This window comes from Psychroserpens sp. S379A, assembly GCF_049800755.1.
Lineage (GTDB): Bacteria > Bacteroidota > Bacteroidia > Flavobacteriales > Flavobacteriaceae > Psychroserpens.
The window spans coordinates 639386-697056 of record NZ_JBNAFQ010000001.1; the positions used below are offsets into that span (position 1 = coordinate 639386).

At 32.0% G+C, this 57671-nt stretch carries 56 protein-coding genes (2 of these 56 running past the window's edge); 31 read left to right on the forward strand and 25 right to left on the reverse strand.

The features are described 5' to 3' along the window. Positions 1-724, reverse strand: the 5' portion of a protein-coding gene (locus ACP15M_RS02860) for a DegT/DnrJ/EryC1/StrS family aminotransferase (RefSeq protein WP_425075661.1). 350 nt of this gene lie to the left of the window's left edge; the window shows 724 of its 1074 coding nt (coding positions 1-724); it begins with the start codon at positions 722-724; its stop codon lies off the left edge, out of view. A gap of 220 nt (positions 725-944) precedes the next feature. On the opposite strand from ACP15M_RS02860, the gene ACP15M_RS02865 reads away from it, so the two are divergent. Further along, entirely contained in the window at positions 945-2366 is a 1422-nt protein-coding gene (locus ACP15M_RS02865) for a CCA tRNA nucleotidyltransferase (protein WP_425075662.1), read from the forward strand. A gap of 128 nt (positions 2367-2494) precedes the next feature. Here ACP15M_RS02865 and nadC read toward each other — a convergent pair whose 3' ends face one another. Next, positions 2495-3355: a carboxylating nicotinate-nucleotide diphosphorylase gene (nadC, locus tag ACP15M_RS02870; RefSeq protein ID WP_425075663.1), complete on the reverse strand. Its 861-nt coding sequence runs from the start codon at positions 3353-3355 to the stop codon at positions 2495-2497. A 101-nt stretch (positions 3356-3456) separates the two neighbouring features. On the opposite strand from nadC, the gene ACP15M_RS02875 reads away from it, so the two are divergent. Further along, a complete protein-coding gene (locus ACP15M_RS02875) occupies positions 3457-3894 on the forward strand; it encodes a hypothetical protein (protein ID WP_425075664.1) in 438 nt (145 codons plus the stop codon). An 11-nt stretch (positions 3895-3905) separates the two neighbouring features. After that, positions 3906-4379 (forward strand): 23S rRNA (pseudouridine(1915)-N(3))-methyltransferase RlmH, encoded by a 474-nt coding sequence (rlmH, locus tag ACP15M_RS02880; protein WP_425075665.1) that lies wholly within the window; start codon positions 3906-3908, stop codon positions 4377-4379. Positions 4380-4468: 89 nt separating this feature from the next. Here the strand turns inward: rlmH and hpf are convergent, their stop codons facing one another. The 9 genes from hpf to ACP15M_RS02925 form a co-directional block, all read right to left on the reverse strand. Then, positions 4469-4768, reverse strand: a complete 300-nt coding sequence (gene hpf, locus ACP15M_RS02885; protein WP_425075666.1) for a ribosome hibernation-promoting factor, HPF/YfiA family — start codon at positions 4766-4768, stop codon at positions 4469-4471. A gap of 108 nt (positions 4769-4876) precedes the next feature. Then, positions 4877-6520, reverse strand: coding sequence for an AMP-binding protein (locus ACP15M_RS02890; protein WP_425075667.1), 1644 nt, complete (start codon positions 6518-6520; stop codon positions 4877-4879). A 209-nt stretch (positions 6521-6729) separates the two neighbouring features. Further along, entirely contained in the window at positions 6730-7116 is a 387-nt protein-coding gene (locus ACP15M_RS02895; RefSeq protein WP_425075668.1) for a hypothetical protein, read from the reverse strand. Between the two features lie 11 nt (positions 7117-7127). After that, the gene (locus ACP15M_RS02900; RefSeq protein WP_425075669.1) at positions 7128-7547 is read right to left on the reverse strand and encodes a hypothetical protein; all 420 of its coding nucleotides are present in this window, start codon (positions 7545-7547) and stop codon (positions 7128-7130) included. A gap of 11 nt (positions 7548-7558) precedes the next feature. Next, on the reverse strand, positions 7559-7978 hold the full coding sequence (locus ACP15M_RS02905) for a GreA/GreB family elongation factor (protein WP_425075670.1): 420 nt from the start codon (positions 7976-7978) through the stop codon (positions 7559-7561). 21 nt (positions 7979-7999) lie between these two features. Beyond that, positions 8000-9304, reverse strand: coding sequence for a Glu/Leu/Phe/Val family dehydrogenase (locus ACP15M_RS02910; protein ID WP_425075671.1), 1305 nt, complete (start codon positions 9302-9304; stop codon positions 8000-8002). 259 nt (positions 9305-9563) lie between these two features. Further along, positions 9564-9743 carry a hypothetical protein gene (locus ACP15M_RS02915; RefSeq protein ID WP_425075672.1) on the reverse strand — a complete coding sequence of 60 codons (180 nt, stop codon included), beginning with the start codon at positions 9741-9743 and terminating at the stop codon, positions 9564-9566. Between the two features lie 186 nt (positions 9744-9929). Beyond that, entirely contained in the window at positions 9930-11255 is a 1326-nt protein-coding gene (locus tag ACP15M_RS02920) for a sigma-54-dependent transcriptional regulator (protein ID WP_425075673.1), read from the reverse strand. Positions 11256-11262: 7 nt separating this feature from the next. After that, the gene (locus tag ACP15M_RS02925; RefSeq protein WP_425075674.1) at positions 11263-12354 is read right to left on the reverse strand and encodes a sensor histidine kinase; all 1092 of its coding nucleotides are present in this window, start codon (positions 12352-12354) and stop codon (positions 11263-11265) included. A 298-nt stretch (positions 12355-12652) separates the two neighbouring features. Between ACP15M_RS02925 and ACP15M_RS02930 the strand changes: the two genes are divergently transcribed. The 3 genes from ACP15M_RS02930 (at position 12653) to ACP15M_RS02940 (ending at position 16408) form a co-directional block, all read left to right on the forward strand. After that, positions 12653-13231 (forward strand): non-canonical purine NTP diphosphatase, encoded by a 579-nt coding sequence (locus ACP15M_RS02930; RefSeq protein WP_425075675.1) that lies wholly within the window; start codon positions 12653-12655, stop codon positions 13229-13231. 316 nt (positions 13232-13547) lie between these two features. Further along, complete coding sequence (locus tag ACP15M_RS02935) at positions 13548-15380, forward strand: DEAD/DEAH box helicase (RefSeq protein ID WP_425075676.1); 1833 nt, start codon at positions 13548-13550, stop codon at positions 15378-15380. A 242-nt stretch (positions 15381-15622) separates the two neighbouring features. Further along, on the forward strand, positions 15623-16408 hold the full coding sequence (locus ACP15M_RS02940) for a carboxypeptidase-like regulatory domain-containing protein (protein ID WP_425075677.1): 786 nt from the start codon (positions 15623-15625) through the stop codon (positions 16406-16408). Here ACP15M_RS02940 and ACP15M_RS02945 read toward each other — a convergent pair. The 4 genes from ACP15M_RS02945 to ACP15M_RS02960 all read right to left on the reverse strand — a co-directional run bounded on the left by ACP15M_RS02945 (position 16394) and on the right by ACP15M_RS02960 (position 18877). Beyond that, positions 16394-17029, reverse strand: coding sequence for a hypothetical protein (locus ACP15M_RS02945; protein ID WP_425075678.1), 636 nt, complete (start codon positions 17027-17029; stop codon positions 16394-16396). The two genes, ACP15M_RS02940 and ACP15M_RS02945, sit on opposite strands and share 15 nt — an antisense overlap. A 102-nt stretch (positions 17030-17131) precedes the next feature. Next, on the reverse strand, positions 17132-17506 hold the full coding sequence (locus ACP15M_RS02950) for a VOC family protein (RefSeq protein ID WP_425075679.1): 375 nt from the start codon (positions 17504-17506) through the stop codon (positions 17132-17134). A gap of 146 nt (positions 17507-17652) precedes the next feature. Next, entirely contained in the window at positions 17653-18183 is a 531-nt protein-coding gene (locus tag ACP15M_RS02955) for an SRPBCC family protein (RefSeq protein ID WP_425075680.1), read from the reverse strand. Between the two features lie 37 nt (positions 18184-18220). After that, positions 18221-18877: a TrmH family RNA methyltransferase gene (locus ACP15M_RS02960; protein WP_425075681.1), complete on the reverse strand. Its 657-nt coding sequence runs from the start codon at positions 18875-18877 to the stop codon at positions 18221-18223. 103 nt (positions 18878-18980) lie between these two features. Between ACP15M_RS02960 and ACP15M_RS02965 the strand changes: the two genes are divergently transcribed. Then, positions 18981-19655, forward strand: coding sequence for an SIR2 family NAD-dependent protein deacylase (locus tag ACP15M_RS02965; RefSeq protein ID WP_425075682.1), 675 nt, complete (start codon positions 18981-18983; stop codon positions 19653-19655). A gap of 38 nt (positions 19656-19693) precedes the next feature. Here ACP15M_RS02965 and ACP15M_RS02970 read toward each other — a convergent pair whose 3' ends face one another. The 4 genes from ACP15M_RS02970 to ACP15M_RS02985 all read right to left on the reverse strand — a co-directional run bounded on the left by ACP15M_RS02970 (position 19694) and on the right by ACP15M_RS02985 (position 21908). Beyond that, positions 19694-19894, reverse strand: coding sequence for a helix-turn-helix transcriptional regulator (locus ACP15M_RS02970; protein ID WP_425075683.1), 201 nt, complete (start codon positions 19892-19894; stop codon positions 19694-19696). Continuing rightward, a complete protein-coding gene (locus ACP15M_RS02975) occupies positions 19894-20343 on the reverse strand; it encodes a hypothetical protein (RefSeq protein ID WP_425075684.1) in 450 nt (149 codons plus the stop codon). The genes ACP15M_RS02970 and ACP15M_RS02975 overlap by 1 nt, the downstream gene beginning before the upstream one ends. Before the next feature lie 136 nt (positions 20344-20479). Beyond that, positions 20480-21007 (reverse strand): hypothetical protein, encoded by a 528-nt coding sequence (locus ACP15M_RS02980; RefSeq protein WP_425075685.1) that lies wholly within the window; start codon positions 21005-21007, stop codon positions 20480-20482. 76 nt (positions 21008-21083) lie between these two features. Further along, positions 21084-21908 (reverse strand): peptidylprolyl isomerase, encoded by an 825-nt coding sequence (locus ACP15M_RS02985; RefSeq protein ID WP_425075686.1) that lies wholly within the window; start codon positions 21906-21908, stop codon positions 21084-21086. 166 nt (positions 21909-22074) lie between these two features. On the opposite strand from ACP15M_RS02985, the gene uvrA reads away from it, so the two are divergent. The 10 genes from uvrA to ACP15M_RS03035 all read left to right on the forward strand — a co-directional run bounded on the left by uvrA (position 22075) and on the right by ACP15M_RS03035 (position 35914). Further along, positions 22075-24906, forward strand: coding sequence for an excinuclease ABC subunit UvrA (uvrA, locus tag ACP15M_RS02990; RefSeq protein WP_425075687.1), 2832 nt, complete (start codon positions 22075-22077; stop codon positions 24904-24906). Positions 24907-25003: 97 nt separating this feature from the next. Beyond that, positions 25004-25690 carry a TIGR00730 family Rossman fold protein gene (locus tag ACP15M_RS02995; protein ID WP_425075688.1) on the forward strand — a complete coding sequence of 229 codons (687 nt, stop codon included), beginning with the start codon at positions 25004-25006 and terminating at the stop codon, positions 25688-25690. Positions 25691-25718: 28 nt separating this feature from the next. After that, complete coding sequence (locus ACP15M_RS03000) at positions 25719-26987, forward strand: endonuclease/exonuclease/phosphatase family protein (RefSeq protein WP_425075689.1); 1269 nt, start codon at positions 25719-25721, stop codon at positions 26985-26987. Beyond that, entirely contained in the window at positions 26984-29836 is a 2853-nt protein-coding gene (locus ACP15M_RS03005; protein WP_425075690.1) for a metalloprotease, read from the forward strand. The genes ACP15M_RS03000 and ACP15M_RS03005 overlap by 4 nt, the downstream gene beginning before the upstream one ends. 152 nt (positions 29837-29988) lie before the next feature. Then, positions 29989-32400, forward strand: a complete 2412-nt coding sequence (locus tag ACP15M_RS03010) for an alpha-ketoacid dehydrogenase subunit alpha/beta (RefSeq protein WP_425075691.1) — start codon at positions 29989-29991, stop codon at positions 32398-32400. A gap of 100 nt (positions 32401-32500) precedes the next feature. Further along, positions 32501-34105 carry a class I SAM-dependent methyltransferase gene (locus ACP15M_RS03015; protein ID WP_425075692.1) on the forward strand — a complete coding sequence of 535 codons (1605 nt, stop codon included), beginning with the start codon at positions 32501-32503 and terminating at the stop codon, positions 34103-34105. A gap of 5 nt (positions 34106-34110) precedes the next feature. Continuing rightward, complete coding sequence (locus ACP15M_RS03020; protein ID WP_425075693.1) at positions 34111-34374, forward strand: DUF202 domain-containing protein; 264 nt, start codon at positions 34111-34113, stop codon at positions 34372-34374. Then, complete coding sequence (locus ACP15M_RS03025; protein ID WP_425075694.1) at positions 34371-34850, forward strand: hypothetical protein; 480 nt, start codon at positions 34371-34373, stop codon at positions 34848-34850. The genes ACP15M_RS03020 and ACP15M_RS03025 overlap by 4 nt, the downstream gene beginning before the upstream one ends. Positions 34851-34881: 31 nt before the next feature. Further along, positions 34882-35235, forward strand: a complete 354-nt coding sequence (locus ACP15M_RS03030) for a VOC family protein (protein ID WP_425075695.1) — start codon at positions 34882-34884, stop codon at positions 35233-35235. Between the two features lie 22 nt (positions 35236-35257). Further along, positions 35258-35914: a hypothetical protein gene (locus ACP15M_RS03035; RefSeq protein ID WP_425075696.1), complete on the forward strand. Its 657-nt coding sequence runs from the start codon at positions 35258-35260 to the stop codon at positions 35912-35914. Positions 35915-35932: 18 nt separating this feature from the next. Here ACP15M_RS03035 and holA read toward each other — a convergent pair whose 3' ends face one another. Further along, the gene (gene holA, locus ACP15M_RS03040; protein ID WP_425075697.1) at positions 35933-36937 is read right to left on the reverse strand and encodes a DNA polymerase III subunit delta; all 1005 of its coding nucleotides are present in this window, start codon (positions 36935-36937) and stop codon (positions 35933-35935) included. A gap of 93 nt (positions 36938-37030) precedes the next feature. Here holA and ACP15M_RS03045 point away from each other — a divergent pair, with 93 nt between their 5' ends. The 3 genes from ACP15M_RS03045 to ACP15M_RS03055 all read left to right on the forward strand — a co-directional run bounded on the left by ACP15M_RS03045 (position 37031) and on the right by ACP15M_RS03055 (position 39429). Beyond that, positions 37031-37477, forward strand: coding sequence for a type I restriction enzyme HsdR N-terminal domain-containing protein (locus ACP15M_RS03045; protein WP_425075698.1), 447 nt, complete (start codon positions 37031-37033; stop codon positions 37475-37477). Beyond that, positions 37474-38454, forward strand: a complete 981-nt coding sequence (locus ACP15M_RS03050; protein ID WP_425075699.1) for a glycosyltransferase family 2 protein — start codon at positions 37474-37476, stop codon at positions 38452-38454. Before ACP15M_RS03045 ends, ACP15M_RS03050 begins: the two co-directional genes overlap by 4 nt. 117 nt (positions 38455-38571) lie before the next feature. Then, a complete protein-coding gene (locus ACP15M_RS03055) occupies positions 38572-39429 on the forward strand; it encodes an OmpA/MotB family protein (protein WP_425075700.1) in 858 nt (285 codons plus the stop codon). Positions 39430-39488: 59 nt separating this feature from the next. Here ACP15M_RS03055 and ACP15M_RS03060 read toward each other — a convergent pair whose 3' ends face one another. Beyond that, entirely contained in the window at positions 39489-40109 is a 621-nt protein-coding gene (locus tag ACP15M_RS03060; RefSeq protein ID WP_425075701.1) for an L-threonylcarbamoyladenylate synthase, read from the reverse strand. 31 nt (positions 40110-40140) lie between these two features. After that, a complete protein-coding gene (locus ACP15M_RS03065; protein WP_425075702.1) occupies positions 40141-42456 on the reverse strand; it encodes an ATP-dependent helicase in 2316 nt (771 codons plus the stop codon). A gap of 318 nt (positions 42457-42774) precedes the next feature. Between ACP15M_RS03065 and ACP15M_RS03070 the strand changes: the two genes are divergently transcribed. The 3 genes from ACP15M_RS03070 (at position 42775) to ACP15M_RS03080 (ending at position 45164) form a co-directional block, all read left to right on the forward strand. Continuing rightward, entirely contained in the window at positions 42775-42921 is a 147-nt protein-coding gene (locus ACP15M_RS03070; protein WP_425075703.1) for a hypothetical protein, read from the forward strand. A gap of 103 nt (positions 42922-43024) precedes the next feature. Further along, entirely contained in the window at positions 43025-44608 is a 1584-nt protein-coding gene (locus ACP15M_RS03075) for an FMN-binding glutamate synthase family protein (protein ID WP_425075704.1), read from the forward strand. Between the two features lie 31 nt (positions 44609-44639). Further along, positions 44640-45164, forward strand: coding sequence for a hypothetical protein (locus tag ACP15M_RS03080; RefSeq protein ID WP_425075705.1), 525 nt, complete (start codon positions 44640-44642; stop codon positions 45162-45164). A gap of 3 nt (positions 45165-45167) precedes the next feature. Here the strand turns inward: ACP15M_RS03080 and ACP15M_RS03085 are convergent, their stop codons facing one another. After that, positions 45168-46061: a patatin-like phospholipase family protein gene (locus tag ACP15M_RS03085; protein ID WP_425075706.1), complete on the reverse strand. Its 894-nt coding sequence runs from the start codon at positions 46059-46061 to the stop codon at positions 45168-45170. A 278-nt stretch (positions 46062-46339) separates the two neighbouring features. On the opposite strand from ACP15M_RS03085, the gene recG reads away from it, so the two are divergent. The 5 genes from recG to ACP15M_RS03110 all read left to right on the forward strand — a co-directional run bounded on the left by recG (position 46340) and on the right by ACP15M_RS03110 (position 50932). Continuing rightward, positions 46340-48469 carry an ATP-dependent DNA helicase RecG gene (gene recG, locus ACP15M_RS03090; protein WP_425075707.1) on the forward strand — a complete coding sequence of 710 codons (2130 nt, stop codon included), beginning with the start codon at positions 46340-46342 and terminating at the stop codon, positions 48467-48469. Positions 48470-48576: 107 nt separating this feature from the next. Further along, entirely contained in the window at positions 48577-49158 is a 582-nt protein-coding gene (locus ACP15M_RS03095; protein WP_425075708.1) for a tRNA-(ms[2]io[6]A)-hydroxylase, read from the forward strand. Positions 49159-49239: 81 nt separating this feature from the next. Next, positions 49240-49611: a hypothetical protein gene (locus ACP15M_RS03100; RefSeq protein WP_425075709.1), complete on the forward strand. Its 372-nt coding sequence runs from the start codon at positions 49240-49242 to the stop codon at positions 49609-49611. Between the two features lie 95 nt (positions 49612-49706). Further along, entirely contained in the window at positions 49707-50183 is a 477-nt protein-coding gene (locus ACP15M_RS03105) for a hypothetical protein (RefSeq protein ID WP_425075710.1), read from the forward strand. Between the two features lie 233 nt (positions 50184-50416). Beyond that, complete coding sequence (locus ACP15M_RS03110; RefSeq protein ID WP_425075711.1) at positions 50417-50932, forward strand: DUF3124 domain-containing protein; 516 nt, start codon at positions 50417-50419, stop codon at positions 50930-50932. 122 nt (positions 50933-51054) lie between these two features. Here ACP15M_RS03110 and ACP15M_RS03115 read toward each other — a convergent pair whose 3' ends face one another. Together ACP15M_RS03115 and ACP15M_RS03120 are read right to left on the reverse strand one after the other, a co-directional pair. Beyond that, on the reverse strand, positions 51055-52146 hold the full coding sequence (locus ACP15M_RS03115; protein WP_425075712.1) for a DUF2911 domain-containing protein: 1092 nt from the start codon (positions 52144-52146) through the stop codon (positions 51055-51057). Between the two features lie 126 nt (positions 52147-52272). Then, positions 52273-53490, reverse strand: coding sequence for a peroxiredoxin family protein (locus ACP15M_RS03120; RefSeq protein ID WP_425075713.1), 1218 nt, complete (start codon positions 53488-53490; stop codon positions 52273-52275). A 120-nt stretch (positions 53491-53610) separates the two neighbouring features. Here ACP15M_RS03120 and pheT point away from each other — a divergent pair, with 120 nt between their 5' ends. The 3 genes from pheT to ACP15M_RS03135 all read left to right on the forward strand — a co-directional run. Next, complete coding sequence (gene pheT / locus ACP15M_RS03125) at positions 53611-56037, forward strand: phenylalanine--tRNA ligase subunit beta (protein WP_425075714.1); 2427 nt, start codon at positions 53611-53613, stop codon at positions 56035-56037. 103 nt (positions 56038-56140) lie between these two features. Beyond that, positions 56141-56989, forward strand: a complete 849-nt coding sequence (locus tag ACP15M_RS03130) for a phosphatase PAP2 family protein (RefSeq protein ID WP_425075715.1) — start codon at positions 56141-56143, stop codon at positions 56987-56989. A gap of 160 nt (positions 56990-57149) precedes the next feature. Next, positions 57150-57671, forward strand: the beginning of a protein-coding gene (locus ACP15M_RS03135; protein WP_425075716.1) for a CotH kinase family protein. The gene runs 1161 nt beyond the window's last position; only the first 522 of its 1683 coding nucleotides appear in the window; its start codon is at positions 57150-57152; its stop codon lies beyond the right edge, outside the window.

The following is a 57671-nucleotide window of genomic DNA, read 5'->3' on the forward strand; positions in this document are numbered from 1 at the left end:
TTTCAAAATAAGGAAAAACCGCTAATCCCATTGCTGCTTGTAGCTCACTCATTTTAGCATTTAGTCCTAATCCTTTAAATTTTTCAGGCCCATCATGACCAAAATTATGATGACTATATAAGGTCTCGTGTAGTTCATCATTATTTGCAAACAATGCGCCTCCTTCTCCTGTATGAAAAATTTTGGTTGCATGAAAACTACAAGTGCTCACATCACCAAATTCAAAAATAGATTTGCCTTTATAACTCACTCCAAAAGTATGTGCGGCATCATAAATAACTTTTAAATTGTATTTATCAGCTATGCTTTGAATGGCTTCCACGTTACAAGGGTTTCCAAACACATGAGTAGCTATAATTGCTGAAGTTTTTTCGGTAATCTTAGCCTCAATCTCTAATGGGTTAATATTAAAACTATCTGCTTCAATATCAGCAAAAACAGGAGTACACGATTCCCAAACAATACTCGAAGCTGTAGCAATATAACTAAATGGTGTTGTAATTATTTCACCTTTAAGCTGTAATGCTTTAATTGCTATCTGTAATGGCAAAGTACCATTGGTAGTTGCTATTATATTGGTAATATTAAACTTGTCCTTAATCTTTTGCTCTAACTCTTTAACTAAAACACCTCTATTTGTTAGCCAAGCTCTATCCCAAGACCTTTTTAAAATGGCATTATACTCTGATTGATTTGGGAGAAAAGATTTAGTTACGTTAATCATTAAGATGGTTTGAGTTATTAAAATGTGAAACAAATATAGATTGTTTCACTGTGTTGCACAATTATATTAAAAAACAACAGCTTGCAAAATAACAATAATGCTTTAAATATATAGAATGTGAGTGCAAATTTATATCTCGACATTTTAATAGAAGTCAACGATGTTGTAGATTTGCCTACTAAAACAAAATTTTTCAATCTAAGTATTTGAGGTTTTAATAATGAATTATAAAGCGGCTTTACATAACCCAATTTTTAAAATTATAGCTAACGCTTCAAAAGCGCTAGACCTTGAATCGTATGTAATTGGTGGCTTTGTTCGGGATTATATTCTCGATAGAGGTTTACATAAAGATATAGATATTGTTGCTATTGGTAGCGGAATTTCTCTTGCTAAACAAGTTGCAAAAAACTTACCTAACAAACCAAAAGTTCAAGTATTTAAAACTTACGGAACAGCAATGCTTCCTTATGAAGATATGGACATTGAATTTGTTGGAGCTCGAAAAGAAAGTTACAATGAAAATAGTAGAAATCCTGTGGTTGAAAATGGCACTTTAGAAGATGATCAAAATCGAAGGGATTTTACTATAAATGCATTGGCTTTAAATTTAAGTGAAGCTAATTTTGGTGAGTTGTTAGATCCGTTTGGAGGTATTGAAGATTTAAAACAAAAAATCATTAGAACACCTCTCGATCCTGACATTACTTATAGTGACGATCCGTTGCGAATGATGAGAGCGATTCGTTTCGCAACACAACTTGGCTTTACAATTGAAACCAAATCACTTGAGGCTATTTCAAGAAACAAAGACCGAATTAAAATCATTACTAAAGAACGTATTGTTGTTGAACTCAATAAAATTCTTGAAAGCAATGTGCCTTCTGTTGGATTTTTATTGCTTGAAAAAACAGGTTTACTTAAATATATCTTGCCAGAACTAACCGCTTTAAAAGGGATTGATGAAATTGAAGGTCAGCGACACAAGGATAATTTTTACCACACGCTTGAAGTTGTAGACAACATTGCAAAGCATACAGATAATCTGTGGTTGCGTTGGGCTGCACTACTTCATGATATTGGAAAAGCGCCTACAAAAAAGTTTAGTAAAAAAGTAGGATGGACCTTTCATGCGCACGAATTTGAAGGTGCTAAAATGGTATATCAATTATTTAAACGATTAAAAATGCCATTGAATGATAAAATGAAATTTGTTCAAAAAATGGTATTTATGAGTTCGCGACCAATAGTACTTGCTCAAGACATCGTTACCGATTCTGCAGTTCGTAGATTAGTTTTTGATGCTGGAGATTATGTTGAGGATTTAATGACACTTTGTGAAGCAGATATCACGACAAAAAACCCGAGGAAATTTCAAAAATATCACAACAATTTTAAGATTGTTCGTCAGAAAATAGTAGAAGTCGAAGCACGTGATCAAGTACGAAATTTTCAACCACCTATTTCTGGTGAAGATATTATGAAAACCTTTAACATCAAACCATCAAGAGCAATTGGTCAAATTAAAGAAGCCATAAAAGAAGCCATTCTTGAAGGCGATATTCCTAATGAATATGAAGCTGCATACAAATTGATGCTAGAAGAAGGAAAACGTTTGGGATTGGTGATAAGTGATAAGTGATAAGTGATAAGTGATAAGTGATAAGATATATTTTTTTTAACTAATATCTATTACCTTTTCCTTTATACTTTATACTTTATGTCTTTTCTACACCTTTTCCCTTATGCCTTATGTCTTACGACTTTATTTTACTCAACCGCTTTTAAACTTAAATCTTTATTGTAAACTGAATGCGTTAAAGCTCCTGAAGAAATATAATCTACACCACATTCTGCATATTTTCTAACTGTTTTTTCATTGATTCCTCCTGAAGATTCTGTCAGACATTGATCTCCAATTAAAGCAACAGCTTTTCTGGTATTATCATAATTAAAGTTATCTATCAAAATACGATATACACCTCCTTCGTCAAGAATCTCTTTGATTTCATCAAGGTTTCGTGCTTCTACAATAATCTTTAAATCACGATTCGTTTCTTTTAGATATTGCTTGGTCTTACTTATAGCTTTCGATACACTTCCTGCAAAATCAATGTGATTATCTTTTAACATAATCATATCATACAAGGCAAACCGATGATTCTCTCCTCCTCCAATTTTTACAGCCCATTTTTCAAGCGCTCTAATACCTGGTGTTGTTTTTCGAGTATCTAAAATTTTAGTTCCTGTGCCTTCCAATAAATCAACAAATGTCTTGGTCTTAGTTGCAATTGCACTCATGCGTTGCATGGCATTTAAAACTAAACGTTCCGCTTTTAAAATCGACTGCGAAGCGCCTTCAACATAAAACACAATATCTCCATATTTCACAGGACTTCCGTCTTCAATCAAAGTTTCAACAGTCATGTCCTTATCGACATAAGCAAAAACTTGTTTAGCAAATTCAACTCCAGCAATGATGCCTTCATCTTTAACAAGAAGCTTAGCTTTTCCTTTAGCTGTTTTAGGAATACAAGCCAAAGAACTGTGATCACCATCACCAACATCTTCTCGTATAGCATTAGCAATTATTAAATCTATTTCTGTATTGAATTGTGCTTTAGAAATCATATCATCAAATTTAATGTAAAAGTAATAATTGATTTTTTAATTTATACGAAGAAATGTTACAAGATGAATTTTAATTCGTCGAGTAAGAAATTAACTTTAATATGATTTTAATTAATACATTTCATACCTATATAAAAAGCAAAAAACACTTTCTCATATTCACATGGTTAACACGAATTTTATTATTTATAGGGTTTTTACCTTCTGGATTAAAAAAAATCTTAGGTCAGCGTTTTACGCAAATAAGTTTAGAAAACCCTATTGGTTTCTTTTTTGAAGCGCTTTACCAAACTGGGTTCTACTGGAATTTTCTTGGACTTGTACAATTGCTGGCTGGACTATTATTGCTCATTCCAAAAACCTCATTTTTTGGAGCGCTTTTATATTTTCCTATAATAATTAATATTTTTGTTATAGTTACAGCTATGAGTTTTACTGGAACACCTTATGTTGCAGGATTAATGTTACTCGCGAACGTTTATTTACTCTTTTGGGATTATACTAAACTTAAATCACTTGTTTCTATTATTTTTGAATAATTAAATACATCATGACCATAAAACTCCTTGCCATTGGCAAAACTGATAATAAAGAATTACAATCGCTTATTGCTGATTATCAAAAGCGTTTAGGGTTTTATGTGAAATTTGAATTTGAAATTATTCCAGATTTAAAAAAGGCGAAACATCTAAGCGAAGCACAACAAAAACAAAAAGAAGGTGAACTTATTTTAAATAAGCTCAATTCGTCTGATGTGATGATTTTATTAGACGAAAATGGCAAACAGCTTGATTCTGTGGCATTTTCAAATTATCTTCAAAAACATATGAATTCTGGTATTAAGCAATTGGTGTTTGTTATTGGTGGACCTTATGGATTTTCACCAGAAATCTATCAAAAAGCAATGGGAAAACTGTCTTTATCTAAAATGACTTTTTCACACCAAATGATTCGATTATTTATGATTGAACAATTGTATCGTGGCTTTACCATTTTACGAAATGAACCATATCATCATCGCTAATAAACTAATTTTTTAAAAACCTGTTAGAATGAAAAAGCCTTATAAACACATAAATAGTTTATAAGGCTTTATTATAAATAAACACAAGTTTAATGTGTTTTAAATACTTCTTTTCGTTTTTTTAGCTGTCGCTCTAAATCTTTAATTGTCTCTCTTACTGCTACTTCATATTGTGCTTCATCAGATGTAGCAAATATGCGAGGACCAGGTAAACTTAATTCTATATCGCAAATCTTTCCTTTAGTATGGTTGTTTTCATCCTGTTTGAATCTAATTGTAGCTCCAATTAAAAATTCATATCTGTTAAATAATTTTGCTAGTTTTTCTTCTGTAAAAGCATTTAAGGTTTCGCTTACATCAACATTGGCATATCTAAAATTTAAAGTCATAATCCGTCTTGTTTTTAGGTTAATTTCATTGTTTAAAATTAAAAAAAATTAAACATTTTTTTAATGATAAAAGTCATAAAGAATTGATAAAGTTTAACCATAGATTACTTATTCAAAAATCACTTTTTCTGAAGTAGAAAACCAAGTTGAATAAAACTCTTGATGAATTTTTTCAATACTGTTTCGTTTTACTTTCATGCTAGGTGTTGTTAAGCCATTAGCAACATTCCAATCTTCTTTCATAACGACCACTTTTTCAAGTCGTTCATGTTTTTCAAGAGTAGGATTAATAGTATGAATACTACTCTGTAAAGAGTTAGATAACTCCTGTTTAGATTTTGCCTTTCCCAGTTCAGATAAAGTGACTAATGCTATAGGCTGAGGAATACCTGTTCCGACAATACAAATCTGTTCAATGTCTGTATTTGAAGTCATAAGCAATTCTATATGAGAAGGCGAAATGTACTTTCCCTTATCGGTTTTAAACTGGTCTTTAACACGACCAACAATACTTAAAAATCCGTCATGATCAAATTCTCCCATATCACCAGTTTTTAAATACCCTTCGTCATCAAAAACTTCAGCTGTTAATTCTAGAGCTTTGTAATAACCTTTCATCAAACAATTGTTTTTAATACAAATTTCGCCTTCAGAAGTTAATTTGGCTTTTACATTATCAAATGTTTTTCCAACAGTACCAATTTTATTAGCTCCAGGTTTATTAAAATGAGAGACACAACAATCTTCAGTCATACCATAACCTTGATATATGGTAATTCCTAATTTAGAATACCATTGTACAATTTCTGAAGCAATTGGAGCTGCAGCTGAAGCAATAAATACAGCATCACGCAAACCAAGTTTTTGTTGTAATTTCTTTTTAATGATGCTATTTATTATTGGAATACTTAATAAAATGTTGAGTTTTTTCTGCGGAAGTGATTCCAGTATTTTCTCTCTAAATTTGGTCCATATTCTAGGTACAGCAAAAAACAAATTAGGTTGAACTGCCTCTAAATCTTTAGCAAAGGTTTCAAGAGATTCTACAAAAGTTATGTTTCCTCCTAACACCATTCCTGCGTTATTTAATAATCGTTCTGCCACATGAGCTAAAGGCAAGTATGAAAACAATTTGGGTTTATCAACTAAGGTGAATTCACGAACCAATGTAGAAGATGATTCCATAAAATTACTTCCAGAATGCATTACTCCTTTAGGGTTTCCTGTTGTACCAGATGTATAAATAATCGTGTGCAAGGCATCTGGATCTGAATTATGGAGTTGATTTAAAGGTTGTGTGTCGTTTATTATAGCTTCCCATAATTTACCTTCATCTTCACCATACAATCCAATGCTAATTCTTGGCATGTCTGGAACACCAGCCTTTTGAGCTGAAAAATCATCAAGTTTTCCAATTATGATAGCCTTAGATTCGCTATGCACTAAAATTTGATTCATCGACTTACTATTGAGTGTTGGATAAATAGGAATAGACACATAACCAGCCATCATGATGGCTAAGTCTGACATAATCCAATGCGCACAATTTTTTGAAAGTAAAGCTATATGACTTCCATCTGGTAAACTTAAAGACTTCAAATAAGCTGCCACTTTCCGAGCTTCTTGTCCTACTTCTTGATAAGTGTAAGTTAGCTTATTTCTGTTAATAGGCTGATTTAAAAAGATGTGATTTGGAGATTTCGCTTCCCAGTATAAAAAAGCCTCTAAAGGTGAGTTGAATTCTGACATCATTTAAGGTTAGAAGTTGTTTTAAAGATACATAAAGTATTTTAGAAATGCATATGCAATCATTAAAACTCAAGTATTTACTTAGGCTAACCACAAAGTCAACCACCTTTGTGGTTAGTAATACACAACATTCATGATAACACTAACTAGACTGCTATTAACCAATTTGCTACCAATCAAAATCGTGCGCCTATGTAAATTTAACTCTTTTATTAACGCTTAAATCTTCTTAACTGTGTAAAAATCAAAACCTTAAACTCCTGTTGCTCTTTTAATAAGAGTAAGTAATTCTGCTGTCTTTGTACATGTATTTTTAATCTCAGAGTATTATACTCAACTTTTCCATATTCATATTCTGTTTTGAGTTCTTGTTCATATTTACACAATGAAGCTATCATTAAAACTGTTTTTCGTTGTAACGCTTTAATTTTTTTCGAAACTAAATCATTTTTAACAATCTGATTATCAATAATTTTAAAATGATTCAAATCTTCACTAAAACCTTCCAACGACTGCAACCAAAGTTCAAGTTCCCTTAGATCTTTAAGAATACACAATCTCCTATGAGTATCAATTTTATGGACTGTATTTGTACTCAAATGAACTATTATTAACTAATTTTCAAGAGCGTAAATTGCCCTTGAACTTTATTAAAAAACTCATCCTTTAATCGTCTATATTTATCTAAATGATATAAATAACTTCTTCTATAGCTTTCATGTTCAGTAATATAAACCATATCACATTGTGTATCTTCACATTCAACTATATCAACTCTTGAGTTAGAATACTTCAAAAGCGCACTCAACAATGCTTCGTTTTCACTTTCTTTTTTTTGAAAACGTTCAATAACACTATTGTCTTTCAATTTACTATTCAATTCTTTATCACAGACACCTATTAAATTAACAAGTTCTTTTTTTATGTATTTTAGATGATTGATCCAATTTTCTAATTCCATCGTATTGATTTTGTGTGTTAAATCAACATCTGTATCGTGATTAAAAATTTTAGTATTCAAAGTTGTCATAATCCTTAATTTTAAATTGTTATATCTATTCCGTTGTAGGATCCTTCCTGTTCAACTTTAGAAATATGGATTTTTTGTATTCCGTTAGGAAAATTCCATAAAATAATATCATCTTCTGAGTATCCTATTAAAGCCGAACCCATGGGTGTTAATACCGATATTTTTTTTGTATTGATATCTCTATCTGTAGGAATTACCACTTGAACTGTTTCTTTTATTCCATTATCGAAAGTAATAGTTACCTTGCTATTAAACCTAATAATATCATAAGGCATTTCATCATCATCGACTATTTGAGCTGTTCTTAGCTCTTCTAACAATCTAGCTAAGCACTTTTGTGTTTCATGATTTTCAGCATAACCAGATATATTAAGTATGCGTTTTAAATAAACATACTCTTTCTTTTCTAATATTAAACTTCCGTACTTCATCCTTTAATTATTTAAATTATTTCAAGGAAATATCCCTCTTTGTACATAAGCTTTCTCTATTCGTTGAATCGCAATACAATAAGCAGCAGTTCTCATATCCATTGCTTCTCGCTCTGAATACTCATATACTTTATTAAAAGATTCTTTAAGTTTCTTATCTAGTTTAGACATAACCTCATCTAATTGCCACAATTCGCCATTTCTATTTTGAAGCCATTCAAAGTAACTACCTACCACTCCTCCTGAATTACACAGAATATCTGGAATGATTGTAATACCTCTGTCTAAAAGAATTTTTTCTCCATCAACATTTGTAGGTCCATTAGCTCCTTCAGCAATAAGTTTGGCTTTAATTTTTGATGCATTTTCTTTTGTAATTTGATTACCTAATGCAGCTGGAATACATATATCACAATTTAGTGCGAAAAATTTATTCTTTAGAACAGGATTTGCATTTGGAAAATTAACAATACTACCATCATTAACTTGACTATAATTAAACAAATCTTCAACTCCTATCCCTTTTTGATTCTGAATGCTTCCATAAGCATCTTGAACACCAACTAATTTAGCACCATCTTTTTCTAAAAAATAAGCTGCCCAATAGCCAACATTACCAAAACCTTGTACAATAAACTTTTTACCTTTTAGGCTTTTTTTGTTTTTTTCAGCCCAAAACTTAATTGATAAATACACACCATAACCTGTTGACCTATCTCGTCCTTCTAAGCCTCCACTTCCTGCAGGTTTTCCAGTAACAACGTGCTGATTTGCTGTTCGCTCTGCTGGTGGACGCGTGCTCATGTATGTATCTGCCATCCAAGCCATAGTCTGGCTATTGGTATTAACATCTGGTGCAGGTATATCATGTTCTGGACCAATGTTATCTGCTAATGCAAATGTGAATCTCCTTGTAATACGTTCTAACTCTTCTTGTGAATATTTTGAAGGATCTAGTTTAATACCACCTTTTCCTCCTCCATAAGGCAATCCTGCTAGTGAGGTTTTCCAGGTCATCCACATCGCTAAAGCCCTTGCTGCATCAATATCTACTGTTGGATGATATCTTAAACCTCCTTTGTAAGGCCCTAAAGCATTGTTATGCTGCACTCTATATCCTGTAAATACTTCTACTTCTCCGTTATCCATTTTTACCGGAAAATTGACAATAATCTCATTGTTTGTAATACTAAGTATTTTTTTAATGTTTGGATGCAACTGTATTTGATCTGCAGCGTTTTCAAACTGCATCATAACATTATTCATCATGCCTTTAACTGGTATTTTCTTAGTGTCTTTTTCTATTTCTGCTGTTAATGTTGCCATCTTTTAGATTTTTAAAGATTTGTATTTGTTTAACTTACTGTTAGTATTGACATTACTTTTTTGTAAAACATTGTATCTTTTTTCAAGTATTATCAATCGTTATAAATTCATTTATTTAAAATAACGGTTTGTTATACTTCGTTCTTGATACTTCTCGATGATATATCTATTTCTTAAAGATTGTCTTTTCTTTGTAGAACTCTTATTTGTAGCTATTGCTGATATTATTGCATTAAAAATCATAACCTTATTTTTTAAATTATTGAACTAATTCTAATACGCTTCCTTTTTTCTGTCCTAGTAGTTCATTTTTTTTTAAAACCTTATTAGTTAAAATGATTTCATCAAATTCACTACAAGACCATACCTTATCCTTTTGCGTTGTTAGCACACAAGTTTTACGATGTTCACAACTAGGACAAATGTTAATATGATTCATAATTAAAACTTATTATTGTTATCTACACATTACAAAGCAATGCCTGTGCCAATACAATTTAAAAACTGAAGAAAACAAACAAAACCCTTATAAACAAAGAGGTATAGGTAAGGTCACTAAGTTTTATCAAAAATTAGTAATGATACATTTTTACCCAATTGAGTAAAAACGTATCAGTATAAATGGTTATTCAGAAAGTTTATTGCGTAATGTTTTACGGTCTATTTGAAGAATTTTAGCCGCTTTAGTTTTATTATTACATGTTGCTCTTAGTACTTTTTCAATGTATTGCTTTTCAATAACTTTGAGTGGGACTAATTCTTCTGAAGAAAAGTTTAGTACATATTTTAAATAATCTGGTAAATGCTCTATATCAACTATTTTATCACACATAATTACAGCACGTTGTATGATGTTCTCCAACTCTCTAATATTTCCAGGCCAATTATAACGTTCTAATACAGTTAAAGCTTCTGGTGATATTTGAATAAATCGATCTTTATATTCTACTCCATATTTAAAAAGAAATTTATCAACTAATAAGGCAATATCATCTTTTCGTTCTCTCAATGGAGCTATTTCAATCTCTACAACTGTTAATCGGTAAAACAAATCTTCTCTAAATATTTGTTTTTGTATCATATCTCTTAAATCACTATTTGTAGCAGCTATGATACGTACATCAATTTTTTCTGCTTTAGCTGAACCAACACGAACCACTTCTTTTTCCTGAAGTACACGCAATAATCTTGATTGAACAGTTAACGAAGCATTACCTATTTCATCTAAAAAAATAGTGCCACCATTTGCAGCTTGAAAAAAACCTCCTCTATTAGTTTCTGCTCCTGTAAAAGCACCTTTCATGTATCCAAATAATTCAGCTTCTAATAAATTTTCTGGTATAGCACCACAATTAACAGCAACAAATGGTGCTCTAGAAAACTTACCTTGATAGTGAATCGCACGAGCTACCAATTCTTTTCCTGTACCACTTTCTCCTTTTATAAAAACAGTAGCCTTATTATCCTTTACTCTCTCAATAACTTGAATGACTTCATTTATTTTTTCAGAATTTCCGATAATTTCGCCATAGGCTTGCTTTTTTTCAGAAGAATTTTTAGAATGAACTAATTTAGCACTAGAAGCACTCAAAGATTTATCTAATGCTGTTTTTAGCTCAACCTTTGTAAAGGGTTTAGTTAAATAATCAACAACACCAGATTTGATTGCAGCTAGTGAACCTTGAACTGAAGGATATCCAGTAACCACTAATTTTGGTAATTTAGGATAGTGCTCTGATACAAATTTTATAAGTTCAAAACCATTAACTTCTGGCATTTTTAAATCAGTAATCAATAAATCTATTTTAGTGTCTCTCAAAATTGAGACTGCTTCTTTAACTGAAATAGCTTTAAAAACATGATAATTCCATGATTGTAGATGACGTTGTAAAAGCTCTAAGATATTAACATCATCATCAACAATAAGTATATTTTCTTTAAGTAATTGCATACTAAAATTAGTTTTTAGGTAATCTTATGGTAAAGATAGCTCCTTTTTCTATGCCATTTTTAGCAGTTATAGTTCCCTTATGCGATGCAACTATACCATGCACCACACTAAGCCCTAAACCTAATCCATCACCTGTTGGCTTTGTTGTAAAAAAAGGTTGAAATATCTTTTCTAAATCATTTTTCTTAAACCCTAAACCTTCATCAGATATTTTAAGAACAATCTCTTTATCAGTTTTAAATGCTTCAATCGTTAATAATCCTCTTTTTGGCGTAAAATAAATGGCATTACTCAATAAGTTAAAAATAATCTGTGTAAGTTGTATTGGATCAGCTTTTAACCAAAGTGATTCTTCTTCAATTTTAATAATATATCTTACTTGTTCCTTTTTAAAGGTTGCATCTAACAACTTAATTGCATTTTTTATATGAGCAACAAGGTTGATACGTTTCATTTTTTGTGGAATTTCACAAGCAAAAAACATAAGTTTTTTAACAACTTCTCTAGAAAAAATAGTATTATCTATAATCTTATCTAAATCTTTAACAGCTCTTTTATTGGTTTCTAAATCGCTTTTTAACAATTCTGCAAAACCTAATATATTTGCTAATGGTGTATTAAGTTCGTGAGCAATACCTGCTGTTATTTCACCTAAAATGCTTAAACGATCTGCTCGCTCCATTTGTCTCTTAAGAGATATTTCGTTTTTTTGAATTTCTAAGCGTTCTAATAGACTACCAACTTTAAGTGCCACATTATTTAATAGTAATTGCTCTTCTTTTAAAAAATTAATTTCTTTTATTTTAGTAGTCTTTAAATGGGCAACAATTCGTCCCTGAACTTTATTGAAAATTTTTATATCTGAATATATAGTTAAGTCGTCTTCTACAAATTTGTTTGTATAAATTGAAACATCCTTGCTGCGAATAGTAATATCAGTTTTTTTTGGATGCTGAAATGATTTTTTTAGGCAAAAGGCAATGGCTTCAAGAGTATTCTCTATAATTTTAGAATCTGCATTTTCAATTATTGATGATACTTCATAAAGACAAGTTAACTCTTTAATACGCTCTTTTAAAGCAGCTTCAATATTATTCATTTAGTTAATTAGTATTAATAATTGTGACTTTGGCTTTTATTACTCTTTAGAAAATAGCAAATTGCACTATAAAACTTATAATTACTAAAAGTACAATTTCAAAATTTGATATACTAAGTGTTATAAACAAATAACAATCCAAAACTCCAAAACAAATATAACCTGCTATAAATAAGCTATTTTTAATTATGTGCTATTTTTAAAACTGGGTAACTTTTACTCTATCGAGTAGAATATACTCAATAAAATTATTTATAAAATAATTAATAGTAAATTTAGTCTCAAAAAACTCTAGCTTTTGCAACTCGTTTTCGCTACAAACAATTTAAACAAACTCAAAGAAGTACAAGCTTTAATTCCTAAGCATATTCACCTTTTAAGCTTAAAGGATATTGGCTGTTTTGAAGATGTTCCTGAAACACAATCGACCATTGAAGGTAATGCCATTCAAAAAACAGAATATATAAAAGCCAACTATGGTTACGATTGCTTTGCTGATGATACAGGTTTAGAAGTGGAAGTCTTAAATGGTGAACCTGGTGTTTTTAGTGCTCGATATGCTGGCGAACATCGAGATTCTAACGACAATATGAACTTATTACTTAAAAACCTCAAAGACAAACCCAATAGAAATGCACAGTTTAAAACGGTTATTGCTTTACATTTAAATGACAAGTTAAAAACCTTTACAGGCCTTTGTAAAGGAGAAATCACCAAAACTAAACAAGGTGATCAAGGATTTGGTTATGATCCAATTTTTAAAGCTGAAGGTTACGACCAAACATTTGCCGAAATCTCTTTGGAAGAAAAAAATAGCATTGGTCATCGAGGGAAAGCTGTAAGGTTATTGGTTGATTTTTTGTCTTCTTTGCGTTAACGATAGAACGGTTTGTTTGAAATCCTTTTTGCTGTTCTAGCAAAAAGATTGAGTAGTGATAGCGTGTTAAAACGCCCAAAAATTGAATATCCAAATAATAGTCTATCTTTGCAGCTTGAAAAAATAAATAGTGAGGCCTTGTATCAAGTACAAGGTTAGTTCAACTCATAATTTTGATTTTGCAAAAAGCTTTTCAAAATTTTGTTTCACTAAATTCCTCAGCGTGAGGATGTGTTACCTAGAAGTTTAAGTGTTTAGTATGTCGATTCGCTTCTTTTGTAACACCAAAGAACATAATCGAATACACAAAAAACGAATGAGCACATTCCAAGAACTTGGTCTTAATGAAGACCTATTAGCTGCTATTAACGATTTAGGCTTTAAAAATCCTAGTGACGTTCAAGAAAAAGCAATCCCAATTTTATTAGAAGAAGACTCAGATCTTGTCGCTTTAGCACAAACAGGAACTGGTAAAACTGCAGCATTTGGGTTTCCGATGCTACAAAAAATTAATGTCGACAGTCGTACAACTCAAGGACTTATTCTCTCTCCTACTCGTGAACTTTGTTTGCAAATTACCAACGAGTTAAAACTTTACGGAAAGCATTGTAAAGGCCTTAACGTCACTGCCATTTATGGTGGAGCAAGTATTACTGATCAAGCGAGATCTGTTAAACGTGGTGCACAAATTATTGTGGCTACTCCTGGTCGTATGAAGGATATGATTAGCAGAAATATGGTAGACATTTCTAAGATTGAATATTCGGTTTTAGATGAAGCCGACGAGATGCTAAACATGGGATTTTATGAAGATATCACAGATATTTTATCGCATACTCCAAAAGATAAAAGCACATGGTTGTTTTCGGCTACAATGCCTAAAGAAGTTGCTAGAATTGCCAAAGATTTTATGCATGATCCTATTGAAATTACTGTAGGAAATAAAAATGAAAGCACGAGTCAAGTATCACACGAATATTACTTAGTCAATGCTAGAGATCGTTACCAAGCGCTTAAACGTTTAGCAGATGCTAATCCAGATATTTTTTCAGTAATTTTTTGTCGTACCAAACGCGATACCCAAAAAGTGGCTGAAAACTTAATTGAAGATGGTTATAGTGCTGGATCTTTACATGGTGATTTAAGTCAGAATCAGCGTGATTTGGTAATGAAATCCTTCAGAAACAAGCAAATTCAGATGCTTGTTGCTACAGATGTTGCTGCTCGTGGTATTGATGTTGATGATATTACTCATGTGATTAATTACCAATTACCAGATGAAATTGAAACCTATACGCATCGCTCTGGTCGTACAGGTCGTGCAGGAAAAACTGGTGTCTCTATGGTAATTGTTTCAAAAAGTGAAGTGCGTAAGATTAAAAGTATTGAACGTATCATCAAGAAACAATTTGAGAAAAAAGAGATTCCTAATGGTATGGAAATTTGCGAAGTGCAATTAATGTCGCTCGCAAACAAAATTCATAATACCGAAGTCAATCACGAGATTGACAAATACTTAGATAGCATTAACGAGTTATTTGCAGATACAGATAAAGATGAGTTAATCAAGAAATTCTTTTCAGTAGAATTTACACGTTTCTTTAATTACTATCAGAAAGCAAAAGATCTTAATGTTAGTGATTCTTCTCGTGGAAGTGATAATGGTCGAGATTATGGAGGAAGCAAAAATGAAACACGATATTTCATTAATGTAGGTCGTAAAGATGGTTACGATTGGATGAAGCTGAAAGATTTCTTAAAAGAAGTTTTAGAGTTAGGTCGTGACGATGTTTTTAAAGTTGATGTAAAAGATAGCTTTTCTTTCTTTAATACTGAAAAAGCAACTGAAGAAAAAGTGCTTGCATTTTTTACCGATTTTAAACATAACGGACGATTTGTTAATGTTGAAGTGAGTACAGATCGAGGTGGTGGACGAAATCGTGGTGGACGCTCAGGCGGAAGACGACGAGATGGAGGCGGAAGACGCAGACGTGATGATAAACCACGAAGTGACAGACGTTCTTCTGGAAGACGTAGCGATCGAAGAAGTTCTGGCAATTCTGAAAATTCTGGAAACCGAAAAGACAGACGCAGTTCTGTAAGTAAATCAATATCAGACAGACCAAGACGTTCTAGACGACGTGATTAGTGTGAAGTGTGAAGTGTGAAGTGTGAAGTGTGAAGTGTGAAGTGTGAAGTGTGAAGTGTGAAGTGTGAAGTAAGTTATAAAAATTAAATTACACTAAATACTAAACACTTTGTACTTATTATTAAACACTTATTACGTTTTAATATTGAAATTAAACCAATACGTTAATATTTAGTCAAATTATGAGGTATTCAACTCGTATTTTACTTTTGTTTACTACTTTTATATCGTAATTTTAATACATGAAACACCTACACTTAATTATTCTTCTATTATTTTCATCAGTTATTGGTTTTGCTCAAGACCCAACATCTGTTAAAGGAACTGTAATTGATGTATCTACTGATTTACCAATAGATCGCGTAAATATTGTGAATTTAAATCAGGTGATTGGAACGTCAACCAATGACGAAGGTGTTTTTGAGATTAGTGCTAAAGTTAACGATACACTTCACTTTTCGTATTTAGGTTATAAATCTATTAAAGTTCGAGTTACAAACGACTGGCTCAAGTTTGGTAATACTAAAATTGGTATGACCGAATTAGCTCTGGCACTTGAAGAAGTGGTTGTGAAACAATTAAAACTAACTGGATATTTAGCTGTCGATATTAAACAAGTTCCTATTAAGTCTAACTATAGGTATAGCATTTCTGGATTATCAAATAAAGGTTATGAAGCTGGAAGTCGAAGACCAAATGCTGTAAATAAAGTATTAGGTGCTATTTTTAATCCTGCAGATTTCTTGCACAATATGTTTGGAAAAAAACCAAATGAGTTACGCAAACTCAAAAAAATGAAGCAAGATGATGAGATAAGAAATAATTTAGCATCACGCTTTGATAGAGAAATGCTCTTAGTCTTATTACAAGTCGATAAATATGATTTAGACGAAATTATAAATCAGTGTAACTACTCCAAAGATTTTATTGAAACTGCAAACGATCTTCAAGTACTAGATGCCATTAGCGAATGCTACGAAGAATATAAAGTATTAAGTAGAAACAACAAGAAATCAGGTCGTTTTTAAAGTATTGTTTTCTTGAAACCGCTTACAGGTTCTAGTAAAATAAAATAGCCAAGTCGTTATTCCAATAAACTTAGTGCCATCTTCAGCTAGTTTAGTAATATAAGGTGACACATCTCGTATAAAATTATCAATAAACATAGAGAGTCCAAACCATCCTAAAGCAAGTGTAAATAATATAAAATCAGTCGTTAGAATAAGTTTATAATATCTAAAAAGATAAAATATCATTAACATTCCGTAGCCTAAAAACACCACTTTTTGATGAATTCCTAAAGAAGGAAGTACGTCTTCATGAAGCATAAACGCATCATCAATACCAAGAAAAATTGTAATACATACTGAAGCAATAATAAAGCTTTTATGCGCTTTATCATTTATAAATGTAAGACTATACAAGCAAATTGCAGCAGTTGCTGACCACAAAAAAAGACCTATTTGTGATAATATGCCTGCGTAAATGGGAAGTTCTCCTAAGACTGCAATATCATTTGTTAAAACTTCTATTGACACCTCTTCATAGAAGTGTATTCCTAATAATAGCCCTAATATTATTAGCGAAACAATAAAAATTGGTATTAATGATGAGTACAGTGATTTAAATTGGTTGATTAATTCACTCACTTTAATAAAATAACTAATTGAAAGTAATATATTAATACAATACAGATAAGCAAACTATATCACTTAAAGTACCAACTTATCAGATTAATAGTCACTAAACCCTTATTGTCTAGAGTGTAAGGCAACTCTATTCCCTTCAGAATCTATAAAAACAGCCATATAACCATGTTCTGGCGAGATTTGTGTTTTAGGTTGGTATAGTTTTCCTCCAGCTGCTTCAATACGATCTAACTCATTTTGTACATCTTCAGAAACAAAATACACTAAAGTTCCTTCTTGACTTGGTACATAAGTATCCTGCTTTATTAACGTACCTGTGGCTCCTGGTTTAGATTCATCAAAAGGAAACCAACCCATTAACATACCTCCAAAATCATGTATTGCAATCTCTACTTTAAAAACCGTTTCATAAAACGTTTTTGCTCGATCCATATCATGCACTGGAATTTCAAACCAGCCTACCATATTTTGTTCCATGTGTTTAATTATTATTTAGTTTCTATAAACTTTTATCATTTCTAAAGCGCAAAGAAATCTTATCGTTATGAGATTCCTCCTCGTTCGGAATGATAAACCGAATATTATTCTTTTATTGAAAATTATGAACTAAAAATCTGTAGTAACTATTTAGATTCTAAAATATCTTTTAAACTTGTCAAACCTTCTTCAAAATCTTTTCCTACATGTTTATCGACATTGTAAAGCATCATAAAGATATTTGCTGGCACTTTATTTATACCCGAAAATCCCCAAGTTACTTTTGTTTTTCCTTCACCAGCATCTTCAACTTTTGTCAAGGCATCTGATTCAGATTTCCAAGGTTTAAAAAAACGCAATCTCGCTTCTACTCTATCATTTTCAACAATATTTGTAATTTCTTGTTCGCCTAATCCTACATCTTTATTCCCATCCCATTTAGCAATAAAACCAACTTCACCATCAGTTCCAATAAATTCCTGTTTCATATTTGGATCTCTCTTCTTCCATGGCGACCAATAATCTTGATTTTTAATATGTTTCAAATAGTTAAAAACATCTGGAAGTGGCTTATCAATCACAATATTTCGTTCAACTTGATACTGCTTTGGAGCTATAAGTGCCAATACTATTAGAAGTAAAACGATGGCTCCTAAAACATAAAATACAATGGTCATAATTTAATGTGTTAGTTAGTATCACTAAGTTACAAAATTATTGGGTTTGATAAAAACGTTCAATAATCTCATCATAGCTCTTAATTGTTTTTTTACACCAATCTAATCGCTTTTCTAGTTGCTCAGCTTCAGAGAGTTGCCATTTTACATCAGACTGTTTCAATTTTGTTGTTACATGTTGTAAGATAATTGCTGCTGATACAGAAATATTGAGACTTTCAGTAAAACCAACCATAGGAATTTTTAAAAAGCAGTCGGCTGCATCAATAACATCTTGAGATAAACCTTCTGTTTCCCTTCCGAAGAAAAAACAAGACTTTTTAGTGACGTCAAAATCTTGAAGTAATGCATCATTTTCATGAGGTGTTGTGGCTACAACTTGATAGCCTTTTTGTTTTAAATCTGAAATGGCTTCTTTCACAGAATGGTAACGATTTAAATCTACCCATTTTTGAGCTCCCATTGCAATTTCACGATCTATTCGTTTGCTGTTCTGTTCTTCTACAATATTGACTTCCTGAATGCCAAACACATCACAACTTCGTATCACAGCACTTGTATTGTGCAATTGAAAGACATCTTCGGTAGCGACAGTAAAATGCTTTGTACGTTGAGAAAGAACTTCTAAAAACCGCTCTTTACGATGTTCTGTAAGATACGTTTCTAAATGTTCAAGAAGTTTTAAATCTACCATGAGTTAAAATTACAAATGTCATTGCGAGAAACAAAGTGAAGCAACAATCTTTTTAGATTTCTCGACTAAGCTCTAAATGACATAAAATAACTATTTTTAGCTTATGAAAAAACACATCGTAGTATTAACAGGTGCTGGTATGAGTGCCGAAAGCGGACTCAAAACTTTTAGAGATGCCAATGGCTTATGGGAAGGTCATGATGTTATGAAAGTGGCTACTCCTGAAGGATTTGCTAATAATCCAGAATTGGTGTTGGAGTTTTACAATCAGCGTCGAAGACAATTGTTAGAGGTCAAGCCAAATACTGCACATTTTGATTTGGTAGCCTTAGAAGAAAACTACAATTTAAGTATCATCACTCAAAATGTTGACGATTTACACGAACGTGCAGGAAGTAGTAACGTTGTTCATTTACATGGCGAATTATTAAAAGTTAGAAGTACAGGAAATCAAACAGACATTCAATTTTGGACTAAAGATTTAATTGTTGGTGATTTGTGCAATAAGGGTTATCAATTGCGTCCTCATATTGTTTGGTTTGGTGAAGCTGTACCAATGATTGATAAAGCCATGCAAATTTGTACAACAGCAGATATTTTAGTAATTATAGGAACATCAATGCAAGTCTATCCTGCAGCAAGTCTAATGCATTATGTCTCAGAAAACACTCCAATTTATTTTATTGATCCAAATCCTGCTATAGAAAGCAAACATAACTTGACTGTAATTTCTGAAACTGCTACTAAAGGAATGAAAATGCTTAAAGCACTTTTATAATTATTTTTAAACAAATAATTACGACTATTATAATTATTTTAATCATCTGTACTTAGTTTAAAAAAATCATTTACTGATTTATTAAAGACCTCAGATAGTTTTAATGCTAAAACCGTTGAAGGCACATACCTATTAGCTTCAATAGAATTTATAGTTTGACGTGATACACCTATTTTTTTTGCTAAATCATCTTGAGTCAAACCTAAAATAGCGCGTTCTACTTTAATTGTATTTTCCATTATCGCATTCGTTTTAAAGTATGAAAACATAAAAGCTGAACCATTAACATAAATAGTAATAATTGAAAATCACCAATATCATGAAATGACTCTCCTTCAGCCTTTAAAGCATTTGATACGCCATATTCTACAAATGGCATCACTAAAGCATATATAGATCCAGCAACAAAAGCATAAGTATAAGATTGCATTCTTAATTTTACTATCATTTCATCTTCATCTTTATCTCTTGCAACAGACATGAACAACATACCTATTAGCAATACTTTTCTAAGTACTTCTTTAAGAATTTCGTGGTTACCTTCTAATGCAAATGCTCTTACAAACATCATAATGATAGACATTCCTGCTATTATTAAACCTATCTTATAAAAGTAACTTGGCAATCTAAAATTAATGAGTTTTTCTAAACCTTTTCGTTCGCATTCTACAAAGTTTTCTTTTTTCATAATTGACAAATATATTTTATATTAAGTAAAATTATTTTTACTTAATGACAAATATACTTTACATTTTAAAACTAGACAAATAAAAATCACTATTCCTTTTAAAACAGTGATTTAATAACTTAATTACAGAACAATGTTATTTACTTCTCTGCCCTACAAATTGTTGCGTTTTCAATTTAAATAACACGTTAAATGTGGTTAAACTTCCATAACTACGTGTAATGTATTGTTGAAGATCTATCTTTTCTTGTTCGTCTAGATTTTTACTCGAATTTATTTTTTGTTCCATCACTCGAAGGCGATCTCTAACCATTGTTATTTTATGAAAAAAATTATCAATAGGCATCTCTTTACTTTGAAGATTAGTATCTGCTGGCTCTAAGATTAGTTTTCCTCCTTTCCATTTGTCTGCTATTGACACCACTTCGGAAGCATCACTCCATTTTTTTAAAATTTGAACTAAACTACTTTCAACTTCAAAAAAGCTAACAGTATCTACTTCGTCTTCGGCAGCTTCAATCACCTCAAATTCGCTATCAAGCTCAATGGTTTCTAAACCGTTATCGATAAATGTCACCCAATAATGTTTTGAGGTCACATTGGTAACAACACCTTTTCCGTATTCTGAATGGTTAATTCTTGATCCTATTCCTAGTAATTTCATCTATTCTTAATTTTTATTAATGAACAACTAAAATATAAATTTAAACGAAACTAAAATTATAATAGTTTAGTAAATTCTATTTCAGTATTCGAATTGATTTTATGACAACATTTTTAACTGGTCTATCCCATTTATCTGTTTTAACTTTTGCAATAGAATCTATAATATTTAGGCCTTTAATTACTTCTCCGAAAACCGTATAATTCTGATCCAAATGAGGTGTTCCTCCAATGGTTTTATATACTTCTCGATGAGACTCTGGAATGACGTATCGGTTAAAATCAGAAAATGATGCTGCTAAATTTTGAATACTGTCATTTAATTTTTCTGCAAGCTTATCTTTATTATTTTCATAAGCTTTATGAAATGCTCTAAATAATGTTGTATCTCTATTTATAATATGATGTCTAGCAATCATGTTATTGATTCTATCTTCAGCAACATTTAAAGTACTATCGTTAAATACTTTGCCTTGAACAATAAAAAACTGCATAGCACTTGAGACTCTACCAAGTGTTTCTTCTCGAGCCGTAGCTAAAGCTCCTTTTTTATGAAACAGATTTTGTCTAAATTCAGCTTCAACAGAATAGTCTAAATCACCTTCTCCTAAAAATGCTCCAGATTTGGCATATTTACTATCTGGATCTCCACCTTGAATCATAAAATTTTCAATCACACGATGAAACAGTAAACTATCATAAGCTCGCTCTTCAACTAATTTCAAAAAATTATCACGATGTAAAGGCGTTTCATTATGAAGCTCAATAAGCATGGTTCCATAATTTGTGGTCATTTCAACTTTAATTTTATCATTAGAATTGACTGTAAAGTTTTTAGAACCATAACTAAATAACAATAAGCACAATACTATGACAAGTATTGGTTTTATATACATTTTCATAATAACAGGTAATTTAATCTTCTAAAATAAATCTTTAATTTCACTTTTCCTATCATGGTAAGTCTTTAGATTTAACACAACTCTAAACAAAGCACACTTCTGTTTTAGGGTTAAAATGAGTACCTTTGCAACTTTGCCAATTAAGTAGGTAATTTCAGTATAATTTATGAGCAAAACTGACGAAACTATAGAGGTTAAAGGTGCAAGAGTGCACAACTTAAAAAACATTGATGTAACAATTCCAAGAGAACAATTGGTTGTGATTACTGGTTTGTCTGGTAGTGGAAAATCATCTTTAGCTTTCGATACGATTTATGCTGAAGGTCAACGTCGTTATATTGAAACCTTTTCTGCTTATGCGCGACAATTTTTAGGTGGTCTAGAACGTCCTGATGTGGATAAAATTGATGGCTTGTCTCCAGTAATTGCCATCGAGCAAAAAACCACTAGCAAATCACCTCGTTCTACTGTTGGAACCATTACAGAAATTTATGATTTTTTACGTCTACTTTATGCTCGTGCTAGTGATGCTTATAGCTATAACACAGGCGAAAAAATGGTGAGTTATAGTGATGAACAAATTAAAAATCTTATCGTAGAAAGCTACAAAGACAAACGCATTAACATTCTGTCTCCTGTTATTCGCTCAAGAAAAGGACATTATCGCGAATTGTTTGAACAAATTGCAAAACAAGGCTTTGTTAAAGTAAGAACAGATGGTGAAGTTCGTGATTTGGTTAAAGGCATGAAGCTTGATCGTTATAAAACGCATGATATTGAAATTGTTATCGACCGACTTAAAATTGATGAGTCTTCAGGTAAGGACAAGCGTTTAACTGAAACCATAAATACAGCCATGTATCATGGTGACGATGTATTGATGGTTCTTGATCACGACACTAATGAAGTTCGCTATTTTAGCCGAAATTTAATGTGTCCTTCTTCCGGAATTTCATATCCAAATCCTGAGCCTAATAATTTTTCATTTAACTCTCCAAAAGGTGCTTGTCCAACTTGTAATGGTATTGGAACACTGTATCAGGTTAATGAGAAAAAAATTGTTCCAGATGAAAACTTGTCTATCAAAGCTGGAGCATTAGCACCTCATGGACCTCAAAAAAACAGTTGGATTTTTAAACAGCTTGAAACCATTGCGCAACGCTTTGAGTTTAGTTTAAATGATGCTTATAAAACGATTCCTGAAGAAGCCAAACATATGATTATGTATGGTGGAAATGATAAGTTTTCTGTAGAAAGTAAATCTTTAGGAGTTACTCGCGACTACAAAATAGACTTTGAAGGTGTCGCTAATTTTATTGACAGTCAGTATAAAAATGCTGAAACCACATCGCTTAAACGTTGGGCTAAAGATTATATGGATAAAGTCTCTTGTCCAACCTGTGAAGGTTCTCGATTGAGAAAAGAATCTTTATATTTTAAAGTTAATGGCTTAAATATTGCTGAATTAGCCCATAAAGATATTGTTGATTTAGCAGCTTGGTTTGAAGATTTAGAAAACCACCTTAGTGAGAAACAATTTAAAATTGCCGAAGAAATCATCAAAGAAATAAAAGCGAGACTCAAGTTTTTATTAGACGTTGGTTTAGATTATTTATCACTTAACAGAAGTTCAAAATCACTTTCTGGAGGAGAAGCGCAACGTATTCGATTAGCAACTCAAATTGGTTCGCAATTGGTTGGTGTATTGTATATTTTAGATGAACCAAGCATTGGTTTACACCAACGAGATAACGAAAAACTTATTAATTCTTTGGTGTCGCTTCGTGATATTGGCAATTCTGTTATTGTTGTTGAGCATGATAAGGATATGATAGAACGTGCCGATTATGTTATAGATATTGGTCCGAAAGCTGGAAAATATGGAGGCGAAATCATTAGTATAGGTAATCCAAAAGAATTATTAAAGCATGACACTTTAACTGCAGATTATCTCAACGGAAATAAGGAAATCCCAATTCCTAAAAAACGACGCAAAGGCAACGGAAATAAAATCACATTAAAAGGATGCACAGGCAATAATTTAAAAAATATCTCTGTAGATTTTCCCTTAGGAAAAATGATTGGTATTACTGGAGTTTCAGGAAGTGGAAAATCGACACTTATCAACGAAACACTATATCCTATAATGAATGCACATTACTTTAATGGTGTAAAAAAACCTATGCCTTACAAGAGTATTAAAGGCTTAGAGCATTGTGATAAGGTTATAGACATTAATCAAGCTCCTATTGGAAGAACACCTAGAAGTAATCCTGCTACATATACAGGAACCTTTAGTGAAATTAGAAGTTTATTTGCTAAAATTCCTGAAGCCATGATTAGAGGTTACAAACCTGGTCGTTTTAGTTTCAATGTAAAAGGAGGTCGATGTGAAACTTGTCAAGGTGGAGGTTTACGTGTGATTGAAATGAATTTTCTTCCAGACGTTTATGTCGAATGTGAAACTTGTCAAGGCAAACGCTTCAATCGTGAAACTTTAGAAATTCGTTATAAAGGAAAATCGATTAGTGATGTGTTAAACATGACCATGAATGAAGCTGTAGATTTCTTTGAACACATTCCGAAGATTCATAAAAAACTAAAAACAATTGTCGATGTTGGCTTAGGCTATATCACGCTAGGTCAACAAAGCACAACACTTTCTGGTGGAGAAGCACAACGTATAAAACTAGCAACTGAGCTTAGTAAAAGAGATACAGGCAACACATTTTATATACTTGACGAACCAACAACTGGATTGCATTTTGAAGACATTAGAGTCTTAATGCTAGTCCTAAATAAATTAGTAGACAAAGGTAATACTGTGTTAATTATTGAGCACAACTTAGACGTGATAAAAATGTGTGACCATATTATAGACATTGGTTATGAAGGTGGAAAAAATGGTGGTAATATTGTCGCTAAAGGTACTCCAGAAGAGATAATTAAAGATAAAAAGAGTTATACTGCCAAATTCTTGAAAAAAGAATTAAATTAGCCAGTTGTCAAAAAAACACTAAACACTAAACACTAAACACTAAATACTAGACACTGAATACTAGACACTGAATACTAGACACTGAATACTAAAACATATGAGAAAAGAACAACATCACAAAAGGTGGAATGAAATAAAAACCAACGACTCTTGGGCAATTTTTAAAATTATGGGTGAATTCGTAAATGGTTACGAAAAACTTAGTAAAATTGGTCCTTGTGTCTCTATTTTTGGATCTGCAAGAACGAAACCAAATCATAAATATTATAAACTAGCTGAAGATATTGCCAAAAAAATTGTTAATCATGGTTATGGAGTAATTACTGGTGGTGGACCAGGAATTATGGAAGCTGGTAATAAAGGCGCTCATATTGCTGGAGGAACTTCGGTAGGTTTAAATATTGAATTACCTTTTGAACAGCATGACAATCCGTATATTGATTCTGATAAGAGTTTAGATTTTGATTACTTCTTTGTTAGAAAAGTAATGTTTGTAAAATACTCTCAAGGGTTTGTTGTGATGCCTGGAGGTTTTGGTACACTAGACGAACTCTTTGAAGCAATGACTTTAATTCAAACCAATAAGATTGAAAAATTTCCAATTATATTAGTAGGTTCTAGTTTTTGGGGAGGATTGATGGATTGGATAAAATCAACTTTATTAGAAGAAAAAAATATTAGTCCGAAAGATTTAGACTTGATTCATGTTGTAGATACTTCAGATGAAGTCATTACAATTTTAGACAATTTCTATAAAGAATACGGCTTAAGTCCAAATTTCTAGAAAGCCTTTATTTACTTTTACAATTGCTATGAAAAAGAAGATAGGTTTAGTTTTGATGCTTTGCATCATTACATGTAATGGATTACATGCACAGGAAAATTTTAAAATGATGTTTTACAACCTTTTAAATTTTCCTTTAGAAGACGCTGTACCTAATCGTATTCAAGAATTAGAAATAATACTTAACGATTATCAGCCAGATTTATTTATGGTTTGTGAACTCAATAATGAATTTGGAGCTGATACAATTTTAAACACTCTTCAGTTTATTAATCCAAACTATCAACGAGCTTTTTTTGAATTTAATACTTCAGACGACACTATAAGTGATCAAAATGATTTGCAAAATTTAATTTATTATGATGGTTCAAAATTTATACTCGAAAATCAAACGATAATCACCACAATTTTTAGAGATTTTAACCATTATAGATTGAAAATTAATTCGATTGAATCTGATACAAATCCTATTTTCATTGATGTAATCGTTTGCCACCTAAAAGCATCTAGTGGTACACAAAATCAAGCGCTACGTTTTCAAATGGTTCAAGATTTAGTCACTTACTTAGACACTTTACCTCCTGATAGCAATGTTGTTTTAGCTGGCGATTTTAATGTCTATACAAGCTCTGAGCCTGCTTTTCAAGAACTTATAGATTCCGACAACAATAATCTTATTGATTTTGTAGATCCTGCAAACCGAATTGGTAGCTGGCATAATAATACAAACTATGTTGATGTTATGACACAATCTACTAGAACGCAAACAGGTTTTGGTGGTTCGACTGGTGGATTTGACGATAGATTTGATTTTATTATGACCTCAGAAAACATGGTAAGCAATCCTGAAATCAAGTATATTGAAAACAGTTACAAAGTATATGGTAACAACAGTAATATTAATTGTTATAATCGTGCCATAAACTCTTTTGATTGTTCTGGACCAGAGTATTCATTTGCGATTAGAAATTCATTACACAATTTTAGTGATCACCTTCCAGTAACACTAGAACTACAAACAAATCAGACGCTTTCAACAGAAACATTTTCAACCGTAAAAGCAATACAATTTATAGGTTCTAACCTAATTGATAAGGTTTTAAAACTCAAATTGAATCCACAAGCGCAATTAAACTCCATAACAATTAACAATAGTTTAGGACAAACCATTAAAACTATTTCGACTAAAAACACGTTATATATAGAAGAAGATATATCATTATATGCAAGTGGCATATACTATATTACATCAACAGAGTTGCAGCATAAACCACTTAAATTTATTGTAACACATTGAAATTAAATTATACTTTTCTTTTAGGAATTAGTTTTTGCTTTTACGCCATTGGTTTTGGCCAAAATGCTATTGACCTTAAAGCAGATTTTGATGTCGAAAATAAAACCATTCATATTGAACAAAGAATTAGGTTTCACAACACAAGTAATGATGCATTAAATGTTATTTACCTTAACGATTGGAATAATGCCTACTCAACAAAAAAAACACCTTTAGCTAAACGGTTTGAAGAAGAATTTAGCTTAAAATTTCACCTAGCTAAAAGCGAGCAACGAGGTTATACAATAATTACGACTTTAAAAGATGATGAAGGCTTAAACCTTAACTTTAGTAATCTTGAAAAGCATCCAGATATTATTAAAGTAGAGCTCAATAAAACTCTACTACCTAATGAAACTTACGAACTAAATCTAAATTACAATTTAGTTATACCAGATGATACTTTTACTGGTTATGGTGTTAATGAAAATAAAGAGTTTAATCTAAAATACTGGTATTTAACTCCTGCTGTTTATAATGGAGAATGGCAAATTTACAGCAACAAAAATCTTGACGACCTGTACACTCCAGAAGCGAATTTAAATTTTGAGATTAAGTTTCCTTTAGGCTATACTTTTATTTCTGAATTAAACACAGTAGATATTCAGCAAACTAAAGAAAAGCAAACCATACAACTACATGGTAAAAATAGAGTAAACACTTCATTTATTTTGGTTAGATTTTCTGAATTTAAATTCGTACAAACAGATGATTTTAGTGTCGTTTCTGATATTAACAGCAAAAGGATTACACCTGAAGAAAAAGCATTAATTACAGATAAAATTACACGTTACATCACTCAACACCTTGGTGATTATCCGCATGACCGCTTACTTATTACAAAAAATGATTACAAAAAAGATCCTCTATATGGATTAAATCAATTACCAGATTTTATTAGACCATTTCCCGATAGTTTTCAATACGAATTAAAGTTATTAAAAACTGCGCTTAAAAATTATTTAGACAATATCATTTTAGTAAATCCAAGAAAGGATTATTGGATAAAAGAAGGAATTCAAATTTATTACTTAATGAAATATGTTGAAACTTTCTATCCAGACACCAAAATGATTGGAACATTGGCTAACATTTGGGGAATTAGATCGTTTCATGCAGCAGATTTAAATTATAATGACCAATTTGTAATGTTTTATATGCAAATGGCAAGAACCAATAGAGATCAGGCTTTAACAACTTCAAAAGATTCTTTATTAAAGTTTAATTCCAATATTGCTAATAAGTATAAAGCTGGTGTCGGTTTGAGATATTTAGACGATTTTGTTAATGGTCATGTTGTAGAATCAACCATAAGTCAATACCTAAAAGAAAATCAACTCAAAATTACATCGTCTAAAGATTTTGAAATTCTTTTAAAACAACATACAACTAAAGATGTCAATTGGTTTTTTACAGACTATTTAAATTCAAGAAAAAAAATCGATTTTAAAATTAAAGATATTGAAGCTACCGAAGATTCAATCACATTAACTATTAAAAACAAAAGAAATACTAGTGTTCCTGTGTCCTTATTTACTTTAGATAAAGATTCTGTATTAACCAAAACATGGGTTGAAAATGTTAATGGCAGTAAAACACTTACAATTCTAAAAGATAAAAACACCAAGTTTGCTTTAAACTACGACAACACCATTCCTGAGTTCAATCTTAGAGACAATTACAAAACATTAAACAGTAACTTTTTAAATAACAAACCACTTCAGTTTCGATTAATTCAAGACATTGAAGATCCGTATTACAATCAAATTTTCATGATGCCTCTCATTGAATTTGAAAACATTTATGATGGATTAACTTTTGGTGGTAAATTTTACAACAAAACCTTACTCAAAAAACGCCTCAATTATAAAATATCACCTCAATATGCAACTGGTTCAAAAACTCTAACTGGTAGTGGTTCTGTTAGATATACACACTACATCGAAAACAAAAATCTTTTTAAAGTCAATTATGGCATTAGCTCAAGCTATGCTTCTTTTGCAGAAGACGCATTTGTTACAAAAATATCACCTAGTGTTTCTTTTAGTTTTAGAGATAGTAATGACTTTAGGTCAGATGAATTTAAAAGCTTAAGCTTCAGATACCTAACAATCAATCGAGACGTTGGTGATACTACCGTTTTTGAAGTTGACAATGATGTTATAGACGAGCCAGACTACAGTGTGTTTAATGTAAGATATGTTACAGGACAACCAGGTATCATAAATTTTAAAAGATGGTTTTATGACCTTCAGTTTGCTGAGCGCTTCGGAAAAGTAGCTTTAAATTATGAATACAGAAACCTCTCTGAAAGTAACCGTCAATTCAATATTCGATTTTTTGCAGGTGCATTTTTATATAATAAAACTGATTCACAATCCAACTACTTTAGTTTTGCTTTAGATAGACCAACAGATTATATGTTTGATTATAATTATTTAGGACGTTCTGAATCTTCAGGCATTTTTAGTCAGCAAATTATTATTGCAGAAGGCGGATTTAAATCCATGCTCGAAACACCTTTTGCTAATCGATGGATGACCACAGTAAATACCAGCACAACACTTTGGAGATACTTTGAAGCTTATGGTGATATTGGTTTGCTCAAAAATAAAGGCGACAATCCAAACTTTGTCTACGATTCTGGTATTCGATTAAATTTAATAACCGATTACTTTGAAATTTACTTTCCTATATATTCAAATTTAGGTTGGGAAGTTGGTCAACCAAATTATGAAGAACGAATTCGTTTTTTATTTACCTTAGATCCTGGTAAACTTTTAGGATTATTTAGACGTAAATGGTTTTAAAATATTCTTAACCAAATCTTGTTTTTGTTTACATTATTGAGAATATCACAAAAATTAAGTTGTTTTTATGATAATTTTCTAATTTTATAACAATTCTCAACGTTGTAAAACATAGAAACTTTAGCTAAATTTGCAACTTATAAATTAAGGCTATGCAAACCAACTCAAATACAAAAACCGATTTAACTTTTGAAGATTTCAAAACTCAAGTCTTAAACGACTATAAAATTGCTGTAACTAGTAGAGAATGTAGTTTATTAGGTAGACGTGAAGTACTGACAGGAAAAGCAAAATTTGGAATTTTTGGTGACGGAAAAGAAATTCCGCAACTGGCTTGGGCTAAAGTTTTTAAAAATGGAGATTTTAGATCTGGCTATTATAGAGATCAAACCTTTATGATGGCTATTGGCCAATTAAGCATTGAACAGTTTTTTGCTGGCTTATATGCTAATACAGATATTTCTCAAGAACCTATGTCTGCTGGTCGCCAAATGGGTGGACACTTTGGTACACATAGCCTTGATGAAAATGGAAATTGGAAAGATTTGACATCTCAAAAAAACTCAAGTGCAGACATCTCTCCTACTGCTGGACAAATGCCAAGACTTTTAGGCTTAGCGCAAGCATCTAAAATTTACAGAAATGTTGATGGAATAAACACATCCAATTTTTCAAACAAAGGCAACGAGATTGCTTGGGGAACAATTGGTAATGCGAGTACTAGCGAAGGTTTGTTTTTTGAAACTATAAATGCTGCAGGTGTTTTACAAGTACCAATGGTAATTAACATTTGGGATGATGAGTATGGTATTTCTGTACATGCCAAACACCAAACAACCAAAGAAAACATCTCAGAAATTTTAAAAGGATTACAACGAGATGAAGACCATAAAGGTTATGAAATATTAAGAGTTAACGGTTGGGATTATCCTGCGCTTATCGAAACCTATCAAAAAGCCGAATACATTGCTCGTGAAGAACATGTACCTGTTATGATTCATGTTCTCGAATTAACGCAACCTCAAGGACACTCAACTTCTGGATCTCATGAACGTTACAAGAGTAAAGACCGTTTAGCTTGGGAAGCTGAATTTGATTGTATCGCTCAAATGAAATCTTGGATGATTAGTAATAATATTGCTAATCAAGAAGAGCTAGACGCTTTAGATAAAAGCATTAAAAAAGAGGTTCGTGATGGCAAAAAAGCAGCTTGGAACAATTACCTAAAACCAATTGTAACCGAACATCGAGAAGCTATTACCTTATTATCTGAATTGGCTGAATCTAGCTCTAACAAAGTTTTTATCAATAAAATAGTAAATGATTTAAAAGACATTGCAGAACCAATTCGAAAAGATATTGCTTCAGCAGTTAGAAAAGCATTACGCTATGTTGTTTCTGAAACATCTTCAGAAAAAGAAAATACACAGCAATGGATTAACAACTACCTCACAACTATTCAACCAAAATACAGCTCGCATTTACATAGTGCTTCAGATAAAGCTGCAACTCATATAGACGAAGTATTACCAACCTATGACCATGATGCTCAAGAGGTAGATGGAAGAGTAATTATTCGTGATAATTTCGATGCCATTTTTAACAATTATCCTGAAGCTTTAGTATTTGGTGAAGATGCTGGAAATATTGGTGATGTAAATCAAGGATTGGAAGGTCTTCAAGAAAAATATGGAGAGCTTAGAGTTGCTGATGCTGGAATTAGAGAAGCTACTATTCTCGGACAAGGCATTGGAATGGCAATGCGTGGCTTACGTCCTATTGCCGAAATTCAATATCTAGATTATATCTTGTATGCCTTACAAATTATGAGTGACGATTTAGCGACGCTTCAATACAGAACTAAAGGTAGACAAAAAGCCCCTTTAATTGTGAGAACTCGTGGTCATCGTCTTGAAGGTATTTGGCATTCTGGTTCGCAATTAGGTGGTGTTATTAATCTTATTCGTGGTATTCATGTGTTGGTTCCAAGAAATATGACTAAAGCTGCTGGATTTTACAACACACTTCTAGAAGCCGATGAGCCTGCTTTAATTATTGAATGCTTAAATGGGTATCGATTAAAAGAAAAAATGCCAAATAACATTGGTGAGTTTAAAACACCTATTGGTGTCGTTGAAACTGTAAAAGAAGGTACAGATATTACCTTAGTATCTTATGGTTCTACTTTAAGAATTGTTGAACAGACTGCCAAAGAATTATTAGAAGTTGGTATTGATGCCGAAGTTATTGACATTCAATCGTTATTGCCATTTGATATCAATCACGATATTGTAAAAAGTGTTGCCAAAACGAATCGTTTGATGATTATCGACGAAGATGTACCTGGTGGAGCTTCGGCTTATATTTTAAATGAAATATTAAATACGCAAAATGCATTTCAGCATTTAGATAGTCAACCAAAAACTTTAACTGCGCAGCCACATCGTCCAGCTTATGGAACCGATGGTGATTATTTTTCAAAACCTTCTGCCGAAGATATTTTTGAAGCTGTTTATGACGTAATGCATGAAGTAAACCCAACAGATTATCCTAAATTGAGATAATTCAGCAACATGTGTTAAACATATTAATCTTATTATATTTTTATCTTAAAATCCATCACACTTCTGATGGATTTTTTATATTTATAGGAAACATCCAAAAATGCTTTCAAAACAAGACAAACAAACCTTAAGAGGTCACATTTTCAGACATCTTGATGGTATTGCTACAGCAACTTCAGCTTACACACTTCACAAAAAAGGCGTATTAGATTATATTATTGAAGAGAAAAGTGTTTCGCTAGAAAACATCACTTCAAAATTTAATGCAAATGAAGGTTATCTTAATGTTGCACTTAGAGTTCTAGCTTCTCAAGGCTGGCTTACTCAACATTTAAACAATAAAGATAATTCGGTTTCGTATGAAACTAACTCTAAAAGTGAAGCTGCTTTTCAACTAGTACCACATTATAAAACTGCTGTAAGCTTACTAAAACATACAGTAAATCTAGCCAATGAGCCTCTAGGCATTGATGCATTCAATAGTTTAGAAAGTGTTTTTAAATCCTTTGAATCTAAATATGGCATGGATGTTTCTAATGAAACTTCGTTAGAATATCAAGTATTAAAACACATTGAAGGTGCTATCATTGCTCCTATTATTGTTAGAATGGGAATGAATGGCTTATTTCATAAATATTTTATGGAAGCCTCATTTACGGCTGAAGAATACCACAAAAACCCAGAAAGTTTCAAAAAAATATTAGACTTTTTTGCCCATTTAGGTTGGTTTAAAAAGCGAAAAAACACCTATCAGTTTACAGATGAAGGTTTATTTTTTGCAAAACGTGCAAGTGCATATGGAGTAACAGTATCTTATCTCCCAACATTTATACATTTAGATGATTTAATCTTCGGAAATGCGAATGTTTTAAAAACAGATTCTCCAGATGAAACCGAAAAACATGTCCATCGCGAAATGAATGTTTGGGGAAGTGGAGGCGCTCACTCTACCTATTTTAAAGTCATCGATCAAGTAATTATTAAACTGTTTAACAAGCCTATTGAAGAACAACCAAAAGGCATTTTAGATATGGGTTGCGGAAATGGTGCGTTTATTCAACATATTTTTGATGTGATTGAATATCAAACCAAGCGTGGAAAAATGCTCGATGAGCATCCATTGCTTTTGGTTGGAGCCGATTTTAATCAAGCTGCACTTAAAGTCACTAGAGCTAATTTGATTAAAGCAGATATTTGGGCTAAAGTAATTTGGGGAGATATTGGCAGACCAGATTTGTTAGCTAAAGATTTAAAAGAAGATTACAATATTGAACTTAAAGACTTGCTAAATGTTCGAACCTTTTTAGATCATAATCGTATTTGGGATGCACCAAAAATAGAAACCACTAGAGTTAGTAGTTCTTCTGGTGCTTATGCTAGTCTTGGAAAACGTTTAAATAATAATTTAGTTGAAGATTCTCTATTAGAACATTTAACCAAATGGAAACCTTATGTGGAACGTTTCGGATTACTTATGATTGAATTACACACTGTAAATCCAACATTAGTGGCTCAAAATATTGGCAAGACTGCTGCAACTGCATATGATGCTACCCATGGTTATAGTGACCAATACATTTTAGAAGTTGATGTGTTTAATAAAGTGGCGAAGGAAGCAGGTTTGCATCCAGATCCAAATTACTTTGCCAAATTTCCAGATAGCGATTTAGCAACAGTGAGTGTAAATTTACTCAAAGGACAATAAAAACAATGGAACAAAACAATCCGCTTATCACTAGAGATTGGCTCGCCATTGAGCGTACAAAACTAGCCAACGAACGTACATTTTTAGCTTACTTTAGAACGTTTATCGTCTTTTTAGGAACAGGATTAACAGTTCTTAAAATTGAATTCTTTTCAGATTTAAAAACCTTCGGAATACTACTTCTTGCTGCATCTCCAATTATTTTAATTATTGGACTAGTACGATTATTTCGTGTAAAACAAACCATCAAAAAACATTACAAAATTTGAAAGCCGTTTCAGTAGTTACCATAAAAAAAGAATTGCAACATCGTTCAAATGACGAATTGATGCAATTGTGTTTGCGACTCTCTAGATTCAAAAAAGAAAACAAAGAACTGCTTACCTACTTATTATTTGAAGCACATGACGAATCAGGATATATTGAAACTGTAAAAACTGAAATTGATTCACAATTTGAAACGATTAATACCAATAGCTATTTCTATATTAAAAAGAGTGTTCGAAAAATTTTACGAAACATTAAAAAATTTGCACGTTATTCCTTAAAAAAAGAAACTGAAGCAGAGCTTCTACTCTATTTTTGTCACAAGCTTAAAGAGTTTTCGCCTTCTATAAAACGTAATACAACACTTATCAATATCTACAACAGACAATTAACTTTGGTTGAAAAAATCACCTCTAAACTTCATGAAGACTTACAATATGATTATGGCTTACAAGTTGAAGAATTAGGTTATTTATAGGTCAGTTTAAAACAATTTTAATATTAAGTTTATGAAAACACCAAATATTCACATTAATTACATAGAGTTCAAGTCGACAGACCTAGAAGTTTCAAAGACATTCTACTCAAAAGCATTCGGTTGGACATTTACAGATTATGGTCCAAACTATACTGCTTTTGAAAATGCTGGTATTTCTGGAGGTTTTGAAAAAACCGAAGCGTTAGTTAATAATGGTGTTTTAGTTGTTTTACATCACAAAAACCTAGAAAACATCAAACAGAAAGTCATAACACTAGGTGGAAAGATATCTGTCGATATTTTTTCGTTTCCTGGCGGAAAGCGTTTTCACTTTTTAGATCCTTCAGGCAATGAATTAGCAATTTGGTGTGAATCTGATGACTAGTCTTTAAAACCTCTATTAGCAGATGAAGCATTTAAAACATTCCTTTATCCTATTATTAGCATTATTTTGCTCAGCTATTTATGCTCAAAATGGAGAATGGATACCAGCCAAAGTCATCCTGAAAAATGGAACATCTTTTAGAGGGTTTGTGAAGTTTCCTTATTCATCAAGTACCTTTAGAAGTGCAGATGGACAATGGGAACAAAAATTCGACCTTAAGAAAGAGGAATTAACATACGAATATGAAAAAAATGAAAATCCGTTTTCTTTAACTATTTCAACTAATTCTAGAAAAATCATATTTAGAAAGACAAAAAAATCACCAAAAATCAAATACGATGAAACCGAATTAGAAGAAGTTGTTTTTGGAGATGAACAATTTGCAGTAGAACGTTATCGATTTGTTTCTGTTACAGATAAAAAATCTTTAATTATGCAAATCATTATGGAAGGGAAAGTAAATTTATATAAAGCTAAATCAATTTATTATGTCAAAAAAGATAAAGAAGACTTAGCAACTGCAATAAGCAAAAAAGGTGTTTATGATTACATTTCTTTAATCAACGCTAAAGCATATTTTTCAGATTGTGAAAAAATCATTTACTATTTAGAAAACGATTTATATAGATACGATAATATAGAAGAACTAGTTGACGACTACAATCTTTTATGCGATTAAACCTAAACATGTTTTCTTTTAAGACAAAATCTTCACCAAAAGTTCTTTAAGCAAATCACCTTGAGGCACAGCATTAGAATTCACGCCTTTACTTTTTACATCAAATTCTCGCAATGTAGATACTATTTGACTAACTTTTCTCATTGGGAAATTTCGAGCTGCAGCTACATATTCGTTAACAAAGTAAGGGTTGATTTTCAAGGCTGAAGCTACATTTCTTGGATTTTTATCGTTCAATCCGTGAAAGTGTAATAACTGCGAAAAGAAATTAAATAATAACGAAACCGTTACAACCATAGGATTATCTTTTGGGTTATTCGCAAAATAATTAATAATCTTAAACGCCTTCACACTATTGCGTTCTCCAATAGCTTTACGCAATTCAAAATTATTATAATCCTTACTTATTCCTATATTTTCTTCAATATGATCTGGTGTGATTTGTGTGCCTTCTGGAAGAATGATTTTTAGCTTTTCTAATTCATTATTAATTTTACTCAAATCGGTTCCTAAAAACTCAACCAACATTTGTGATGCTTTTGGTGAAATCGTATAGTTCTGTCCAGACAATACACGTCTAATCCAATCTGCTACTTGGTTTTCGTATAGTTTTTTACTTTCAAAAACAACACCAGATTTTTTTAGGGTTTTGTATAAGGCTTTACGCTTATCTAATTTTTTGTATTTATAATTTACCACCAACACTGTTGTAGGTTGCGGATTTTCGGCATAGCTAGCCAATTTTTCAATCGTACGTGATAAGTCTTGTGCTTCTTTTACAACTACCACTTGTCGCTCAGCCATCATTGGATAACGTTTAGCATTGCTTACAATATCATCAATAGCAACATCTCTTCCATAGAGTACCATTTGATTAAAGCCTTTTTCTTCTTCAGCCAACACATTGTTTTCTATATAATCTGAAATGGCATCAATATAATAAGGTTCTTCTCCCATTAAGAAGTAAATGGGTTTTAGGTTTCCTTTTTTTATATCTGCAACAATTAGTTTTACTTCATCCATAGTTGAAAACTTAAACTTTCAAAGTCCAAAAAGATAACATCTGCTTTGGTTTTCAGTTTTAGTAGAGTAACTTTGAAAAAAACTCCATATAATTTGACTAAAGAGCTCCATTTTCCAAAGTTTGAATTCCGTTTCAAAAGTAACGAAAATAAAGTATCTATTTTTGATGAAATTCGTAAAAAATTCATCGTTTTACAACCTGAAGAATGGGTTCGTCAACACTGCATTCAGTATTTAATTCAGGTTAAAAATTACCCAAAATCTTTAATTAATGTCGAAAAAGAACTCAAAGTAAATGGCTTAACCAAACGTTACGATATTGTTGTTTATAATCCTGACGGAAGCATTCATCTTATCGTAGAATGTAAATCATACAATATTAAAATTGACCAATCTACTTTTGACCAAATTGCGAGATATAATCTCACGTTAAATGCCAATTATTTAATGGTAACCAACGGAATTAATCATTATTATTGTGTGATGGATTTTAAAAATGAGTGCTATCAATTTCTAAGAGATATTCCAGATTATAAATGAAGTTAGCTGTCGTCATATTAAATTGGAATGGCAAACAATTGCTTGAGCAGTTTTTGCCTTCAGTTGTAAAATATTCTCAAGAAGCCGATATTTATGTCGCAGATAATGCTTCAACCGATGATTCCATAAACTACTTAAAACAACACTTTCCGAAAGTACAACGTATTCAAAACAAAATTAATGGTGGTTTTGCTAAAGGTTATAATGATGCTTTAAAGCACATTAAAGCTGATGTGTTTTGTTTACTTAATAGCGATATTGAAGTTACACAGCATTGGCTCACTCCTATTATTCAAGAATTTGAATCGAACGCAAGTACTGCAATCATTCAACCAAAAATTTTAGACTATAAAAAGAAAACTTATTTTGAATATGCTGGAGCTGCTGGTGGTTTTATAGATAAATATTGTTACCCGTTTTGTAGAGGTCGAATTTTTAATACCATAGAAGAAGACCAAGGACAATACAACGATAGGACTTCTATTTTTTGGGCATCTGGAGCTTGTTTTTTTATTAGAAAATCAACTTTTGAAGCTTTAAACGGTTTTGACGAATCGTTTTTTGCGCATTTTGAAGAAATAGATTTATGTTGGCGCGCTTTTAATGCCAATTACAATACAGTATATATTGGTAATTCTACTGTATATCACGTGGGTGGAGCAACACTTAATGCTGTACATCCCAAAAAAACCTACCTCAATTTTAGGAATAGTTTGTTTACTATTACCAAAAATGCACATGGTTTCCTTTTTGGGATTGTTTTTACAAGACTTGTTCTCGATGGTATTGCTGGGTTTAAGTATCTGTTTGGTTTAAAATTCAAACATATCTTAGCGATTATAAAAGCTCATTTTAGTTTTTATGCCAACCTCAACCGTCTTTTAAAGCAACGTAAAAAAATTCCGAAAAAAAAGAACTACTATCAAACCACATCGATTGTGTGGTCTTACTTTATTAAAAAACGTAAGCACTTTTAAATGTTAGTAAATGTGTTAAAAATTTAGTTAAATAAGGTGCTTTCAACTGTTCTTTTATCTAATTTTGATATGTTGTTATGAGATAAAAAAATTATAACTAATTTTTAAAAACCTATTATGAAAAAATTAATGTTATTGAGTGTTGCTGGAATGTTAGTTCTGAATTCATGTGTATCGAAAAAGGAACATGCTGCTTTACAAGCAAAACACAAAGAAACTCAAGATTTATTAAATTCTGCGACTGTTAAATTAAATAGTTGTTTGTCTGAAAGAGCTGCTGCTGAAGCTCGTGTAGAAACCATGAAAGATCAATTGGCAGATTTACGTAAAGCCAATCAAGATTTAATTGACACGAAAGGCAACTTAACCACTTTAACTCAAAAAGGTGCTGAAAACTTGGAGAAATCTTTAGAGAGTTTAAAAGAGAAAGATTTAAAAATCTCACGATTACAAGATGCTTTAAATAAAAAAGACAGTGTTACACTTGCTATTGTATCTAGTTTAAAGAAAGCTGTAGGCATTGACGATCCAGATATTGAAATTAATGTTGAAAAAGGTGTGGTATTTATATCTATTGCAGATAAATTACTATTTAAAAGCGGAAGCTACAACGTTACCAATGAAGCCAAAACAGTTTTAGGAAAAGTTGCCAAAGTAATTAACAGCAAGCCAAACTTTGAAGCTATGGTAGAATCTCACACAGATAGCAAATCGTACTCAAAAGGTGTTTTGGTTGACAACTGGGATTTAAGTGTAAAACGTGCAACATCTGTTGTTCGAGTGCTTGAAGAATTAAAAGTTAATCCGCAACAATTAATTGCTGCTGGTCGTAGTTACCATGTACCATTAGTTGAAAACGACACTGCTGAAAACAGAGCGAAAAACAGGCGAACTAGAATTGTAGTTATGCCAAAGATTGATCAGTTTTATGAAATGATTGAAGAAGAAATGAAAAATTTATCTGCTGGTAATTAATTAATTCAAATTAAAAACAAAATAAGAAGCTCAATCGTAAGGTTGGGCTTTTTTTATAATTAAAAAATCTCTAAACTCCCTTTTCCTTCTCTAATAATCTCAGGTGTATCACCAGACAAATCAATCACTGTAGACGCTTCATTATCGCCATAACCACCATCAATGACTAAGTCTACCAGACTATCCCATTTTTCAAGAATCAATTCTGGATCTGTAGTATATTCAATAATTTCGTCTTCATCACGAATAGAAGTCGATACAATTGGGTTCCCAAGTTGTTGCACAATTTCTAAGGCAATTGAATTATCTGGTACACGAATACCTACGGTTTTTCTTTTTTTAAACGGATGAGGCAAACTTTTAGAACCAGGAAGTATAAACGTATAAGCTCCAGGCAATGCTCGCTTTAAAATTTTAAAAGTAGTCGTATCTATTTGCTTAACATAATCACTTAGATTACTTAAATCATGACAAATGAATGAAAAATTAGATTTTTCTAGTTTAACACCTTTTATTCTAGCAATTTTTTCTAAAGCTTTAATATTAGTAATATCACAGCCTAAACCATAAACTGTATCAGTAGGATAAATAATCAATCCACCTCGTTTAAGCACATCAACTACTTTTCTAATCTCTTTCGGATTAGGATTCTCTTCATAAATACGAACTAACTCAGCCATAAACAGTTATCTGTATATTAATATTATAAATCTATCCTAAAACATCTAATTTTGCAAACCTAAGCAATAACTTCTTTACACCTCCAACTTCAAAATTAATTTCAGCTTTTACATCTGCTCCTTTGCCTTCTATTTTTAAGACTTTTCCTTTTCCAAAGCGAGCGTGTTCTACTATATTGTCAACAACTAATTTTCCATCAAACAAATTGGCTTTATCTCCTCCTGAAGATTTTGCAACTGGCTTTAAATTTTTAGGTGCTATAAATTTTGGAGGTTTAGTTTCTTTAGTTCGTTTTACTGGTTTTTTAAATCGAATACGATTGGGTTCTACATCTCCAAAAATATCAGAAGATAGCATCGGATTTTGTCTAGGCTCGTGAATTGGTGTTAAAACCTCTAAATATTGGTCATCAATTTCTTCAATAAACCGACTAGGTTCAGCATCGATTAATTTTCCCCAACGATAACGCGATAAAGTATAGGTTAAATAGGCTTGCTTTTCAGCTCTAGTCAAAGCCACATAAAATAAGCGTCGCTCCTCCTCTAGTTCGCTTCTGGTATTCATGCTCATCGCACTAGGAAATAAATCTTCTTCCATACCAACAATATAGACATAAGGGAATTCTAATCCTTTAGCCAAATGAATAGTCATTAGTGCAACTCTGTCATCATCTCCTTTATCATTATCTAAATCGGTTGCTAAAGCTACATCTTCAAGAAACTCAGCAATATTTCCTGTAGCATCAGCAATTTCTATCTGACCTTCAACAAAATCTTTAATACCATTTAAAAGTTCTTCAATATTTTCTAAACGCTGAGCATCTTCAGGTGTTCCTAATTTGTTGTATTCTCTAATGATTCCAGCCGTTTTGGTAATGTGCTCTGCCAATTCAAAAGCATTAGCAGTTTGATTCATTACCTGAAAGCTTTCAATCATCGTTACAAAATCTTTCAGCTTTGCACGAGTGCCTGCATTCACATTGACTTCGGTTTTGTCAATATGTTTCATCACTTCAAAAATGGAACGGTTATAACCATTAGCAGCTACAACCAACTTATCTATTGTTGTTTGACCAATACTTCGCTTCGGAAAATTAATCACACGCTTAAGCGCTTCTTCATCTGCTGGATTAATCACTAATCGCAAATACGACAGCACATCTTTAATCTCTTTACGCTGATAAAACGACAAACCTCCATAAATTCGATATGGAATATCTCGCTTTCTAAGTGCATCTTCAATAGCTCTAGACTGCGCATTGGTTCTATACAATACAGCAAAATCACTATCTTTAAGTTGATGCTGCATTTTGTTTTCAAAAATAGAACTCGCAACATAACGACCTTCGTCTCCATCTGTCATAAGTCGATTGACTTTCACTTTGGAACCTTCATCATTGGCTGTCCAAACGACCTTATCTAATTTAGTTTGATTTTTATCTATGATAGAATTGGCAGCATTTACAATATTTTTTGTGGAACGATAATTTTGTTCCAATCGAAATACTTTTACATCATCATAATCACGCTGAAAGTTTAAAATATTATTAATGTTAGCACCACGAAACGCATAAATACTTTGCGCATCATCACCAACCACACAAATATTCTGAAAACGATCTGATAAGGCTCTAACAATTAAATACTGCGAATGATTTGTATCCTGATACTCATCTACCAAAATATATCTAAAACGGTCTTGATACTTCGCTAACACATCTGGAAAACGCGTCAACAACTCATTGGTTTTAAGCAATAAATCGTCAAAATCCATAGCTCCAGCTTTAAAGCAACGATCGACATAATTTTTATAAATATCACCTAATCTTGGTCGTCTAGCTGCAGTATCGGCTTCAATCAATTCTGGGTTTTTAAAATAGGCTTTTACTGTAATAAGACTGTTTTTGTAGGAAGAAATTCGAGAACGCACTTGCTTATACTTATACACATCTTTATCTAATCCCATTTCTTTAATGATTGAAGCAATCAATCGATCAGAATCTTGAGTGTCGTAAATGGTAAAATTACTTGGAAAACCTAATCGATCTGCTTCGATGCGTAATATCTTAGCAAACACCGAATGAAAGGTTCCCATCCATAAGTTTTTTGCTTCACTTTCACCAACAATATTAGCAATTCTGCCTTTCATTTCACGTGCAGCTTTATTGGTAAATGTCAATGACAGAATATTAAACGGATCAACACCTTGACTCATCAAATATGCTATTCTGTAAGTAAGCACTCGTGTTTTTCCAGAACCTGCTCCAGCAATCACAATCATAGGACCATCTTTTTGTAGCGTTGGTGCTAATTGCGCTTCATTCAACTGACTTAAATATTTTTCCAATGCATTATCATTTTTAGAACGATAAAAATAACCATTTGCTTTAGGTTTTTTATACTGCTTTTATCAATAATTATAAACAATCATTGTAGCTGCTATTTTTTGATATTTTAAATAAAAAATTAAACTATGAAAATTCAATCCCCAATATTTTTTTATAGGAATTACAAGTGTTTATACTCTACATAATTTAGAAACTCAATTTATAGATATTGAATCGAAACTCATAGAATGGCGATGTGATTTTCATCAGAACTCTGAACGCTAAATCAAGAATTTAAAACTACAATTACCTACAACAACCACAACTTAGTAAAACAAATGCTACTAAGCTTAGGTCTAGCTTCAGGTAATGATAACGTAATTCAGTTTAAAGCTGAAACTATAGGTAAATATTTTTCTTATTTTCAAGAAGAAATACCAGGTTTTTATTTTTATCTTGGCGGAATAACAAAAGGTAACACCTAACTTCATTTGCATCATACACCTCGTTTTATGTTGATAAAAGTGGATTGCTATTAAGTTAAGACCTTAACACAAATAACATTAGATTATTTAAATCAAAACTAATATGGAACCAATTTTAAATACATTAGCCAATATTCCTTGGTGGCTTTGGATTATAGTTGCTTTACTCTTAATAGCTATTAGAGATGTCTTTTTTCAAAGAAAGCATACCATAAGTCATAACTTTCCTATTATTGGTCATATTCGTTACATACTAGAGAGTATTGGTCCAGAAATGCGTCAGTATTTTGTTGCAAACAATCGTGAAGAACTACCCTTTAATCGAATTGAAAGAGGCTGGATTTATGCGTCTGCTAAACAAGAAAACAACTACGAAGGTTTTGGAACAGATCGTGACATTTATGCGCATCAACATATCTTCATCAATAATGCAATGATGCCATTTAAAATTGATGAGCATCACCCAAATAGTACTGACAAATCCTTTTTACCATGTGCTAAAGTGATGGGAGAATTTAACAAAAGAAGAAGACCTTATCGACCAGCATCTGTTATAAATGTTTCTGCCATGAGTTTTGGCTCATTATCAGCAAAAGCTATTGAATCGTTAAACAAAGGCATCAAGATTGCTCATGCTTATCATAACACAGGCGAAGGTGGCTTGTCTCCTTATCATAAAAATGGAGGTGATGTAGTCTTTCACTTTGGAACAGGTTATTTTGGTGTTCGTTCTGAAGATGGTGGTTTTTCAATGGAAAAAATGGTAAAGTTGGTTGAGAGCAATCCTTTTATTCGTGCCATAGAAATCAAATTGTCTCAAGGTGCAAAACCAGGAAAAGGAGGCGTACTTCCAGGTGCAAAAATAACTAAAGAAATTGCTGAAATAAGAGGTGTAGAAGTCGGAAAAGATGTACTATCACCTCCAAATCACAAAGCCTTTTCTAATGTACCTGAGTTAATTAATTTTATTGAAGACATTGCTAAACACACTGGTTTACCTGTTGGTATAAAAGCGGCAATAGGAAAACTAGACCAATGGAAAGAACTTGCAGATATTATGAAAAGTACAGGAAGAGGTCCAGATTTTATTACTGTTGATGGTGGTGAAGGTGGAACTGGTGCAGCTCCTCCAAGTTTTGCTGATCACGTGAGTTTACCTTGGGTATATGGCTTTGGTGATCTTTATAAAGTATTTCAAGAAAGAAACTTAACCGAGCGTATTGTATTTATTGGTAGCGGAAAACTAGGTTTTCCTGCAAAAGCTGCAATGGCATTTGCCATGGGAGTAGATTGTATTAATGTGGCCAGAGAAGCTATGATGAGTATTGGCTGTATTCAAGCTCAAATTTGTCATACCAACCGTTGTCCTGCTGGTGTCGCTACTCAAAGCAAATGGCTTCAAAATGGTATTAATGTACCTCTCAAATCTGAACGTTTGGCTCAATATTTTAAATTCTTTAAAAAAGAACTCATAGAAATCACGCATGCAGCTGGACATGAACATCCTTGTCAGTTTACTATGGATGACATTGAAGTAAATGTTGATGACCATAATCTTTCGCAAAATATGAGTAGCACTTACATGTACGACAAAACAAAAGTACCATTCAACGCAATGCAAGAACTTAAAACTTGTCCACATTTAGGAGGACATTTAGTAAATAAAGCTTCAGAAAATATCACCTAAACTTTTATCTTTACACTTTTAACTATAAACTATGGAACTCGACTTAATTGGATTATTATTGTATTGTGTACCTGCATTAGTAACAGGAGCAATCGCTTTTTTATTTTTCAGAGAGCATATTGAAAATGAAAATAATCGCAGAAACTTTTTAATACAGAAAGATTTGCAAAAAGATGCCTTACCAATGCGACTTCAAGCTTACGAACGTATGTCGCTTTTTTTAGAACGAATAAAGCCTTCAAAATTACTGCTTAGAGTCAATCCAACATCTTCAAATAAAGAAAATTACGAATCCTTACTCATAGCAAATATTGAACAAGAGTTTGATCATAATTTAGCACAGCAAATCTATGTAACAGACAAGTGTTGGAGCATTACATCGACCGCAAAAAATGCAACCATTCAAATGATTAGAAAAGCTACTTTATCTGAAAAAATAGATTCTGCAGACAAACTAAGAGAGGTTATTTTGAGCGATATGATTGACAAGCGTTCTCCTAGTGATGCAGCACTATCATTTATTAAAGAAGAAGTGTCAGATATTTGGAACTCTTAAATATCAAGGTGTTACATTTTCGTGCCTCTGCTTTGCATACTCATAACCTTGAGCCCACCATTTTACCATTAAACGCTTACTAAATATTAATGAATTCTCAGTAAGACTTGTAGGCGTATAATACAAATTAAGCTTCACGCCTTTATTTTTTGCTGCAAGTTTACCAATCATAATATCATTTTTTTCAACCTGATCTAAAAGGTGGCCAAATAAGCTCAACATTAAAGAAAACGGATTTTTACCTAATACTTTTTGTTTGCTCATGTTTTCAGATTCTAACACAATGGCATCAACTTCTGTTGCTCCTCTTCTAATAGCTTCTTGTATTGGGATTACACAACCCAATCCACCATCGGCATATTCGTAACCATCTACTTTTGCCAATGACATAAATGGAATATAATTGCACGAAATCCATATCCAATTGCAAAATTCTTCATAACTAAATTCGTTTATCGACTTGTACTCTACGCGATTCATAGATAAATTTGAAACCGTCACCACCACATCTTCTTTGGTTGCTCTAATTTTATCAAACTCTTCTTTGGTGAAATTCTGCTTAATATTTCGTTTTAGAGATTTACTTTCGCCAAAAGTTCGTTTCATTCTAATAAATTGCCATATTGAATTCATAAAATCAATAGACACATATTCACGATCTCCTTTTTTACGCTGTACAAAGGGACTCACACTAAAGATATCATGCTGCTGAACATTGGTAAATATATTATATAATTTTCCTACATCATGAACAGCCAAGTGAGGCACCAACAAGCTACCTGTAGAAGTTCCTAAGAACATATCATAATCTCTACCTAAATCTTTCATTAAATACTGAGCCACACCTCCAGCAAACGCTCCTTTACTTCCTCCACCTGATATGACTAATGCTTTCATTTTTATTGTGATTTAAGGTTAAACCAAGATATATAAAATTAATGAAAGACATAGAGCTAATTTCTTGATAACATCTTAATACCCGACTTTCACATAGATATAACCTACCTAAAACCCGAATTAGATATGGATTTCACCTTAGTTTAATACGCTATACATACGCTACACCTATTTGGTAATTTACTTATTAACAGTGTTTTACATCTAAAGTACTTTACCCAAAGGAAAAAAATATCAATTAAAAAATCATTCTAAAAACTCAAATTGATACTGAAACATTGGAAAAAAGTGATAATTTTGAAAGAATGAATACCAATCTTCAAACTCCTATAGATTACCTTAAAGGTGTTGGACCTAATCGAGCAGATTTACTACGAAGTGAATTAGGTATTCATACGTATCAAGATTTGATTAACCTTTTTCCTAATCGATATCTCGACAGAACACACTACTACAAGATTAACCAAATACAAAGACAAAGTTCTGAAATTCAAGTTATTGGAAAAATAACTAAATTCAAGGAGATCGCTCAGAAGCGTGGTAAACGACTTGTTGGAATTTTTGAAGATGATACAGGACAAATGGAACTCGTCTGGTTTCGTGGACAAAAGTGGATTAGAGATCGTATAAAAACCAATACACCATATGTTATTTTTGGGAAAACAAATTGGTTTAACGGAACATTTAGCATGCCGCATCCTGAATTAGAACTGTTAAGTGAGCATGAGCAAAACCTACGCTCATCGATGCAAGCCATCTATCCATCTACCGAAAAGTTATCAAACAAAGGCATTACAAATCGGGTTTTAACAAAAATAATGCAGAGTTTGTTCTTAGAAACAAAAGGACAATTTAAAGAAACGCTTCCTAAGCACTTAATTACTGAACTCAAATTAATTTCAAAAAGCGATGCCCTTTTTAATATTCATTTTCCAAAAAATCAAGACCTATTATCGCGTTCAGAATTTAGGCTAAAATTTGAAGAGTTATTCTATATTCAATTACAATTAATTTTAAAAAACTTAATCCACAAATCTAAGATAAAAGGATTCCCTTTTGAATCGGTTGGGAATTATTTTAACAGCTTTTATAAAGATCATTTACCATTTGATTTAACCAATGCCCAAAAACGTGTTTTAAAAGAAATTAGACAGGATTTAGGAAGCAATGCACAAATGAATCGTTTATTACAAGGTGATGTAGGTTCTGGAAAAACCATAGTTGCATTTATGTCAATGCTCATCGCACTTGACAACGGTTTTCAAGCCTGTTTAATGGCTCCAACTGAAATTTTGTCAGTACAGCACTATCAAGGACTTTACGAATTGTCTAAAAACCTAAATATCAACATATCACTACTAACAGGTTCAAGTACTACTTCAGAAAGAAAAAAAATTCATGAATCTTTAGAAAATGGCGAATTACAAATCTTAATTGGCACTCATGCATTGCTAGAAGATAAGGTGAAATTTAAAAATTTAGGACTTGCTATTATAGACGAACAACATCGATTTGGAGTTGCTCAGCGATCTAAATTATGGAAAAAAAACAGCTCTCCCCCTCACATTTTAGTCATGACTGCAACACCAATCCCAAGAACATTAGCCATGTCTGTTTATGGTGATTTAGACATCTCAATTATTGATGAATTACCACCAGGACGACAAGCCATAAAAACGGTTCATCGATATGATAAAAATCGTCTTAAAGTGTTACGCTTTATTCGTGACGAAATTGACAAAGGTCGACAAATCTATATTGTATACCCTTTAATACAAGAAAGTGAAACGCTAGACTATAAGGATTTAATGGATGGCTATGAAAGTATTGCCAGAGACTTTCCGCAACCAACATATCAAATCTCTATTGTTCACGGAAAAATGAAACCAGCAGACAAAGACTACGAAATGCAACGCTTTGTTAAAGGCGAAACTCAAATTATGGTTGCTACCACTGTAATAGAGGTTGGTGTTAATGTTCCTAATGCATCTGTTATGATTATTGAAAGCGCAGAGCGTTTTGGATTATCTCAATTACACCAACTTAGAGGTCGCGTTGGTCGTGGTGCAGAACAAAGCTATTGTATCTTAATGACTGGCCATAAACTAAGTTTGGATAGCAAAACACGACTTGAAACCATGACCAAAACTAGTGATGGTTTTGAAATTGCAGAAGTTGACTTAAGACTTAGAGGTCCTGGAGATATTATGGGCACACAGCAAAGTGGTATACTAAACCTAAAGATTGCAAACATTATTAAAGATAAAGACATCTTACAAAGTGCTCGTTTTTATGCTAAACGAATTCTTGGTGATGATCCTTCATTAAGACTTCCCGAAAATAAAATCATCTTAGAAACGTATAGGCAACTCAGTAAATACAAGAATATCTGGAATTATATTAGTTAGCTGTTAGCTGTTAGCTGAGAATAATAAACAGTTACCAATTACTCTACTGACATTTAAATGACTTGTTCTTTATCTTTACAATCCTAAAACACTTAAAAAAAATGAGCATGCTTCACTTAAAACTCGAAACCGATCCGCGTTGGGCAACCATTGCCGAAGAAAACATTGAAGAAATTCTTACAGATCATGCTTGGTGTGAACAAAAGGCTGCAACCAACGCTATTACAATCATCACTCATAATCCGCAATATGAAGATTTGGTGACCGATTTATTAGAACTTGCGAAAGAAGAATTAGAACATTTTCAAATGGTTCATAATATCATCAAAGCACGAGGCTATAAACTAGGACGAGAACGCAAAGACAGTTATGTAAATGAATTATATAAATTTATGAATAAAGGCGGAAGCCATTTACAAAGCATGGTTGATCGGCTGCTCTTTTCGGCCATGATAGAAGCTAGAAGTTGTGAACGGTTTAAATTGCTATCACAACGCATTAAAGACCCAGAACTTTCTAAATTTTATTATGATTTAATGGTAAGTGAAGCTGGTCATTACACTACATTTATAACGTTTGCTAGAAAATATGGAAAAGACATAGATGTAGATAAACGCTGGGCAGCACTTGTAGAGTTTGAAGGCGAACTCATTAAAAGCTACGGAAAATCTGAAAGTATTCATGGGTAACAACAAAAAAATTAACCTTACCGCTATCGCTTTAACATTTTTTATACAACTACATAAACTTAAAACAGTAGTTTTGCCTTTGTGAAATATAAAACAACATCAACATTATTAAATCTGCTATTAGGACTCTGTTTTATAGCAGCTTATCCTGTTACTGAATCTGAATTTCATTCAGATACCTATTTCGATGTTTTAAAAGACAATACAGAACAATCTTCTGTAAAATCTGTTAGTTACATACATGCAGATGGTAATTCAGAAAGAGTACACACTCAGCATCAAAACACTTTTACTCCTCAATTTTTAAAAAAATATTCTGATGCTGATATAAAATTGAATATTAGTAAATTTCAGACTTTAATTAAGCAAAATAAATACCTACAATACTTAAGAAATCTATTTCTAAATTTCTTAAGTACAGATATTATTTTTCCTTTTCACACATTTTGGTAATCCATTTTAATTTTTAGGTGTCATTTTATGGCAAAAAATTAGGCATTGCTTATAGACAATGCACATATCGTAATACCTTAACTTAAAATTTTAAAATGAATTTAGGAATAACTATTACATCAACAGTATTAGTACTGTTAGTTGTAACACCTGTTGTGCTTATACAACAGCAACAAAAGAAAAAAAGCCGCAACCTTTTAAAAGCGCTAAAAACATTAGCTAATACTCATAATTGCTCAATTACCAAATATGATGTATTTAAGAATTTTGCTATCGGATTAGACAAGCAAAACAACTCTTTGTTCTTTTACAAAAAGAGCTCTTCTAAAGAAACAAAACAACAAATTAACCTCAATGAGGTAAAAAGTTGTGGTGTTTTTAACTCAAAAAAAACAACTCACGAAAATGTTTCTGGAGATACAGTAAAATTGGAATTGATTTTAAATTCTGTAGAAAGCTCGAGCAACAATAAGTCTATAGAACTCTATAACCAAACGGAAGATTTTGAGTTAAATGGAGAGTTAGAAATCGTTAGTAAATGGAAACATATAATCCATAATGCTATAAAATAAATTAGTATTTACTTATAAGCTATCTTATTATGCTTTAAAATAATCTCTTATATTACAAAGTATAATAAGATAGTTTAATTTACAAATATTACTTAAAATGAGTTTCTTTACTTTTGTTATGAGTTATGTCTAAAAATTGTTATTAATACACGTATCAGTATTTTAAAACTTAAAAGTCATTACTAATCATATAAAAACCGAAGGTATTCATGCATAAAACCACTCTATTAATTATGAAACCCTATTTTATTTTATATCTGTTAACTTTTATACTAATTTTTAGTTGTAATAATCCCAATCAAGAGATCAGCTCAATAAACTCTGAAAACTGGTCTAAGCGAGCTATTAAGACTCCTGCACTTGACAGTCTTATCTACGGAAAAACTTATCTTTCTATTTACTCTCAAATTTATAGTCAGTCAGAACACAAAACCCACAATTTAACTGCAATGGTAAGCTTACGTAATACTAGCGTTAAAGACACAATCTATCTTTTAAAAGCAGAATATTTTGACACACATGGCAAAACAGTAAGAACTTATTTTGATCAAACTATTTATTTAGCACCTTTAGAAACTACAGAAATTATTATTGATGAAAAAGATATTTCTGGAGGTACTGGCTCAAACTTTATTTTTGAATGGGAAATACCTAAAAATTGCCCAGAACCTTTGTTTGAAGGCATTATGAATTCTACAATGGGACAACAAGGTCTTTCATTTGTAACTCAAGGTCATCGTATAGAGTAATTGCATTATACAAATTAACATCTCGTTAAATCGTATAAAAAAAAGCCCAATCTTTCGATTGAGCTTAAACATAACTGTTTGTTTTTGTGATTGATTGATTGATTGATGATATTATTATTTAATTACAAAGCACCTAACTCCTTTAAGTGTTTTTCAGAATTTGCTTTTACATTAGCAGGAGGATTCATAGATAACGATTTTTTAAAATACTTGATTGCCTCTTTATTCTTGCCCATTGTTTTATAAGCTTCACCTAAGCTATCATACACATTAGGATTGTCAGGATCTAATTTTACTGCCTTTTTAAAATACGTTAATGCTTTATCATAATCTTTAGCACCAAGCATTAAATAACCCAAAGCATTTAGTTGATTTGCATTAGCCATTCCTGAAGCTTCATCCATAATTGAAGCATATGCTTCTTTATCTCCTAATTGATTTAAAATTTGAGCTTTTACAGCCAAATTATTGAAGTTTTTCTGACTGTAAAACTGACCAGAAATTGCATTATCTATCCAAGTTAAGGCTTCATTTAAATCACCTCCATTATTTAAAGCATAAGCAGCAGCTTGTTCCCAATTTTGTCTAATAAACCCTGTTCTACCTTTAGCTTTGTCTCTAAAATCATCTAACACTATAGTCGTGACATCAAACGTTATTGAAAACGGAAATCCTTTTGTTTCCCAAGCTAACATTGCTGTAGCAGAGTTTGCAGAAACCTCATTAAATGCATACGTTAATAGTTCATGATGAGGCACAGAAACTGTAGTTATATCAACCCGTAAAGCATCCTTACTTGGGTCATAAAAGAAACTTCCCCAAGCATCTTTCTCGTGAGATAATATTAACGTCGCTTTATTATCTGGCTTAACTTCCATATGCAGTCCGTAAGTTCCAGCCTTAATTGGCTTCCCTTCTACCTTAGCATCATGAGATAATGTAATTGTAGTATTTTCGTCTGCTCCAGCTCTCCAAGGTGCAGCAGTCGCAGTTCCAAAACCGAGGTTATTCATGCCATAAGGCACTAAATTTCCCCAAATAGTTCTTCCTCTTACACTAGGTCTAGAGTATTTAATTGTAATATCTGAAATACCGACACGTTGCGAAACGGTTGCCTTCTGACTTGCATTAGGTGCATTGATTTGTGCATTGGTATTGAAACCGACAAATAAGCACAAACACACCAATAATTTGATTGTGTTGAGTTGTTTCATAATGATTGATTGTTTAGTTTGTTGTCTACAAGTTAGACAGGATTCTAAACGACAGTTGTTAGCGTTTCGTTAAAAAACACCGACAAACTGTTAATTAACAACTTTTTATGTTAAAAAGGGATTTATTTATTCTTGAAGTAAGCCTGTTACAAATGCATTAAATTCGTCTTTAAATTCAAGGTACTTTTCGCCAGTTGCAGGTCCATTAAATCCAGTATGTATTTTACGCACTTGACCTTTTTTATCTATAAAAATAGACGTTGGATACGATAAGACATGGTTTAACATTGGTAATTTCTCTTGCGCTTTTATTTTATCTGAAGTTCCATATTGCGCTAACAGTATTGGGTAACTAATACCAACCTCACTCTTTAATCTTTTAATACTTTGAAAAGCCTTTTCTTTAGTTTTTGCATATTCAAAAGCTAAAGCAACAAACTCTAAATCTTTATGATTTGATGTATTGTAATATTCTGAATAGTATTTGCTTTCATCTAAGCAATTAGGACACCAAGTTCCCATGACTTGAACAACCACTACTTTATCTTTAAAACGCTTGTTAGATAGCGACACCATATTGCCTTCAGTATCTGGAAAAGTAAATTCTAAAGTCTCATAACCTTCTTTTAAGAACGTCAAATCATTAGCATTAGGTAGTTCATAGGTCTCATTTCGCTTTCCAACAAAAGGTTCTTCCCAATGATTTCCAGAATAAAACATACCACTCATAGCGTCGCCATCAATTTTAGCTGTAAACAAAAACGCATGCGCACCATCAAACGTAGATAGTTTCATGGTGTTGCCATCCATTATACCTTCTAAATAACGATAATCTCCTGTTGTTGTTCTAAAGGTTCCTGTTACTTTTGTGCCTTCCTGTTTAAAAATTCCTTTTGCGACATAACGATCAGCTTCATTATTTGGACTAAACACCACTTCCCAATTTCCAGATACCTTTTGATTAGTCCTAGGAGTTTCAGAAACAAAACGTGATTTAATTCCATATTCTGCCGAAAAAGGAACCACACGATCTAAACTCTCTTTTATAAAGTTTCCTTTTAAACTTTCCTTATTAAAAACAGCCTTTATATAACCCTCAAACACTGGAGCTTTAAAAATAATGGTGTCGTTATTGTATGAAATATCATTCACTAAAATCACTTCTTCAGCATTAAAAATCTTTAATGATTTTTGCGATGTAACTTCAAAATTAAATGGCAATACTTTATCTTGAGCGACTTGTAATTCTGCACGCCAAACTCCTAATTTCAAGTTATCTTCTTCTTCAGAAACACAAGAGAAAAGCATAAGCAAGGTAACAAAACAAGTAAGGAAATATTTCATATTGCTGAGATTAACAAAACTATAGTCATAACAAATTTATAATTCTTACAAAGAAAAGCAATTATCGATTATTATTACTACTTAGTATTATTATCTTTGTGGCTTGATTAAAGTACACAAATGAAGATTTCTTATAATTGGTTACAACAGTTTTTGAAGATAGATTGGCCAGCTGAACAAACTGGTGAACTTCTAACTGATTTAGGTTTAGAGATTGAAGGCATCGAGTCTTTTCAATCTATAAAAGGTGGTTTGCAAGGTATTGTTGTTGGTGAAGTATTAACCTGTGAGCAACACCCAAATGCAGATCGTTTAAAAGTTACAACCGTTAACATTGGTAATGATTCTCCGTTACAAATTGTATGTGGAGCACCAAATGTTGCTAAAGGACAAAAAGTTCCTGTTGCTACAATAGGCACTACATTATATACTCCAGAAGGCGAAGCTTGGAAGATAAAAAAAGGAAAAATAAGAGGCGAAGAAAGCCATGGTATGATTTGCGCAGAAGACGAATTAGGACTTGGTGCTTCTCACGATGGCATTATGGTTTTAGAACCAGACACCAAAGTTGGCACTCTAGCTTCAGATTTATTTGATGTTGAAAATGATCAGGTTTTTGAAATTGGCTTAACCCCTAATCGTGCAGATGCGATGAGTCATTTTGGTGTAGCTCGCGACTTGAAAGCAGGATTACTTCAAAAGGAAATTAATACCGAATTAATCACACCTTCGGTAAGTGCATTTCATGTTGAAAACAGAACGCTCAAAATAGACATCGACGTTAAAGACAAAACTTTAGCACCTCGTTATTGTGGTGTTACCATTTCTGGACTTAAAGTTGAAGATTCGCCTTTATGGCTTCAAAATAGACTAAAAGCTATCGGTCTAGCTCCTAAAAATAATGTTGTTGATGTTACAAATTATGTACTGCACGAATTAGGACAACCACTTCATGCCTTTGATGCTACAAAAATTACTGGCAATAAGGTTATTGTAAAAACATTACCAAAAGGCACAAAATTTACAACACTTGACGAGGTAGAACGTGAATTACATGAAGAAGATCTTATGATTTGTGATGCCGAAAAACCAATGTGTATTGCTGGTGTTTTTGGTGGAATTGATTCTGGTGTTACAGAAAGCACCACAAGTATTTTTTTAGAAAGTGCCTATTTTAATCCTGTAAGCATTAGAAAAACAGCAAAGCGTCATGCCATGAATACTGATGCCTCATTTAGATTTGAAAGAGGTATTGACCCAAACATTACAGAATATGCGTTAAAACGTGCTGCATTACTAATTCAAGAGATTGCTGGTGGTGATATCACCAGTGATTTATTAGATTTTTATCCGAACAAAATTGAAGACTTTCAAGTGCGAATGAGTTTTGATAGTGCTAAAAAATTAATTGGAGAGGAAATCCCGAAGGAAACCATAAAAAGCATTTTAACCTCTTTAGACATTAAAGTCAATAATGTTACCGAAGCTGGCTTAGGACTTACTGTTCCTGCATACAGAAACGATGTACAACGTGAAGCTGATATTATTGAAGAAATTCTTCGTGTATATGGCTACAACAATATTAAAACTACCGAAAAATTAAATGCTTCAATTTCTAATACGTCTAAATTTGAAGATTATAAACTTCAAAACGTGATTGGAAATCAGTTGACTTCACAAGGGTTTTTCGAAATGTTATCTAATTCACTTACAACTCCAAAATATATTGAGTTAAGTGAACAACTTAAAGACGAGCACAATGTTGAAATGTTGAATCCGTTGAGTAACGATTTAAGCGTGATGCGCCAAAGCTTGCTGTTTTCTGGATTGGAAGCTGTGAGTTATAACATTAATAGAAAGCGTGATAACTTAAAGTTATATGAGTTTGGAAAAACCTACCATAACTATAAAGACAGTCGAGAAGAATACAAACGTTTATCTATATTTTTAACAGGAAACAAAAATAGTTTACGTTGGAATGCTCCAATACAAAAAAGTGATTTCTTTTACTTAAAAGGTATTGTAAACAGTACTTTAGAACGCTTAGGATTAGATAAACACCAAGTATCTCCTATTAAAAATGATGTGTTTAGTGAAGGTATTAGTTTGTCACTTGGAAAAACTAAACTTGTTGATTTTGGAATCATTAACAAAAAAGTATTGAAACACTTTGGGATTTCACAAGAAGTTTTATTTGCTGAATTTAATTGGGATAATATTATAGATTTAGTACAACATCAAGATATTAAATTTAAAGACATTCCTAAATATCCCGAAGTACGTCGTGATTTTGCATTACTATTAGACGAGAACATCAAGTTTGAAGACATCGATAAAATTGCCATGCAAACCGAAAAGCACTTATTAAAAGACGTCGATTTGTTTGATGTATATCAAGGTAAAAACCTTCCGAAAGGCAAAAAGAGTTATGCGGTGAGTTTTACCATTCAAGATGAAAAGAAAACATTAACAGACAAGCAGATTGATAAAATCATGAACAAACTCCAAGCCAATTTTGAAAAACAACTTGGTGCAGAGTTGAGATAATAAAAAAGCCTTTTCAAATTGAAAAGGCTTTTTTAGCATTTCATTGTGATTCTTTTAAACTCGATTTGATTTATTTTTGTAATTAGTTATGTGGAAAATAAAATTGAAAACGCTAATTGTATTTATTTTATGCTTTTTGAATGTAAAGTATATTCTTTCACAAAATTTAAACGCTACAAAATCAACTGACAGTACAGAAACTGTTTGGACTCAAATTAAACATGACGCTCAATACACTTTAAAAGGTGTTGGTCATTCTTTGTCTAGACCAATACACTGGAAAGGAAATGATTTTGCCAAATTAGGAATATTATTTGCTGGCACAGCAGCTTTAACAGCTGCTGACAATTCGACCAGAGATTTTGTTCAAAATAACAAAGACCATTTCCCAAAAGCTCTTCGTGACTTTGGTTGGTATTTTGGTAGTCCACAAAACTACTTTGCTGCCAATGCTGGCTTATATGGTTTAGGATTAATTACGAAGAATGAGAACATTCGAAAAACGAGTGTATTAATAATTTCCTCTTCAATTACTACTGGATTAATTCAAACATTTAGCAAAACTGCTTTTGGTAGAGCACGTCCAGGATCAGGTTTAGACCATTTAGATTTTGATCCTTTTTCAAGTAAAGCTAGATACCATTCTTTTCCGTCTGGCCATACAGCTCTTTCTATTACAATGTCTCATGCTATTGCTAAACAATTTGAAAATACTTGGATAAAAATCGGAATTTATTCTATTGGAGCAATACCTCCAATTTCTCGGTTAATAGATGATGCTCATTGGATCACAGACATTGCGTTTAGCACAGCACTTAGTATTATTGTAGTAGATAGTATTGACAAGTTTTTATTTAACGAAAAAGCTTATGATTATCCTCAAAAGAAAAAACAGATGTCTTGGAATTTAAGATTTAGTACTAATCAAATTGGTATTGTAGGCACTTTTTAAAAAAGTAATATTTTAAACACCTGCCTTTAGATTATTTTAATTCTGAAACTCTATAGTGCTAACTCTAGGCTTCTTAAAAAATTCTCACAAATTTTCTATTCGATTTTTTATTTGCTAAATTTAGTTGCTAAAACCTGTGATAAAATCACACACAAATTCGATGAAACTACCTCTACTACTGATAATTTTATTTTTTACAAAACTATTAACCGCTCAAGAACTAACAATCAACGTTCTAGACCATAATTTTGGGATTGATGAAAACAAATCATTAATCGTTTCTCATATTGATGATATTAATAATTATTCAAACACCTCTGAGTATAGTGAAATAACTATAACATTGGGACAAAACAGTTACAATTTCGATTCAGTACCAAATAGTTTAGATTATTTAAATTCCTATTTAATCAACGATATAGCCACTTCTAACCAATATACGATATACTTTACTCAATTACCTATAATCTTAATTGATTCAGATAATGCTATTGTCGATGAACCAAAAGTTCTTGCCAATTTTGTATATTCTGATGAGGAGCAAACACTAGTATCTAATATAGGAATTGAATTAAGAGGAGGAAGTTCTCAATCTTATCCAAAAAAAACTTACGATATTGAGTTTTGGGATGACGAGTTAGGCGATGAAACAAAAAATGAACAATTTGGAGAATTACGCAAT

What these genes read in the sequence shown, in the direction of transcription:
- holA (WP_425075697.1), bottom strand. Translation starts at nt 36,937, where the DNA reads ATGGATGAAGTAAAACTAATTGTTGCAGATATAAAAAAAGGAAACCTA.
- ACP15M_RS02915 (WP_425075672.1), bottom strand. Translation starts at nt 9,743, where the DNA reads ATGAATCATATTAACATTTGTCCTAGTTGTGAACATCGTAAAACTTGT.
- ACP15M_RS03080 (WP_425075705.1), top strand. Translation starts at nt 44,640, where the DNA reads ATGGAACTCGACTTAATTGGATTATTATTGTATTGTGTACCTGCATTA.
- ACP15M_RS02980 (WP_425075685.1), bottom strand. Translation starts at nt 21,007, where the DNA reads ATGAAATTACTAGGAATAGGATCAAGAATTAACCATTCAGAATACGGA.
- rlmH (WP_425075665.1), top strand. Translation starts at nt 3,906, where the DNA reads ATGACCATAAAACTCCTTGCCATTGGCAAAACTGATAATAAAGAATTA.
- ACP15M_RS02905 (WP_425075670.1), bottom strand. Translation starts at nt 7,978, where the DNA reads ATGAAGTACGGAAGTTTAATATTAGAAAAGAAAGAGTATGTTTATTTA.
- ACP15M_RS03070 (WP_425075703.1), top strand. Translation starts at nt 42,775, where the DNA reads ATGCTACTAAGCTTAGGTCTAGCTTCAGGTAATGATAACGTAATTCAG.
- ACP15M_RS03035 (WP_425075696.1), top strand. Translation starts at nt 35,258, where the DNA reads ATGAAGCATTTAAAACATTCCTTTATCCTATTATTAGCATTATTTTGC.
- pheT (WP_425075714.1), top strand. Translation starts at nt 53,611, where the DNA reads ATGAAGATTTCTTATAATTGGTTACAACAGTTTTTGAAGATAGATTGG.
- ACP15M_RS02935 (WP_425075676.1), top strand. Translation starts at nt 13,548, where the DNA reads ATGAGCACATTCCAAGAACTTGGTCTTAATGAAGACCTATTAGCTGCT.
- ACP15M_RS02975 (WP_425075684.1), bottom strand. Translation starts at nt 20,343, where the DNA reads ATGAAAAAAGAAAACTTTGTAGAATGCGAACGAAAAGGTTTAGAAAAA.
- ACP15M_RS03105 (WP_425075710.1), top strand. Translation starts at nt 49,707, where the DNA reads ATGAATTTAGGAATAACTATTACATCAACAGTATTAGTACTGTTAGTT.
- ACP15M_RS03030 (WP_425075695.1), top strand. Translation starts at nt 34,882, where the DNA reads ATGAAAACACCAAATATTCACATTAATTACATAGAGTTCAAGTCGACA.
- ACP15M_RS03050 (WP_425075699.1), top strand. Translation starts at nt 37,474, where the DNA reads ATGAAGTTAGCTGTCGTCATATTAAATTGGAATGGCAAACAATTGCTT.
- ACP15M_RS02920 (WP_425075673.1), bottom strand. Translation starts at nt 11,255, where the DNA reads ATGCAATTACTTAAAGAAAATATACTTATTGTTGATGATGATGTTAAT.
- ACP15M_RS02995 (WP_425075688.1), top strand. Translation starts at nt 25,004, where the DNA reads ATGAGAAAAGAACAACATCACAAAAGGTGGAATGAAATAAAAACCAAC.
- ACP15M_RS03120 (WP_425075713.1), bottom strand. Translation starts at nt 53,490, where the DNA reads ATGAAATATTTCCTTACTTGTTTTGTTACCTTGCTTATGCTTTTCTCT.
- ACP15M_RS03110 (WP_425075711.1), top strand. Translation starts at nt 50,417, where the DNA reads ATGAAACCCTATTTTATTTTATATCTGTTAACTTTTATACTAATTTTT.
- ACP15M_RS03055 (WP_425075700.1), top strand. Translation starts at nt 38,572, where the DNA reads ATGAAAAAATTAATGTTATTGAGTGTTGCTGGAATGTTAGTTCTGAAT.
- ACP15M_RS02925 (WP_425075674.1), bottom strand. Translation starts at nt 12,354, where the DNA reads ATGAATAATATTGAAGCTGCTTTAAAAGAGCGTATTAAAGAGTTAACT.
- ACP15M_RS02865 (WP_425075662.1), top strand. Translation starts at nt 945, where the DNA reads ATGAATTATAAAGCGGCTTTACATAACCCAATTTTTAAAATTATAGCT.
- ACP15M_RS03020 (WP_425075693.1), top strand. Translation starts at nt 34,111, where the DNA reads ATGGAACAAAACAATCCGCTTATCACTAGAGATTGGCTCGCCATTGAG.
- ACP15M_RS03015 (WP_425075692.1), top strand. Translation starts at nt 32,501, where the DNA reads ATGCTTTCAAAACAAGACAAACAAACCTTAAGAGGTCACATTTTCAGA.
- ACP15M_RS02875 (WP_425075664.1), top strand. Translation starts at nt 3,457, where the DNA reads ATGATTTTAATTAATACATTTCATACCTATATAAAAAGCAAAAAACAC.
- ACP15M_RS02965 (WP_425075682.1), top strand. Translation starts at nt 18,981, where the DNA reads ATGAAAAAACACATCGTAGTATTAACAGGTGCTGGTATGAGTGCCGAA.
- ACP15M_RS03075 (WP_425075704.1), top strand. Translation starts at nt 43,025, where the DNA reads ATGGAACCAATTTTAAATACATTAGCCAATATTCCTTGGTGGCTTTGG.
- hpf (WP_425075666.1), bottom strand. Translation starts at nt 4,768, where the DNA reads ATGACTTTAAATTTTAGATATGCCAATGTTGATGTAAGCGAAACCTTA.
- ACP15M_RS03000 (WP_425075689.1), top strand. Translation starts at nt 25,719, where the DNA reads ATGAAAAAGAAGATAGGTTTAGTTTTGATGCTTTGCATCATTACATGT.
- ACP15M_RS02960 (WP_425075681.1), bottom strand. Translation starts at nt 18,877, where the DNA reads ATGGTAGATTTAAAACTTCTTGAACATTTAGAAACGTATCTTACAGAA.
- ACP15M_RS03060 (WP_425075701.1), bottom strand. Translation starts at nt 40,109, where the DNA reads ATGGCTGAGTTAGTTCGTATTTATGAAGAGAATCCTAATCCGAAAGAG.
- ACP15M_RS03010 (WP_425075691.1), top strand. Translation starts at nt 29,989, where the DNA reads ATGCAAACCAACTCAAATACAAAAACCGATTTAACTTTTGAAGATTTC.
- ACP15M_RS03095 (WP_425075708.1), top strand. Translation starts at nt 48,577, where the DNA reads ATGCTTCACTTAAAACTCGAAACCGATCCGCGTTGGGCAACCATTGCC.
- ACP15M_RS02970 (WP_425075683.1), bottom strand. Translation starts at nt 19,894, where the DNA reads ATGGAAAATACAATTAAAGTAGAACGCGCTATTTTAGGTTTGACTCAA.
- ACP15M_RS02910 (WP_425075671.1), bottom strand. Translation starts at nt 9,304, where the DNA reads ATGGCAACATTAACAGCAGAAATAGAAAAAGACACTAAGAAAATACCA.
- ACP15M_RS03115 (WP_425075712.1), bottom strand. Translation starts at nt 52,146, where the DNA reads ATGAAACAACTCAACACAATCAAATTATTGGTGTGTTTGTGCTTATTT.
- ACP15M_RS02900 (WP_425075669.1), bottom strand. Translation starts at nt 7,547, where the DNA reads ATGACAACTTTGAATACTAAAATTTTTAATCACGATACAGATGTTGAT.
- ACP15M_RS03085 (WP_425075706.1), bottom strand. Translation starts at nt 46,061, where the DNA reads ATGAAAGCATTAGTCATATCAGGTGGAGGAAGTAAAGGAGCGTTTGCT.
- ACP15M_RS02890 (WP_425075667.1), bottom strand. Translation starts at nt 6,520, where the DNA reads ATGATGTCAGAATTCAACTCACCTTTAGAGGCTTTTTTATACTGGGAA.
- nadC (WP_425075663.1), bottom strand. Translation starts at nt 3,355, where the DNA reads ATGATTTCTAAAGCACAATTCAATACAGAAATAGATTTAATAATTGCT.
- ACP15M_RS02950 (WP_425075679.1), bottom strand. Translation starts at nt 17,506, where the DNA reads ATGGAACAAAATATGGTAGGCTGGTTTGAAATTCCAGTGCATGATATG.
- ACP15M_RS02985 (WP_425075686.1), bottom strand. Translation starts at nt 21,908, where the DNA reads ATGAAAATGTATATAAAACCAATACTTGTCATAGTATTGTGCTTATTG.
- ACP15M_RS02940 (WP_425075677.1), top strand. Translation starts at nt 15,623, where the DNA reads ATGAAACACCTACACTTAATTATTCTTCTATTATTTTCATCAGTTATT.
- ACP15M_RS02955 (WP_425075680.1), bottom strand. Translation starts at nt 18,183, where the DNA reads ATGACCATTGTATTTTATGTTTTAGGAGCCATCGTTTTACTTCTAATA.
- uvrA (WP_425075687.1), top strand. Translation starts at nt 22,075, where the DNA reads ATGAGCAAAACTGACGAAACTATAGAGGTTAAAGGTGCAAGAGTGCAC.